The organism is Rhizobium moroccans, from assembly GCF_057559155.1.
In genome coordinates this window covers 10,691-66,347 of the sequence record NZ_JBHFJG010000027.1, presented here as the reverse complement: position 1 = coordinate 66,347, position 55,657 = coordinate 10,691, and the positions used below count along the sequence as shown (strand labels likewise).

53 protein-coding genes and 2 tRNA genes (1 of these 55 only partly in view) are annotated in these 55,657 nt (G+C 62.2%); 30 read left to right on the top strand and 25 right to left on the bottom strand.

Annotated elements, in window-relative coordinates; translation table 11 throughout:
* The 3 genes from ACE04I_RS15670 to ACE04I_RS15660 form a co-directional block, all read right to left on the bottom strand.
* A protein-coding gene (locus ACE04I_RS15670; protein WP_046794107.1) for a methyl-accepting chemotaxis protein crosses the window boundary here: on the bottom strand, positions 1-2,161 show its 5' portion. Its footprint begins 182 nt before the window's first position; only the first 2,161 of its 2,343 coding nucleotides appear in the window; it begins with the start codon at positions 2,159-2,161; its stop codon lies off the left edge, out of view.
* A 189-nt stretch (positions 2,162-2,350) separates the two neighbouring features.
* Positions 2,351-3,250 (bottom strand): ribokinase, encoded by a 900-nt coding sequence (locus tag ACE04I_RS15665; protein ID WP_046794108.1) that lies wholly within the window; start codon positions 3,248-3,250, stop codon positions 2,351-2,353.
* A 47-nt stretch (positions 3,251-3,297) separates the two neighbouring features.
* On the bottom strand, positions 3,298-4,458 hold the full coding sequence (locus ACE04I_RS15660) for a DNA recombination protein RmuC (protein ID WP_245282083.1): 1,161 nt from the start codon (positions 4,456-4,458) through the stop codon (positions 3,298-3,300).
* A gap of 166 nt (positions 4,459-4,624) precedes the next feature.
* Here ACE04I_RS15660 and def point away from each other — a divergent pair, with 166 nt between their 5' ends.
* Genes def through truA form a run of 3 tightly spaced genes read left to right on the top strand, consistent with a single transcriptional unit; the run spans position 4,625 to position 6,868 of the window.
* Positions 4,625-5,140 (top strand): peptide deformylase, encoded by a 516-nt coding sequence (gene def / locus ACE04I_RS15655; RefSeq protein ID WP_046794110.1) that lies wholly within the window; start codon positions 4,625-4,627, stop codon positions 5,138-5,140.
* Between the two features lie 37 nt (positions 5,141-5,177).
* Complete coding sequence (gene fmt / locus ACE04I_RS15650) at positions 5,178-6,113, top strand: methionyl-tRNA formyltransferase (protein WP_487207274.1); 936 nt, start codon at positions 5,178-5,180, stop codon at positions 6,111-6,113.
* Positions 6,113-6,868 carry a tRNA pseudouridine(38-40) synthase TruA gene (gene truA / locus ACE04I_RS15645; RefSeq protein WP_046794112.1) on the top strand — a complete coding sequence of 252 codons (756 nt, stop codon included), beginning with the start codon at positions 6,113-6,115 and terminating at the stop codon, positions 6,866-6,868. The genes fmt and truA overlap by 1 nt, the downstream gene beginning before the upstream one ends.
* Positions 6,869-6,871: 3 nt before the next feature.
* Here the strand turns inward: truA and ACE04I_RS15640 are convergent, their stop codons facing one another.
* Genes ACE04I_RS15640 through dapD form a run of 3 tightly spaced genes read right to left on the bottom strand, consistent with a single transcriptional unit; the run spans position 6,872 to position 9,512 of the window.
* Positions 6,872-7,468, bottom strand: coding sequence for a hypothetical protein (locus ACE04I_RS15640; RefSeq protein WP_046794113.1), 597 nt, complete (start codon positions 7,466-7,468; stop codon positions 6,872-6,874).
* The gene (dapE, locus tag ACE04I_RS15635) at positions 7,455-8,648 is read right to left on the bottom strand and encodes a succinyl-diaminopimelate desuccinylase (protein WP_487207273.1); all 1,194 of its coding nucleotides are present in this window, start codon (positions 8,646-8,648) and stop codon (positions 7,455-7,457) included. Before dapE ends, ACE04I_RS15640 begins: the two co-directional genes overlap by 14 nt.
* A gap of 9 nt (positions 8,649-8,657) precedes the next feature.
* Positions 8,658-9,512 carry a 2,3,4,5-tetrahydropyridine-2,6-dicarboxylate N-succinyltransferase gene (gene dapD / locus ACE04I_RS15630; RefSeq protein ID WP_046794115.1) on the bottom strand — a complete coding sequence of 285 codons (855 nt, stop codon included), beginning with the start codon at positions 9,510-9,512 and terminating at the stop codon, positions 8,658-8,660.
* A gap of 137 nt (positions 9,513-9,649) precedes the next feature.
* Here dapD and ACE04I_RS15625 point away from each other — a divergent pair, with 137 nt between their 5' ends.
* Positions 9,650-10,510, top strand: coding sequence for an LOG family protein (locus ACE04I_RS15625; RefSeq protein ID WP_046794116.1), 861 nt, complete (start codon positions 9,650-9,652; stop codon positions 10,508-10,510).
* A gap of 85 nt (positions 10,511-10,595) precedes the next feature.
* Here the strand turns inward: ACE04I_RS15625 and ACE04I_RS15620 are convergent, their stop codons facing one another.
* The gene (locus ACE04I_RS15620) at positions 10,596-11,186 is read right to left on the bottom strand and encodes an EF-hand domain-containing protein (RefSeq protein ID WP_046794117.1); all 591 of its coding nucleotides are present in this window, start codon (positions 11,184-11,186) and stop codon (positions 10,596-10,598) included.
* Positions 11,187-11,293: 107 nt separating this feature from the next.
* Positions 11,294-12,007, bottom strand: a complete 714-nt coding sequence (locus tag ACE04I_RS15615; RefSeq protein WP_046794118.1) for a pyrimidine 5'-nucleotidase — start codon at positions 12,005-12,007, stop codon at positions 11,294-11,296.
* A 100-nt stretch (positions 12,008-12,107) separates the two neighbouring features.
* Here ACE04I_RS15615 and ACE04I_RS15610 point away from each other — a divergent pair, with 100 nt between their 5' ends.
* Positions 12,108-13,010 carry an EamA family transporter gene (locus tag ACE04I_RS15610; protein ID WP_046794119.1) on the top strand — a complete coding sequence of 301 codons (903 nt, stop codon included), beginning with the start codon at positions 12,108-12,110 and terminating at the stop codon, positions 13,008-13,010.
* Between the two features lie 101 nt (positions 13,011-13,111).
* Complete coding sequence (locus ACE04I_RS15605; RefSeq protein WP_046794120.1) at positions 13,112-13,885, top strand: isocitrate lyase/PEP mutase family protein; 774 nt, start codon at positions 13,112-13,114, stop codon at positions 13,883-13,885.
* Positions 13,886-13,897: 12 nt separating this feature from the next.
* On the opposite strand, the gene argB is transcribed toward ACE04I_RS15605, so the two are convergent.
* On the bottom strand, positions 13,898-14,785 hold the full coding sequence (argB, locus tag ACE04I_RS15600) for an acetylglutamate kinase (protein ID WP_046794121.1): 888 nt from the start codon (positions 14,783-14,785) through the stop codon (positions 13,898-13,900).
* Positions 14,786-14,956: 171 nt separating this feature from the next.
* Here argB and ACE04I_RS15595 point away from each other — a divergent pair, with 171 nt between their 5' ends.
* The gene (locus ACE04I_RS15595) at positions 14,957-15,316 is read left to right on the top strand and encodes a hypothetical protein (protein ID WP_046794339.1); all 360 of its coding nucleotides are present in this window, start codon (positions 14,957-14,959) and stop codon (positions 15,314-15,316) included.
* Positions 15,317-15,410: 94 nt separating this feature from the next.
* Here the strand turns inward: ACE04I_RS15595 and yihA are convergent, their stop codons facing one another.
* The 4 genes from yihA to rpmH all read right to left on the bottom strand — a co-directional run bounded on the left by yihA (position 15,411) and on the right by rpmH (position 18,542).
* Complete coding sequence (gene yihA / locus ACE04I_RS15590; RefSeq protein WP_487207272.1) at positions 15,411-16,070, bottom strand: ribosome biogenesis GTP-binding protein YihA/YsxC; 660 nt, start codon at positions 16,068-16,070, stop codon at positions 15,411-15,413.
* A gap of 124 nt (positions 16,071-16,194) precedes the next feature.
* On the bottom strand, positions 16,195-17,985 hold the full coding sequence (gene yidC, locus ACE04I_RS15585) for a membrane protein insertase YidC (protein ID WP_046794122.1): 1,791 nt from the start codon (positions 17,983-17,985) through the stop codon (positions 16,195-16,197).
* Complete coding sequence (gene rnpA / locus ACE04I_RS15580; RefSeq protein ID WP_046794123.1) at positions 17,985-18,377, bottom strand: ribonuclease P protein component; 393 nt, start codon at positions 18,375-18,377, stop codon at positions 17,985-17,987. Before rnpA ends, yidC begins: the two co-directional genes overlap by 1 nt.
* A 30-nt stretch (positions 18,378-18,407) precedes the next feature.
* The gene (gene rpmH / locus ACE04I_RS15575; protein WP_046794124.1) at positions 18,408-18,542 is read right to left on the bottom strand and encodes a 50S ribosomal protein L34; all 135 of its coding nucleotides are present in this window, start codon (positions 18,540-18,542) and stop codon (positions 18,408-18,410) included.
* 512 nt (positions 18,543-19,054) lie between these two features.
* Here rpmH and ACE04I_RS15570 point away from each other — a divergent pair.
* The 3 genes from ACE04I_RS15570 to ACE04I_RS15560 all read left to right on the top strand — a co-directional run bounded on the left by ACE04I_RS15570 (position 19,055) and on the right by ACE04I_RS15560 (position 22,993).
* Positions 19,055-21,109 carry a methyl-accepting chemotaxis protein gene (locus ACE04I_RS15570; RefSeq protein ID WP_046794125.1) on the top strand — a complete coding sequence of 685 codons (2,055 nt, stop codon included), beginning with the start codon at positions 19,055-19,057 and terminating at the stop codon, positions 21,107-21,109.
* A gap of 237 nt (positions 21,110-21,346) precedes the next feature.
* The gene (locus ACE04I_RS15565) at positions 21,347-22,777 is read left to right on the top strand and encodes an ATP-binding protein (protein ID WP_245282084.1); all 1,431 of its coding nucleotides are present in this window, start codon (positions 21,347-21,349) and stop codon (positions 22,775-22,777) included.
* Positions 22,778-22,916: 139 nt separating this feature from the next.
* Positions 22,917-22,993: transfer RNA gene (locus ACE04I_RS15560), tRNA-Arg, on the top strand.
* Positions 22,994-23,413: 420 nt separating this feature from the next.
* Here the strand turns inward: ACE04I_RS15560 and ACE04I_RS15555 are convergent.
* Complete coding sequence (locus tag ACE04I_RS15555) at positions 23,414-24,733, bottom strand: O-antigen ligase family protein (protein WP_170986328.1); 1,320 nt, start codon at positions 24,731-24,733, stop codon at positions 23,414-23,416.
* 449 nt (positions 24,734-25,182) lie between these two features.
* Here ACE04I_RS15555 and ACE04I_RS15550 point away from each other — a divergent pair, with 449 nt between their 5' ends.
* The 6 genes from ACE04I_RS15550 to ACE04I_RS15525 all read left to right on the top strand — a co-directional run bounded on the left by ACE04I_RS15550 (position 25,183) and on the right by ACE04I_RS15525 (position 30,018).
* Positions 25,183-25,884: a hypothetical protein gene (locus tag ACE04I_RS15550; RefSeq protein WP_052760381.1), complete on the top strand. Its 702-nt coding sequence runs from the start codon at positions 25,183-25,185 to the stop codon at positions 25,882-25,884.
* 82 nt (positions 25,885-25,966) lie between these two features.
* Positions 25,967-26,440 carry a carboxymuconolactone decarboxylase family protein gene (locus tag ACE04I_RS15545; RefSeq protein WP_046794129.1) on the top strand — a complete coding sequence of 158 codons (474 nt, stop codon included), beginning with the start codon at positions 25,967-25,969 and terminating at the stop codon, positions 26,438-26,440.
* Positions 26,440-27,297: a sigma-70 family RNA polymerase sigma factor gene (locus ACE04I_RS15540; protein WP_487207271.1), complete on the top strand. Its 858-nt coding sequence runs from the start codon at positions 26,440-26,442 to the stop codon at positions 27,295-27,297. Before ACE04I_RS15545 ends, ACE04I_RS15540 begins: the two co-directional genes overlap by 1 nt.
* A gap of 68 nt (positions 27,298-27,365) precedes the next feature.
* The gene (locus ACE04I_RS15535; protein WP_052760382.1) at positions 27,366-28,157 is read left to right on the top strand and encodes a YbaY family lipoprotein; all 792 of its coding nucleotides are present in this window, start codon (positions 27,366-27,368) and stop codon (positions 28,155-28,157) included.
* Positions 28,158-28,252: 95 nt separating this feature from the next.
* Positions 28,253-28,966, top strand: a complete 714-nt coding sequence (locus ACE04I_RS15530; RefSeq protein WP_046794131.1) for an SDR family oxidoreductase — start codon at positions 28,253-28,255, stop codon at positions 28,964-28,966.
* A 14-nt stretch (positions 28,967-28,980) separates the two neighbouring features.
* Complete coding sequence (locus ACE04I_RS15525; protein ID WP_046794132.1) at positions 28,981-30,018, top strand: proline racemase family protein; 1,038 nt, start codon at positions 28,981-28,983, stop codon at positions 30,016-30,018.
* Between the two features lie 10 nt (positions 30,019-30,028).
* Here ACE04I_RS15525 and ACE04I_RS15520 read toward each other — a convergent pair whose 3' ends face one another.
* Complete coding sequence (locus ACE04I_RS15520) at positions 30,029-30,955, bottom strand: tetratricopeptide repeat protein (RefSeq protein WP_052760383.1); 927 nt, start codon at positions 30,953-30,955, stop codon at positions 30,029-30,031.
* A 232-nt stretch (positions 30,956-31,187) separates the two neighbouring features.
* On the opposite strand from ACE04I_RS15520, the gene pyrC reads away from it, so the two are divergent.
* The 8 genes from pyrC (at position 31,188) to ACE04I_RS15480 (ending at position 38,044) form a co-directional block, all read left to right on the top strand.
* Positions 31,188-32,228, top strand: a complete 1,041-nt coding sequence (pyrC, locus tag ACE04I_RS15515; protein ID WP_137326728.1) for a dihydroorotase — start codon at positions 31,188-31,190, stop codon at positions 32,226-32,228.
* A 112-nt stretch (positions 32,229-32,340) separates the two neighbouring features.
* Positions 32,341-33,516: a GGDEF domain-containing protein gene (locus ACE04I_RS15510; protein WP_046794135.1), complete on the top strand. Its 1,176-nt coding sequence runs from the start codon at positions 32,341-32,343 to the stop codon at positions 33,514-33,516.
* A 73-nt stretch (positions 33,517-33,589) separates the two neighbouring features.
* Positions 33,590-34,285, top strand: a complete 696-nt coding sequence (locus ACE04I_RS15505; RefSeq protein WP_046794136.1) for an orotate phosphoribosyltransferase — start codon at positions 33,590-33,592, stop codon at positions 34,283-34,285.
* A gap of 63 nt (positions 34,286-34,348) precedes the next feature.
* The gene (locus tag ACE04I_RS15500; RefSeq protein WP_046794137.1) at positions 34,349-35,275 is read left to right on the top strand and encodes a carbohydrate kinase family protein; all 927 of its coding nucleotides are present in this window, start codon (positions 34,349-34,351) and stop codon (positions 35,273-35,275) included.
* Positions 35,276-35,478: 203 nt separating this feature from the next.
* Positions 35,479-35,802: a BufA1 family periplasmic bufferin-type metallophore gene (locus tag ACE04I_RS15495; protein WP_046794343.1), complete on the top strand. Its 324-nt coding sequence runs from the start codon at positions 35,479-35,481 to the stop codon at positions 35,800-35,802.
* 29 nt (positions 35,803-35,831) lie between these two features.
* Entirely contained in the window at positions 35,832-36,758 is a 927-nt protein-coding gene (bufB, locus tag ACE04I_RS15490; protein WP_046794138.1) for an MNIO family bufferin maturase, read from the top strand.
* Between the two features lie 10 nt (positions 36,759-36,768).
* Entirely contained in the window at positions 36,769-37,554 is a 786-nt protein-coding gene (locus ACE04I_RS15485) for an HvfC/BufC N-terminal domain-containing protein (protein WP_046794139.1), read from the top strand.
* Positions 37,544-38,044, top strand: coding sequence for a DoxX family protein (locus ACE04I_RS15480; RefSeq protein WP_052760384.1), 501 nt, complete (start codon positions 37,544-37,546; stop codon positions 38,042-38,044). Before ACE04I_RS15485 ends, ACE04I_RS15480 begins: the two co-directional genes overlap by 11 nt.
* A gap of 47 nt (positions 38,045-38,091) precedes the next feature.
* Here ACE04I_RS15480 and pgi read toward each other — a convergent pair whose 3' ends face one another.
* Both pgi and ACE04I_RS15470 read right to left on the bottom strand, forming a co-directional pair.
* Positions 38,092-39,717, bottom strand: coding sequence for a glucose-6-phosphate isomerase (pgi, locus tag ACE04I_RS15475; RefSeq protein ID WP_046794140.1), 1,626 nt, complete (start codon positions 39,715-39,717; stop codon positions 38,092-38,094).
* Between the two features lie 416 nt (positions 39,718-40,133).
* Positions 40,134-41,834, bottom strand: coding sequence for a long-chain-fatty-acid--CoA ligase (locus ACE04I_RS15470; RefSeq protein ID WP_487207270.1), 1,701 nt, complete (start codon positions 41,832-41,834; stop codon positions 40,134-40,136).
* 255 nt (positions 41,835-42,089) lie between these two features.
* On the opposite strand from ACE04I_RS15470, the gene ACE04I_RS15465 reads away from it, so the two are divergent.
* Both ACE04I_RS15465 and ACE04I_RS15460 read left to right on the top strand, forming a co-directional pair.
* A complete protein-coding gene (locus ACE04I_RS15465) occupies positions 42,090-42,482 on the top strand; it encodes a PRC-barrel domain-containing protein (RefSeq protein WP_046794142.1) in 393 nt (130 codons plus the stop codon).
* Positions 42,483-42,599: 117 nt separating this feature from the next.
* Complete coding sequence (locus tag ACE04I_RS15460) at positions 42,600-43,712, top strand: hypothetical protein (protein ID WP_137326730.1); 1,113 nt, start codon at positions 42,600-42,602, stop codon at positions 43,710-43,712.
* A gap of 2 nt (positions 43,713-43,714) precedes the next feature.
* On the opposite strand, the gene nadE is transcribed toward ACE04I_RS15460, so the two are convergent.
* The 3 genes from nadE to ACE04I_RS15445 are packed head-to-tail and all read right to left on the bottom strand — an operon-like array spanning position 43,715 to position 46,540.
* Positions 43,715-44,713: an NAD(+) synthase gene (gene nadE / locus ACE04I_RS15455; protein ID WP_046794143.1), complete on the bottom strand. Its 999-nt coding sequence runs from the start codon at positions 44,711-44,713 to the stop codon at positions 43,715-43,717.
* Positions 44,710-46,260 (bottom strand): class I adenylate-forming enzyme family protein, encoded by a 1,551-nt coding sequence (locus tag ACE04I_RS15450; RefSeq protein WP_046794144.1) that lies wholly within the window; start codon positions 46,258-46,260, stop codon positions 44,710-44,712. The genes nadE and ACE04I_RS15450 overlap by 4 nt, the downstream gene beginning before the upstream one ends.
* A 22-nt stretch (positions 46,261-46,282) precedes the next feature.
* A complete protein-coding gene (locus ACE04I_RS15445) occupies positions 46,283-46,540 on the bottom strand; it encodes an acyl carrier protein (RefSeq protein ID WP_046794145.1) in 258 nt (85 codons plus the stop codon).
* Positions 46,541-46,745: 205 nt separating this feature from the next.
* Between ACE04I_RS15445 and xth the strand changes: the two genes are divergently transcribed.
* Positions 46,746-47,522: an exodeoxyribonuclease III gene (gene xth / locus ACE04I_RS15440; RefSeq protein WP_487207269.1), complete on the top strand. Its 777-nt coding sequence runs from the start codon at positions 46,746-46,748 to the stop codon at positions 47,520-47,522.
* On the opposite strand, the gene ACE04I_RS15435 is transcribed toward xth, so the two are convergent.
* The 4 genes from ACE04I_RS15435 to ACE04I_RS15420 form a co-directional block, all read right to left on the bottom strand.
* Entirely contained in the window at positions 47,519-48,361 is an 843-nt protein-coding gene (locus ACE04I_RS15435; protein ID WP_046794147.1) for a GNAT family N-acetyltransferase, read from the bottom strand. The two genes, xth and ACE04I_RS15435, sit on opposite strands and share 4 nt — an antisense overlap.
* Positions 48,362-48,374: 13 nt before the next feature.
* On the bottom strand, positions 48,375-49,328 hold the full coding sequence (locus tag ACE04I_RS15430) for a D-2-hydroxyacid dehydrogenase (protein ID WP_046794148.1): 954 nt from the start codon (positions 49,326-49,328) through the stop codon (positions 48,375-48,377).
* A 116-nt stretch (positions 49,329-49,444) separates the two neighbouring features.
* Positions 49,445-49,520: transfer RNA gene (locus tag ACE04I_RS15425), tRNA-Thr, on the bottom strand.
* A gap of 127 nt (positions 49,521-49,647) precedes the next feature.
* Positions 49,648-50,604, bottom strand: coding sequence for an NAD(P)H-dependent flavin oxidoreductase (locus ACE04I_RS15420; RefSeq protein ID WP_046794149.1), 957 nt, complete (start codon positions 50,602-50,604; stop codon positions 49,648-49,650).
* Positions 50,605-50,870: 266 nt separating this feature from the next.
* Between ACE04I_RS15420 and ACE04I_RS15415 the strand changes: the two genes are divergently transcribed.
* On the top strand, positions 50,871-52,043 hold the full coding sequence (locus ACE04I_RS15415; RefSeq protein WP_046794346.1) for a hypothetical protein: 1,173 nt from the start codon (positions 50,871-50,873) through the stop codon (positions 52,041-52,043).
* 40 nt (positions 52,044-52,083) lie between these two features.
* Here ACE04I_RS15415 and ppk2 read toward each other — a convergent pair whose 3' ends face one another.
* Positions 52,084-52,965 (bottom strand): polyphosphate kinase 2, encoded by an 882-nt coding sequence (gene ppk2 / locus ACE04I_RS15410; RefSeq protein WP_487207268.1) that lies wholly within the window; start codon positions 52,963-52,965, stop codon positions 52,084-52,086.
* 218 nt (positions 52,966-53,183) lie between these two features.
* On the opposite strand from ppk2, the gene phoR reads away from it, so the two are divergent.
* Both phoR and ACE04I_RS15400 read left to right on the top strand, forming a co-directional pair.
* A complete protein-coding gene (gene phoR / locus ACE04I_RS15405) occupies positions 53,184-54,410 on the top strand; it encodes a phosphate regulon sensor histidine kinase PhoR (RefSeq protein WP_046794151.1) in 1,227 nt (408 codons plus the stop codon).
* Between the two features lie 194 nt (positions 54,411-54,604).
* Positions 54,605-55,639 carry a substrate-binding domain-containing protein gene (locus ACE04I_RS15400; protein WP_046794152.1) on the top strand — a complete coding sequence of 345 codons (1,035 nt, stop codon included), beginning with the start codon at positions 54,605-54,607 and terminating at the stop codon, positions 55,637-55,639.
* Positions 55,640-55,657: the final 18 nt, after the last annotated feature.

Sequence of the window (55,657 nt, the reverse complement as noted above, 5' to 3'; positions counted from 1 at the left end):
CCACCAGTGACTTCAGGGTTTCCGCTTCGCTGCGCAGCACCGTGCTGGCGGCGGTGGTTTCCTCCACCATGGCGGCGTTCTGCTGCGTGACCTGGTCCATCTGGTTGACGGCGGAGTTGATCTCCTTGAGGCCCGTCGCCTGCTCGCTCGCGGAGGCCGAAATCTGGCGGATTAGACCGTTGATCTGCATGACCTGAACGGCGATCTTCTGCAGCGTGTCGCCCGATTTGCCGACCAGTTCCACACCCTCGTTGACCTGGCTTGCGGACGTGTTGATGAGCCCCTTGATCTCCTTGGCGGCATTGGCGGAGCGCTGTGCGAGTTCGCGTACCTCCTGGGCGACCACGGCGAAGCCCTTGCCCGCCTCGCCGGCGCGGGCGGCTTCCACGCCTGCGTTGAGCGCCAGGAGGTTGGTCTGGAAGGCGATGTCGTCGATGACGCCGATAATGCGGGAAATCTCCTGCGAGGATTGGGCGATCCCCTGCATCGAGGCGACGGCCTTCTGCACCACTTCGCCCGACTTTTCCGCATCTCCGCAGGCCAGATTGACTGTGGAGGCCGCGGAGCGGGCGTTTTCGGCGCTCGAATTGACCTGGGCCGTCAGCTCGTTGAGGGCAGCGGCGGTCTCTTCCAGGCTCGCCGCCTGCTGTTCGGTGCGGCGGGAGAGATCTTCGGCGCTGCCGGTGATCTCCGCGGTGCCGTTGCCGATGCTGTGCACCGTGGCGCTGACGGTCGCGATGGTCTCCTCGAGGCTCGTAAGCGCCTGGTTGAAATCCACCTTCAGCTTGGCGTATTCGCCGGGGAAGTCATCTTCGATGCGATAGCGGAGATTGCCGTTGGAAAGCTCTGCGAGGCCATTGGCCAAGACGGCGACGATATGCGCCTGCTGATGGGCAACCGCCTCGCGTTCCGCCTCGGAGCGGCTCCGTTCGCTCTCCGCGGTATGGCGCTGAGTCTCGGCCTCGGCTTCCAGCCGCCGGGTATCAGCCAGCGCAAAACGGAAGCCTTCCAATGCCTTTGCGACGGCGCCTAGTTCGTCGGCGCGATCCTGGCCCTGCACCGGCGTCTTGTAATCGCCGTCGCTCAGCTGTTTCACGCAGGTCACCAGGCTGGAAATCGGCTTGGCGACGAAGCTTCTCGTCGCGAAGTAAAGCGCCATGACGACCGCAGCCAGCACGGCAAGCCCGCCGAGGACCATGACATAGGTCTGCTCGTTGACCGGCACGTTGATCGCGGAATGGGGAATATCGACGAGGACGATCCAGTTGGTGTTCAGATCAGGAAGAGTGAACGGATAGACCAGCCTGTCGAAAGGGGGGTGTCCGTCGAAAGTGAGGTCTTTGATGATGCCGGGCTTGAGGCTGGAGAGCGTCGATTTGATGACGTCGGAGCCCTCGCCGTCATAGGGCTTCATCAGGATGTCTTCGATCGGCGAAACAAGCCAGCTGCCATCCTGCGAAAGAAGCGTTACCCGTCCTTCGCCGAAGGGACGCAGGGCTATCAGCTTCTGCGACAGCGTTGTGAGCGAGATGTCGATACCCGTGACGCCGACCAGTTCACCCTTCGACTTGACGGGATAGGCGATCGACGTCATCGCGTTGTTTTCGCCCGTCGAATTTTCGATATAGGGGCGCGTCAGCGCTCCCTTCATCGAAGTGGCGGCAAGCTTGCACCACTCCGCCTCCGGATCGTGCTCGAACGTGGTGAGGCTGATCTCGCCGGCCTTGTTCCTCGTCCAGTACGGGGCGAACTCGCCTTTCTTGTTCCCGCCGAAATCCGTCCTGCCTACCAGGTCGTCGTTGAGGCGATCGAAAGCCCTCGGCTTTTCGCCAAACCAGCTACCGAAGGCAAAGCTGTTCTGCTCCAGATTTGCCTTCAGAATGTCCATATAGCCCTTGCGATCGAGCCGCTTGCCCTCATGCGCCCTGCCGATCATTCCCGCCATCGAACGGGCCGACCCGGCGATCTGGCCGATTTCCGCGGCGATGTCGTTCGCAATCGCCTGCGCTTCGGCCTTGGCCTGATCGAGCGTCAGCGCCGCGATGCGCTCGCGGGTCTGGAGAATGAGGTAGAGGTTGGAAACGATCAGGAGAAAGGCGATGGCAACGCCGGTCACCAGGATGAGTTTCGTGGAAAGGGATCTGATCTGCAACGGAAACATCGTCGCCTCATGAAAGGGCTGCGGGAAAATGCCGGAAACGGCGGGGGAAATGCCGCCCCTTCATGGAGCCGGTGCCGCGGCGGGAACGATGGCGTGAGCAGCCGCGGCGGTCGACGGCGACGCTAGCGAGGATGTCTTAAATTTGGATAAAATCTAAAAAACCGGAGGGCCAGCCCCGGATTTCCGGGCCTAAATCCGGGCCGCGACGTCTCCCGCAAGCGGGATCGAGGGCTGTGCGCCGCGCGTGAGGCAGGCGAGAGAGCCGGCAACCGCCGCCCGGCGCAGCGCCGCGGCGAAATCGAGCCCCTGTTCGAGGCTGGCCGCGAGATAGCCGCAGAAGGTATCGCCGGCCCCGACGGTGTCGACCGGCTCGATCGCAAGCCCTTCGGCTGTGAAAATGCGGCCATCGCGGATGGCGACGACCCCTTCGGCGCCGAGCGTTACCACCAGGGTCTGTCCGGTTTCCGCGGCAAGTGCGCGGAGTGCTGCCTCCCGTGCCTCCCGCTCGACGACCGGCTTGCCGGTCAGGAGCTCGAATTCGGTCTCGTTGGCGATGACGATATCGGCAAGGCGCGCGAGCCGTGCCGCGTCGGCCGTGAGCGGCGCCGTGTTGATGACCGTGAGAATGCCCTTCGACCGGGCTGCTTTGAGCACCGCCTCCACGGCCGCAGCCGGGATTTCGAGCTGCAGCATCAGGATATCGCCCTTCCGCATGGCGTCGACCGCGGCAATGGCCTGCTCCTCGCCGACCGTGCCGTTGGCGCCCGGCACCACCGCGATCATGTTCTCGCCCGTTCTGCCGACGAGGATGAGTGCGGTACCGGTGGGTTCCTCCGTGCGGCGGACGGAGGAGAGATCGACGCCTGCTTCATCGAGAAGGGCAAGGGCGGGGTCGGCGAAGGTATCCTTGCCCACGGCGCCGGCCATCGCCACCTGGCTGCCGGCGCGGCGGGCTGCCAGCGCCTGATTGGCGCCCTTACCGCCGGCGGCGGTGGAGAAATTCGACCCGGCGACCGTTTCACCCGGCTTCGGCAGGCGTTCGGTGGAAGCGATGAGATCCATGTTGATGGAGCCGAGGACGGTAATCATGAGAGGCCTGCCTGCTGTTGAAGTGCGCGAGACACTGCCCGAGAGCATCACTCCTCGTCAACCACCCGCAGCTTCAAGAGCCCGGTCCTGCTCTCGACGGCGCGCATCGACGGCTTTTCGGTCGCCTTCTCCGGTTCGGGCGGAGGCTCGAGTTCCAGCATGCCGATCTTGGCCCCGCGCCGGTTGAGCTTTTCGGTGGAGGTCAGGATCTGCTCGACATCCTTCTGCGCGGCGAAAAAATGCCCCTGGAGCTTCCGGGTGCGCTCGTCGAGCCGGCCAAGGTCTTCCATCAAGAGCGCGACTTCGCCCTGGATGAGATGGGCCTGCTCGCGCATGCGCTGGTCCTTCAGCACCGCCTGGATCACCTGGATCGACAGCATCAGCAGCGAAGGCGAGACGATGACCACGCGGGAGCGTTGCGCCTTCTGCACGACGGCCTCGAAATGCTCGTGGATCTCCGCGAAGATCGATTCCGAGGGCACGAAGAGAAAGGCCATTTCCTGCGTTTCGCCGGGGAGCAGGTATTTTTCGGCGATATCGCGGATATGCACTTCGAGATCGCGCCGGAACTGCTGTGAGGCCGCGCGTCGCGCCTCTGGGGCGGCGGCCTCACGGAAGGCGTTCCACGCTTCGAGAGGAAATTTGGCGTCGATGACGAGTGGCGGCGCGCCATTCGGCATCTTGATGGTGCAGTCCGGCCGCGTTCCGTTGGAAAGCGAGGTCTGGAAGCTGTAGGCGCCCAAGGGAAGGCCATCGGCGACGATCGCCTCCATGCGCCCCTGCCCGAAAGCACCGCGCGTCTGCTTGTTGGAAAGGATTGCCTGCAGGCCGACGACATCCTTGGCGAGCGACTGGATATTGTTCTGCGCGGCGTCGATCACCGCAAGCCGCTCCTGCAGCCTGCGCAGGTTCTCATGGGTCGATTTCGTCTGTTCCGTGATGGTCGCGCCGAGCCGGTGGCTCATGCCGTCGAGCCTCTGGCTCACCGCCTGGTTCAGTTCGGACTGGCGGGCCGACAGGGCTTCGGCCATGGCCGAAAGCCGCCCCTGCGTTTCCGATTGCAGCCGCATGAGTTCGCCGAGCCGGGCCTCTGATTCCGCCGCGCGAAACGCGGCTTCCTCGCGTTCCCGCCGCGACGCGCCTCTCAGATGAAGCGCGAGGATAATGGCGACCATCGCGACGAGTCCGGCCGCAGCAAGCGGAATCATGTTCGCGGGGAGGCTGGCCGATGCTGCCAGAATGCGGTCGAGGAATGTTTCCATGCCAGGAGACTAGCAGAATTTTGCCGGAGGAAAAGATCAAAACGTGAACATTTCTGCTCAAACCATGGCGATCCCTGTTCCATCGGGAAAAAAGATGCGCTAAGGGGAGGCCATGACGATCAAGCCTCTTATTATTCTGCCGGACCCGTTGCTTCGCCAAGTCTCCAAGCCTGTTGAACAGGTGGATGACGACGTGCTGCGGCTTGCCGACGACATGCTGGAAACCATGTATGACGCGCCGGGCATCGGCCTGGCGGCGATCCAGATCGGCGTTCCGCGCCGTCTTCTGGTGATCGACGTGTCGCGTGAGGACGAGGAGAAGCAGCCGCTGGTCTTCATCAATCCTGAGATCGTGAAGTCCTCCGACGAACGCTCGGTCTACGAGGAAGGCTGCCTGTCGATCCCGGATTATTACGCCGAGGTGGAACGTCCCGCCATCGTGACCGTCAAGCATATCGGGCGTGACGGCAAGGAGCATCTGGTGGAGGCCGACGGCTTGCTCGCGACCTGCCTGCAGCACGAGATCGACCATCTGAACGGCGTGCTCTTCATCGACCATATCTCGCGGCTCAAGCGCGAGATGGTCATCAAGAAGTTCACCAAGGCCGCCAAGGCCAAGGCTGTCTAACATTCGTTAAAGCCATACGTTTCGCGGGAGCGCTGGAATGTCTCTTCGCATCATCTTCATGGGTACGCCGGAATTTTCCGTGCCCACGCTTCGGGCGCTGAAGGAAGCCGGGCACGAGATCGTGGCGGTCTATACGCAGCCGCCGCGGCCGGCCGGCCGGCGGGGGCTCGATCTCACGAAATCGCCTGTCCACCAGGCGGCAGAATTGCTCGGCATTCCGGTTTTCACGCCGGTGAACTTCAAGGAGCCGGAGGAGCGGGAGAAATTCCGTGCGCTGAATGCCGACGTGGCGGTCGTGGTGGCCTATGGCCTCCTGCTGCCCGAGGCGATCCTCACCGGCACGCGGCTCGGCTGCTATAACGGTCACGCCTCGCTTTTGCCGCGCTGGCGGGGTGCGGCCCCGATCCAGCGCGCGATCATGGCCGGTGACGAGAAGACCGGCATGATGGTGATGAAGATGGAAAAGGGCCTGGATACCGGCCCGGTCGCTCTCACCCGCGAGGTCGAAATCGATGAGAACATGACCGCCGGAGAACTGCACGACAAGCTGATGCTGGCCGGTGCAAAGGCGATGGCGGAGGCGATGGAGAAGCTTGAAGCGGACGATCTGCCACTGACGCCGCAAGCCGAAGAAGGCGTGCTCTATGCCGCCAAGATCGACAAGGGCGAGACGCGGATCGATTTTTCGAAGCCTGCCGGCGAGGTTCACAATCATATCCGTGGCCTGTCGCCTTTTCCGGGTGCGTGGTTCGAGGCCGAGATCGGCGGAAAGCCGGAGCGCATCAAGGTGCTGGCATCCGAGCGGGCAGAGGGGCAGGGGCCTTCGGGCGAGGTTCTGGACGATGCCCTGACCGTTGCATGCGGCGAGGGCGCCGTGCGGCTCAGGAAGCTGCAGAAGGCCGGCGGCAAGCCGCTGTCCGCGGAGGATTTCCTGCGCGGCACGCCGCTCGCTCGCGGCACGAGGCTTTCCTGATGCCGCGCTATCGCATGTCCGTCGAATATGACGGCACTTCCTATGTCGGCTGGCAGCGGCAGGAAAACGGCCATTCCGTGCAGGCTGCACTCGAGGGCGGCGTTCTCTCGCTTACCGGCGAGAGGGTCTCTATCAGGGGCGCCGGACGAACCGATTCCGGCGTCCATGCGCTGGGGCAGGTGATCCATGTCGATCTCTCGCGGCAATGGGCGCCCTACAAGTTGCGCAATGCGCTCAATGCGCATCTGATGATGGCCCGCGAGAAGGTTTCGGTGCTCGAGGTGCAGGCGGTGGGCGACGATTTCGACGCCCGTTTTTCCGCGATCCGCCGGCATTATCTCTACCGTATCCTCAACCGTCCGTCGCCGCTTGCGCTGGAAGCGAACCGTGCCTGGTGGGTGCCGAAGGATCTGGACCACGAGGCGATGCATGCCGCCGCCCAGATGCTGGTCGGCCATCACGATTTCACCACCTTCCGCTCCGTCCATTGCCAGGCGACGAGCCCGGTACGCACGCTCGACCGGCTGGATGTGACGCGAACCGGCGATCTCGTGGAGATTCGTGCGACCGCCCAGAGCTTCCTGCACAACCAGATCCGCTCTTTCGCTGGCACGCTGAAGCTCGCGGGCGACGGCAAGATGACGCCGGAAGATGTGCGCGCCGCGCTCGAAGCCCGCGATCGCAAGGAATGCGGTCCGGTCGCTCCGCCGGAAGGCCTCTATTTCGTGAAGGTCGATTATCCCGAGGGTGTCTAGGCACTAAAAAGGATAGACGCCCAGGAAGCGCTCCAGGATATCCGAGATCAGCATGGCGGGCACGATGAGCGCCGTTGCGAGCGCGGCCACCATCAGTGGCTGGGGGCCGCAGATCATCCGGAGAATGCGCGAGATCGAGACGATCAGGGCCAGCATCAGCACGAGCCAGATGACCGCAAGGCCGCCCTTGAGGCCCGGCAGCAGCATCACGCAGAGGCTGAGCAGGCCATAGGCATAGGCGAAGGGAACCGACAGCCAGTTCACCGTGACGACGATTGCCGGGAAACGGCGCTGGATGCCGAGCATCAGGCAGAGGACCGCGGCCAGGATGAGCGGCACGAACCAGTTGAAGACTTCCAGCATAGCCAGCCGGAAAAAGAACATGCCGCCGAGGCGCGTGCCTGCCGGCATGCCATCGAGATAGAGCGATCGCCACCAGAACCAGGAAAGCGCGCTGGCGGGCAGGCACCAGAGGATCGCCCAGAAGGACCGCATGACGCCGCGATCCGAGATATCGAGGAAGCGGAAGCCCTGCGGGTCCCCGCGTACGAGCAGCCACAATCCGTCGAGATAGAGCCTGACTTCGCTATAGGTGGGCATTCTCGAACCAGCGGGTGATGAAGGTGCCGTAAATCTGTGTCAGCGTATCGAGATCGGCAACCGCCACGCGTTCGTCGACCATGTGCATCGTCTGCCCGACGAGCCCGAATTCGACGACCGGGCAGAAGTCCTTGATGAACCGGGCATCCGAGGTGCCGCCGGTTGTCGAAAGCTTGGGCGTGCGCCCGGTGACTGTCTCGACCGCTTCCGAAAGCGAGGCGATCAGCGCATTGTTGCGCGTCAGGAAGACATGGCTCGGGCGCTCGCCCCAGGCGATATGGTATCCGGTGGGTTCCCGGTCCGGCCTGAGCGTTGCGTCGGCGGCCGCGGCATCGAGGCGGCGCATGATTTCCGCCTGCAGCGTCTCGGCGCTCCAAGTATCGTTGAAGCGGATGTTGAAGGCGAAGCTTGCCTTTGCCGGAATGACGTTGGTGGCCGGATTGCCCGTGTCGATCGACGTCACCTCGAGATTGGACGGCGGAAAATCGGCCGTGCCCCCGTCGAAGGGCGGGTCCATCAGCGCATGGGCGAGCGGCAGCAAGCCGCGCAGCGGATTGTCGGCGAGATGCGGATAGGCCGCATGGCCCTGCACGCCGGAAACGATGACCTTGCCGGAAAGCGAGCCGCGCCGGCCGATCTTGATCCTGTCGCCGATGAGGTCCGGATTGGTGGGCTCGCCGACCAGGCAGGCGTCCCAGCTTTCGCCCTTTGCCGCGGCCCATTTCAGGAGCTTTTCCGTGCCGTTGACCGAGGGGCCTTCCTCGTCGCCGGTGATGAGGAAGGAGATCGAGCCCTTCGGCGGGCCGTGCTTTTCGATATGCCTTGCGACAGCGGCGACGAAGCAGGCGATGCCGCCCTTCATGTCCACGGCTCCGCGGCCGAACATTTCGCCGCCGGCGATCTCGGCGGCGAAGGGCGGATGACTCCAGGAGGCCTCGTCGCCCGGCGGCACCACGTCCGTATGGCCGGCGAACATCAGGTGCGGTCCCCCCGTGCCGATCCGGGCATAGAGGTTTTCAACGTCCGCCATGCCGGGTTCGCTCGCCACCATTCGCTCAACCCTGAAGCCGAGCGGCTCCAGCATTGCTTGCAGGGCCGTCAGCGCGCCGCCTTCGGCGGGCGTCACCGAAGGGCAGCGGATGAGGGTTTGCAGGTTGGCGACGGGATCGGAGACGGACATTTCAAACGGTCAATCGCGAAGAAGTTCGTTGATGCCGGTCTTGGAGCGGGTCTTCTCGTCGACACGCTTGACGATCACGGCGCAGTAGAGGCCGGGGCCGGGTTCGCCGTTCGGGAACGGCTTGCCCGGCAGCGAGCCGGCGACGACGACGGAGTAGGGGGGCACTTCGCCATAGGTGATCTCGCCGGTGGCGCGATCGACGATCTTGGTCGACTTGCCGATGAAGACGCCCATGCCGAGCACCGAGCCCTCGCGGACGATGCAGCCTTCCACCACTTCGGAGCGGGCGCCGATGAAGCAATTGTCCTCGATGATGGTCGGGCCGGCCTGCATGGGCTCCAGCACGCCGCCGATGCCGACGCCGCCGGAAAGATGCACATGCTTGCCGATCTGCGCGCAGGAGCCGACGGTTGCCCAGGTGTCGACCATCGTGCCTTCGCCCACATAAGCGCCGAGGTTGACGAAGGAGGGCATCAGGATGGCGTTCGGCGCGATATAGGCCGAGTGGCGGACGACGGCGTTCGGCACGGCGCGGAAGCCGGCGGCGCGGAACTGGTTCTCGCCCCAGTTCTCGAACTTCGAGGGCACCTTGTCCCACCAGGTGGCGTTGCCCGGCCCGCCCTTGACGACTTCCATATCGTTGAGGCGGAAGGAGAGGAGCACGGCCTTCTTCAGCCACTGATGCACGGTCCAGTTGCCGTCATCCCCGCGGCTGGCGACGCGGACTTCGCCGCCGTCGAGAAGCTTGAGCGCGGTTTCAACCGCGTCGCGGACCTCGCCTTTCGTGGAGACGGTCACGCTGTCTCGGTTTTCGAAGGCTGCCTCGATCGTCTTTTCGAGGGAGGAGAGATCCGTGCTGCTCATGGGAAATCCTTAAACGTCACTCGCTATCGTGATGGTGGGAGGGTCTCTTCAACTGGCCAAATGGCATCATTTGCTCTAAGCGACCCTCACTCGGGCGTCAATGTGATTTGACGACCAGCGAATGCGAGGAGCAGGAAATGGTGAAGGTGAAGAACAACGGGCCGAGGCGCAAGGACGGCATCTGGGACCCGCTGAAGGACAGTTCAGCCGATAAGCGCGCCGCCGCGGTCCAGCCGAGGACGCCCCAGACCGAATCGCCCTCCTACCGCCTTGCCTATACCGATGACGATTTCCTTTGCAGCGAGGAATTGCGGCCCGTGCGGCTGCAGCTCGAGCTCTTGAAGGCGGAAACGATACTGACCGAGCGCGGCATCAAGTCGACGGTCGTGCTGTTCGGCGGTGCGCGCATTCCGGCACCTGGCCAGGCTCCCTGGGCGGCGCATAACGAGGTCCAGCGCAACAACCTGCAGGCGGCGTCGGTCTATTACGAGGAGGCGCGGAAATTCGCCGCTCTCTGCGGCGAGCAGTCGGCGCGCTACAATCACCAGGAGTATGTCGTCGTCACCGGCGGCGGGCCGGGGGTCATGGAAGCGGGCAACCGTGGCGCCACCGAGGTCGGCGCACCCACCATCGGCCTCAACATCATGCTGCCGCACGAGCAGGCGCCGAACCCGTTCGTGACGCCGGAGCTGAGCTTCAATTTCCACTATTTCGCGATCCGCAAGATGCACTTCATGATGCGCGCGAAGGCGGTCGCGGTGTTCCCTGGCGGGTTCGGCACGCTCGACGAGATGTTCGAGGCGCTGACGCTGATCCAGACCAAACGGATGGAGCGCATCCCGCTGATCCTCTTCAGCGAGAAGTTCTGGCGCGGGATCATCAATTTCGAGGCGCTTGCCGAATTCGGCACGATCGCGCCGGGTGATCTCGATCTCATAAGCTTCGTGGAGACGGCCGACGAGGCCTGGAAGATCATTTCCGAGTTCTACGAGCACTGAACAAGGCCGAAAATCAAGAAACCCGCCTCCTTGGGAGGCGGGTTTCTTTCGACGATGCCGAAGCTAGTCCTGCGGGGGGCGGAGACTAGAGGGGGCGGTCCGGCATGTCGTCGATCGTGATTGCGCCATCCTTGTTGCGGTCCATGCGCGCAAAGAGCTTGTCCACGGCGGCGGATACCTCCGCCTTGCTGAACTGGCCGTTCTCGTCGCTGTCCGCCATGCGCACGAGACGCAGGCCCATCATCGGGCCGCCATGGCGCATTTCGCCACGATGCCAGCCGGGGCCACGATCCCGCCGATCGTCGCCGTCGCGTTCGGCCATCCGCTGTTCGCGGCGTTCCTCGCGGTTTTCGGCGCGTTCCGGGCGCGGATTGTTCTTGCGGAATTCCTCGATGCTGGCCTTGCGGAAGGTGCGCAGCTCGCCGGGAGTGAGAATGTCGTCCTTGTTGGCGTCGATTTGGGTAAAGAGCGCATCCTGGCGCGCCGTTACCTCTTCCTTGGATATTTTGCCGTCCTTGTTCGTATCGGCGGTCTTGAGAAGCCGTACGAACGTCAGCTCGCGCATGACGCCGCGCTCTCCCGGGCGGTGGAAACCGGGTGCGGCAAGGGCGGGCACGGCGGCCGTCGCGACCAGGGCTGTCGCGAGAGTGGCCAGGACGATCTTCTTGGAGGTCATGGAGAGGGTCCTTTTCCGATTGCCTTCGATAGCTTGAAGCTACGGCCGGCCGGCGGTCAGAACCACTTAAACATCCGTAATGTGGATGAATTTTCCGTAAGGTTGGCTCAATCGAACCTGAGCCCGGAAAGAAAGCCGGCAAGGTCATCGGTCACGTAGTCGATGTGATCGTCCTCGTCGGAAAGCACTTCCCAGCGCTCCATCAGCACTTCATCGAGATTGCGGGGCACCAGCAGGATGGTGCGCATGCCGAGCGCTTTCGGAACTTCGAGATTGCGCGGAAGATCCTCGAACATGGCGGCGTTCTTCGTATCGACCCGGTGAAGGCTTGCGAACTTGTCATAGGTCGCGCCCGCGGGTTTCGGCACGTAATCGGCCGCCACGATATCGAAGATGTCGTCGAAATTGTCGAGAATGCCGAGCGCACCCGCCGCGGCTTCGGCATGTTTCACGCTGCCGTTCGTGAAGATGAACTTGCGGCCGGGGAGCGCCTTGATCGCCTCGCCGAGCTCCGGATGCGGCAGAAGCGCCGAATAGTCGATCGCATGCGCCCGTTCCAGGAAGGTGTTCGGATCTATGCCGTAATGAAGCATCAGGCCTTGAAGCGTCGTGCCGTGCTCATGATAATAGCGCTTCTGCAGCGCTCTCGCCTCGACCGGATCGAGCTGCAGCAGCTCCGAGACGTAGGCCGTCATGTTCTTGTCGATCTGCGCGAAGAGGTTGACCCGGTGCGGGTAGAGCGTGTTGTCGAGATCGAAGACCCAGTCCTTGATATGGGCGAAGTCTCGGGTGTCGGGGGCGGTCCTGGGGCTCTTTTCCATGGGGCGGTTATGCACCGCGCCGTGGCCAAAGAAAAGGGGAAGTCGATTTTACCGGAAACCGGCCTTGGCGATATCCCGGACCTGGTGATATCGCCGCAATATGGAACTCTGGATCCCTATCACCATCGCGGCCGCCTTCCTGCAGAACCTGCGCTCCGCGCTGCAGAAGCACCTGCAGGGTTCGCTCGGTACGCGGGGCGCGAGCTTCGTGCGCTTCGGCTACGGCTTTCCGGTGGCGATCCTCTATGTTCTCCTGCTGCGCTATGGCTTCGGCTACCCGTTTCCCGCGTTCAACTGGACCTTCGCCTTCTGGTGTGTGATCGGCGGGCTTTCGCAGATCTATGCCACCATCATGCTGGTGCATCTCTTCTCGCTTCGGAATTTCGCGGTCGGGACGGCCTATTCCAAGACGGAACCGGTGCAGGCCGCGCTCTTCGGCTTCATCCTTCTCGGGGAACGGCTGACGCCCGGCTCGATCGCCGCGATCATGGTCGGCGTCATCGGCGTGATGATGATTTCGATGGCGCGAATGCCGCTCTCGGTGCGAAACACCGTATCGGCGCTGACCAGCCGCACGGCGCTGATCGGGATCGCTTCCGGCGCCGTCTTCGGAATTTCGGCAGTCTCATACCGGACTGCTGCCCTTTCGCTCGGCGGGCCGGGGCCGGTCATGGAGGCCGCCGTGACGCTTGCCTGCGTCACCACGTTCCAGACCGTCTTCATGCTGATCTGGATGATATCGAAGGACAGAAACGAGATCGTGCAGGTGGTGCGTTCCTGGCGTTCTTCGGCGCTGGTGGGCCTTGCCGGAGTGCTGGGTTCGGCCTGCTGGTTCACGGCCATGACCCTGCAGCAGGTCGCCTATGTCAGGGCGCTTGGCCAGATCGAGCTCGTCTTCACCTTCATGGCGTCCTTCTTCCTTTTCCACGAGCGGGTGAACCGCATGGAAGTGCTCGGCTGCCTGCTGATCGTCTGCGGCATTTTGGGCCTGTTGTTCTGGTGACTGTGCGGGTGTAGCCATTTGAAGATCGGTGCCCGATTTACGGCGGCAACGGTTTTCGCGATGAGCTACAGGAGCGGCATTTGGCCAGGGAGGAAGAGGCAATGGACCAGAACGGCAGGGCGGAAGCTTTCGGCGCACTTCACCGGAAGGGAAATCCCGTCATTCTCTATAACATCTGGGATGCGGGAACGGCGAAGGCCGTGGCGGAGGCAGGCGCAAGCGCGCTTGCGACCGGAAGCTGGTCGGTCGCAGCCGCCCACGGCTATGCCGACGGAGAGAATCTGCCGTTCGACGCCCTGCTCGCCACGGTTCGCGAGATCACGGTGGCGGTTGATCTGCCTCTCTCCGTTGATTTCGAGGGTGGCTATACGGAAGATCCGGCCGCACTCGCCGATAACGTCGCGAAGGTCATCGAGGCCGGCGCGATCGGCATCAACTTCGAGGACCAGGTGGTCGGCGGCAGCGGCATCTACCCCGTCGAAAAACAGGCCGAGCGCATCCGCGCCATCCGGGCGCGTGCCGAACGGCAAGGCATCCCATTCTTCATCAACGCCCGCACGGACCTTTTCCTGAAGGAAAGCGATCGCGGCAGGCATACGGCCTTGCTGGAGGAGGCGGTCGAACGGGCGAAAGCCTTTGCCGAGGCCGGTGCAAGCGGCTTCTTCGCGCCCGCGCTGGCGGATGAGGAGCTGATCCGCAGACTTTGCGAGGCCGTGGCCCTGCCGGTGAACATCATGATGATGCCGGGCGTTCCGGCCCCGAAGCGGCTCGGCGAGCTTGGCGTCGCCCGCGTGAGCTATGGTCCCGGCCCTTACAGGGCGATGATGGCCAGGCTGAAAGAGGATGCCGCGGCGGTCTATGCCGCCGCCGGCTGATCCTGCTCGGCATTAGGGAACGATCAGCGTTCCGGCCCCGCGCTCGGTGAAGATTTCGAGCAGCACGGAGTGGGGGGTCTTGCCGTTCAGGATGACGACGCCCTGAACGCCGGCCTTGATCGCGTCGATACAGGTCTCGACCTTGGGGATCATGCCGCCGGAGATCGTGCCGTCCTTGATCAGCGCCTGCGCCTGCGCCACCGTCAGTTCCTTGATGAGTTCCTTGTTCTTGTCGAGAACGCCGGGAACATCGGTGAGGAAGAGGAGACGGGTGGCGTTGAGCGCGCCGGCGATCGCGCCGGCAAAGGTATCGGCATTGATGTTGTAGGTCGCGCCGTCGCGGCCGGGCGCCACCGGCGCAATGACCGGGATCATCTCGGATTTCGCGAGAAGGTCGAGCAGGGTGCGGTCGACTTCGACCACCTCGCCGACATAGCCGAGGTCCAGCACGCGCTCGATATTGCTGTCGGGATCGACCACGGTCTTCTTCGCCTTCTCGGCGAAGACCATGTTTCCGTCCTTGCCGCAAAGGCCGATCGCCCATTCGCCGGTCTGGTTGATGAGCGCGACGATCTCCTTGTTGATCGAGCCGGCGAGCACCATTTCGACGATCTCGACCGTCTTGCGGTCCGTGACGCGCAGGCCGCCCTCGAATTTGGATTCGATACCCATCTTGGTCAGCATCGCGCCGATCTGCGGTCCGCCGCCATGGACGACGATGGGGTTGACGCCCGATTGCTTGAGGAGTGCGATATCGGCAGCGAAAGCCTTGCCGAGTTCCGCGTCGCCCATGGCATGGCCGCCATACTTCACGACGATCGTCTTGTTTTCATATCGCTGCATATAGGGCAGCGCCTGCGCCAGAAGTTTTGCCTGAAGCTCGCCGTCGGTACCGCTCATCGAAGACCCCTCAAGAGTAAGTGGGGCCTTGTAACGCATGTTTTTGACGGAGGAAACAATGCTCGCTTCAACTTTCGGCCTCTTGGGCTGTAAAGTTCATTTTGAAGTGACATCGGAGAAAAAGCGTGGTCCGATAGAAACTGCGAAGGGTTGAGAGGAGAAGACCCGGAGATGACGTTACCGAAGCAAAGCAGGGGAGACCGCTCGCGCGATCAGCTATTGGCGGGGGAATATGTGCTGGGCGTCCTTTCGCCGGAAGCGCGAAGGGTCGTCGAGGAGCGCATCGGCCGCGATCGCGGCTTTGCGCAGATGGTGATCCAGTGGCAGCGTAACCTCGCCACTCTGGAGGAGGATTACCCGCTGGAGCGCCTGCCGCCCGCGATTTCGCAGTCGTTCCTTCATCCGCCTTCGCGACGGCTTTATAGAGGTTCCTTCCGCCAGTTGGCGGCTCAGATCTGGGGGTCGCTTTTCCTGTGGCGCTCGGTGGCGCTCATCTCGCTTGCCGCGCTGTTGACCACGCTCTCGGCGTAAAGCATGTCGCGCAAAAGTGTGAAGCGGTTTTGCGATAACGACATGGGCCAAGCGGAGGAAGCAAATCTGAAAGTTTGCGAAGCGCTTTAGGTCGTCAGACCGGCTGGCCCACGGTTTCGGAGATCGCCTGGCGCAGGTCGTCGAGCCCCTTGCCCTTTTCGGAAGAGGTGGCGAGCACGAAAGGATAGGCCGCGGGCCGCTTGCGGATCTTTTCCGTCGTTTCGGAAATCAGCCTGTCGACGCCCGCTTCCTTGATCTTGTCGGTCTTGGTGAGCACGATCTGGTAGGAGACGGCGGCCTTGTCGAGCAGGTCGAGCACTTCCTCATCGTTCTTCTTGACGCCGCGGCGGCTGTCGATCAGCACATAGACGCGCTTCAGCGTCGCGCGGCCGCGCAGATAGTCGAAGACGAGCTTCGTCCAGGTGTCGACCTGTTCCTTCGGCGCCTGCGCATAGCCGTAGCCGGGCATGTCGACAATCGCCATCGGCGGCAGGTCGCCGCCTTCGCCGGAATAGCCCTCCGGCACGAAATAGTTGAGCTCCTGGGTGCGGCCGGGCGTGTTGGAGGTGCGGGCAAGCCCCTTCCGGCCGACCAGCGCGTTGATCAGCGATGACTTGCCGACATTCGAACGGCCGGCGAAAGCCACTTCCAGCGGCCCTTCCGGCGGCAGGAATTTCATCGACGGCACGCCGCGGATGAAGATCCAGGGGCGTCCGAAAAGCGGCCTGTCGTTATTCATGTCTTCTGCCGGCATCGGTGCCACCTGTCTGTCGCTTGTCTGTCCGTGTAGGACACGGCTTCCGTATTTTGGCCGACAAAGTCAAGCACGCGAGGGATCGCGCAAAAGAAAAACCCCGCCGAAGCGGGGCTTTCCGTGCTTATTTGGTCGGTTCCGGTTTTCGTCGGAAGACGCCCTTCAGATTGTCGAAGAGCTCGATCTTGGCGCCGTGGCGCTTCATGATGGCCGCCTGCTGCATGATCGACAGCGTGTTGTTCCACGCCCAGTAGATGACGAGACCGGCCGGGAAGGTCGCCAGCATGAAGGTGAAGATCAGCGGCATCCAGGTGAAGATCATTGCCTGGGTCGGGTCCGGCGGCGTCGGGTTCATGCGCATCTGCAGGAACATCGTGATGCCCATGATGATCGGCCACACGCCGATCATGAGGAAGTGCGGCACGTCGTAGGGAAGCAGGCCGAACAGGTTGAAGAGCGAGGTCGGATCGGGCGCGGAAAGATCCTGAATCCAGCCGAAGAAGGGCGCGTGCCGCATCTCGATGGTGACGTAGATGACCTTGTAGAGCGCGAAGAAGACCGGGATCTGCAACAGTACCGGCCAGCAGCCAGCGATCGGGTTGATCTTCTCTTCCTTGTAGAGCTGCATCATGGCCTGCTGCATGGCCATGCGGTCGTCGCCATGCTTGGCCTTCAGCTCCTCCATCTTCGGCTGCACGCGCTTCATGTTGGCCATGGAGGCATACTGCTTGCTGGCGAGCGGGAAGAAGATCGCCTTCACCACGATGGTGGTGAGCAGGATCGCGAGGCCGAAATTGCCCACATGACGGAAGAAGAAGTCCATCAGTTTGAACATCGGCTTGGTGATGAAGTAGAACCAGCCCCAGTCGATCAGGAGGTCGAAGCGCGGAATGGAATATTCCGCCTCGTAGCGATCGACGAGCGGCACTTCCTTGGCGCCCGCGAAGATCAGGTTCTTGAGCTCGGCGGACTGGCCGGGCTGGATGGTCAACGCATCAGTCTTGTAGTCCGCCTGATAGCGCGGCTGGCCGTCGGTGAAATGCGAGAAGCGTGATTCATATGCCAGAGCCTGCGGCGGAACGATCGCGGCGGCCCAGTATTTGTCGGTAATGCCGAGCCATCCGGTGGTCGCCTTCGGGTTGGTGACTGCAGCTTCCTCGATGTTGTGATAGCTCTCTTCCACGAGGCCGGTATCCTGGCCGATCACGCCGAGGAAGCCTTCGTGGATGACATAGACGGAGGGCGTCGCCGGCTTGTTATAGCGGATGACGCGGCCGTAGGTCGCGAGCGATACCGGCTCGCCGGTGACGTTGTCGACCTTGTCGGCGACAGTGATCATGTAATGGTCGTCGACCGAGATGGTGCGGGTGAACGTGATGCCCTTCTCGTTGGTGAAGGTCAGCGTTACCGGCGTCCCGTGCGTCAGCTTCTCGCCGCTGGTGAGCGTCCACTGCGTGGCCGGACCGGGCACGGCGCCGGAGGCCTCGCTCTGAATATAGCCGATTTCGGTGAAATAGCCGTCGCGGGTGTCGGCCGGGGAGAAGAGGGTGATGATCGGGCTCGAGTCGTCGACCGTCTCATGATATTCGCGCAGCTTCAGATCGTCGAAACGGGCGCCGGCGAGATTGATGGAGCCGGAAAGGGCCGGCGTATCGATTTCGATGCGGGGCGTCTTCGCAAGAGCCTGATCGCGGGTTGCGTTGGCCTGGGCCTGCGCCTGTCCCGGAAGCGCGCCGCTGACCGTGGCGCCGGGGCTTTCCGGCGTGATCGTCTGCGTCTGCTGCTGTTGGGCGCGTGCGGCCTCTTCGGCGCGCCGCTGGGCTTCCAACCGGGGGCCCATGTAGAAGAACTGCCAGGCAAGGACGATCGCCACCGAAAGCGCGATCGCGATGAAGTAGTTGCGGTTTTTTTCCATCATGCTTTCCTGGAACGGGTCTCCTCGGACCGCTTCGGTTTCGGCCGTGCTTCGATGCGCTCGGCAAGCTGGGCCGTCAGTTCGGCGAAGGGTGTCTTCAGCACCTCGCGGCGCGCGACAATGACATAGTCGTGTCCGGCCTTCATTGCAAACCCGGCAGATTGCCTCACCGCCTCTTTGAGGCGTCGCCGCATGCGGTTGCGTTCCACCGCGTTGCCGTGTTTCTTCGTAACGGTGAACCCGACACGCGGCGCCTCTTCGGGCGCCTTGCGGTCAAGAACCTCCAGAAGGAAAGTACGGCCCCTGCGGCTTTCTCCCTCCCGGACAGCAAGAAACTGCGGCCGGCTTTTCAGCCGCCCGACAGCCTTTTTCGCATTTTTCTCGTTCGTCATCGCCCGGATACTTGTCGGGCTTGCCCGGCCTTAAGCCGAGAGACGCTTGCGGCCACGTGCGCGGCGGGCGGAAAGAACCTTGCGGCCGCCGGCGGTAGCCATGCGGGCACGGAAGCCGTGACGACGCTTGCGAACAAGCTTGGACGGTTGATAGGTACGCTTCATTTTTTTGATACCGCGGTGTGCGGCCCTTCTTGAGTTTGCTTTAAAAAAGCAAGAGCGTTTCGGAAACGTCCGGCGCAATAGGCTGCGTACGCGCGAGCCTGCTGGAGCTGAACGTGCGCGGCTTATAAGAGGACTCCGCTCCGAAAGTCAATCGTCCAGCCGGTACCAAGCCGGCGCGCGTGCGGATTGCATCCGGAATGTCGACGTTTAAAAGAACATCCTGAAATGGTAAAATTTGAAGAAGCCTATTAACGATTGCAATTCGTTCGATAATCTGCCCGATGCCTGAAATGTAGAAAATAATTTCCCAATCTATACGTTAGTGCCGGGAGTTATGGCGTAGATGCTTACTAAGTGAAGTTGTGTTTAAGTAAATTTTCTCTTTGCTGCGTTCTTTTAGCCACTCAAACTTTATTAATTTCTAATTGCTAGTTTTAGCATCAGGGGATGGGGGAGCACCGGTATCGATGCCGTTCTCCACGTTCAACATTTCGTGGGCATAGGAGCCGGCATTGAAAATCAGGGCAAAGATCAATCTTCTCGTCGGGCTGATGAGCCTCGTCGCCTTCTTGATCGGCGGCATTTCGCTCTTCGCGATCGGCGAGTATCGCAAGCAGATGCAGGAATATTCGGACGTGGCGGACCGCGTCTATAAGGGCGAGCACCTGAACCGGCTGGTGACCGCCGTGGTGATGGATGCCCGCGGCATCTATGCGGCCAAGGATAAGGAAGCCGCCAAGCAGTTCGGCGAGGGCATGCTGAAATCGCTGGGCAAGATGGACGCGCTTGTCGCCGAATGGCGGCCGAAGGTGCCGGCAGAGCAGAAGGATGCCTTCGAGAAGCTCGTTGCCCGTTCCGCGGAGTTCAAGAGCTTCAGAAGCGAGACGGCTCGGCTCAGCCAGGCGGAAGGGCCGCAGGCGGCCAACCTTCAGGGCAATAACGAAGCCAATCGCGCCAACCGCAAGGCCTATCAGGCTGAAATCGACGCCATCGTCAAGGCGGATCAGGATCAGCTTGCCAGGCTGAGCGACGGGATGGATGCCTTCAACAACACCGTCTTCTATGCCGTTCTGGCAACGACCCTTATCGGTGTCGGCGCGGGCGCGGGTTTCGGCCTCTATCTCGGGCGCCGTCAGCTCAGCCAGCCGATCACGGAGCTTACTGTGATCATGAAGCGGATCGCTTCGGGCGATTTCGATGCGCCGGTGGGTTCCGCCGGTCGTGCGGATGAAATCGGCGACATGGCGACCGCGATCGAGGTCTTCCGCAGGAACGGCATAGAGGTCGCCCGCATGAATGCCCAGGAAGCGGGCACGCGCGCCAGGAGCGACGAGCTCAGGACCCGTATGGGGGCGGTCGTCGCCGCAGCGGCCATGGGTGATTTCACCCGGCGCATCGACAAGCAGTTCGATGACGAAAGCCTCGATCTCTTCGCCCGCGATGTGGATCAGCTCATGGCGAGCGTCGATGCCGGCATTTCGGAGACGCGCCGCGTGGTGAAGAGCCTCGCCGAAGGCGACCTCACCGATACCATGGAAGGCGATTTCAAGGGCGCGTTCGCGGAACTCCAGCAGAATGTCAACGGCACGATGGAGACGCTGCGCGGCACCATGCAGAACGTACGCGCTGCCACCGGCTCCATCAACGGCAGCGCCGCCGAGCTCAGCAACGCCACCAACGACCTTTCAAGGCGCACCGAGCAGCAGGCGGCCGCACTCGAGGAAACTTCCGCGGCGCTCGAAGAGATCACCTCCGTCGTGCGCAATTCCACTGAGCGGGCGCAGGAGGCGACCGTCATGGTGGGCGAGGCCAAGGAGGCGGCGGTGCAATCGGGCGATGTCGTGCGCAGCGCGGTGGAGGCCATGGGGCGCATCGAGCAGGCATCGCGGGAGATCGCCCAGATCACCAATGTCATCGACGAGATCGCCTTCCAGACCAATCTCCTGGCGCTGAACGCCGGCGTCGAGGCGGCCCGCGCGGGCGAAGCCGGCAAGGGCTTCGCCGTGGTTGCCCAGGAAGTGCGTGAGCTGGCGCAGCGTTCCGCAAGTGCTGCAAAGGATATCAAGGCGCTGATCAGCAAATCCGGCGGGGAAGTCGCCGGCGGCGTCAAGCTGGTACAGAAGACCGGCGAGGCGCTTTCGGAAATCGAAGCCCGGGTGCTCCGTATCAACGATCATATCCATTCGATCGCAGTCGCTTCGAAGGAGCAGGCGACGGGGCTGGCCGAGGTCAACACCGCCGTCAATGAAATGGACCAGGTGACCCAGAAGAATGCCGCTATGGTGGAGGAAACGTCGGCTGCGACCCAGAAGCTCTCTTCCGATGCCGACGAATTGTTCGCGCTCGTTTCCGGTTTCAGGATCGGCGAGGGGGCTCAATCGGTCGTCTCGCCGAAGCCGCGGCAGGCGGCGCCTGTAAATGCCACTCCTCGTATGGTGGCCGCGACGCCGAGCCACCGTCCCAAGCTGTCGCCTGTCCGGGCGATGACGGGCGCTCTTTCGAGAGCTTTCGGCGGCGGCGGCGCCGCGCCGGCGGCTCAGGCGGCGGGCGACTGGGAAGAGTTTTGATCTGACGTTGCTATCGCATGGAAGGCGGGGAGAGGCAGGCCTCTCCCCGCTGCTTTTTTGCCGCTGCGGCACGCACTGGTAAAACTGCCATAATGTTCTAAAATATCGACCACGATCCACGGCCGCCACGATTCCTCGTGGCGCTTGAGCCTTGAAACGGAGATCCGCATGAAGGACGAGGCGGAGACCTCGGGCCAAGCCGCAGTTGAGAAGACGGAAGGCACCGGCCCCGAGCCGATGCCGCGGCTTTTCAGCGGCCTTTCCGGCCGGTTGCTCTGGCTCACCGTCGTCTTCGTCATGCTCGCCGAAATCCTGATCTTCATGCCGTCGGTGGCGGGCATGCGCATGAACTGGCTGCGGGATCGGCTGGATACGGCCGCCGCCGCCGGCATCGTCATCGACGGGCTTCAGCCGGCCGAGCTGCCGCGCGCGGTCCAGGACGATACGCTTCTTGCGACCGGCACCAAGCTTATCGCGCTGAAGAAGGATGGCACCTCCCGGCTGCTTGCCGCCGTCGACGTGCCGCCCCAGGTGGACGACCAGTACGATCTTGCCGATATCTCGATGCCCACTTCGATGAAGGATGCGTTGAACACGCTCTTCTTCGGCGGCGGGCGCGTGATGCGCGTCTATGGCCCGATCGGCGAAAGCGAGATGATCATCGAACTGGTGATGACCGACGATGCGCTGCGCAAGGACATGCTGCGCTATTCCAAGATGATGTTCGTGCTGTCGCTGGTTATCTCGCTGATCACCGCCATACTGATCTTCCTGGCCATCAATCGCATGATGATCCTGCCGATCCGCCGCCTCACCCTTTCCATGCGAAAGTTTTCCGAGCAGCCGGACGATCCCTCGCGGGTATTCACCGCAGACAAGTCGAGAGGCGAGCTTGCGGTTGCGGGACGGTTTCTGACCAATATGCAGGTGGAGCTGCAGCGGACGCTGAGGCAGCAGAAGAATCTGGCCGATCTCGGGCTCGCGGTTTCCAAGATCAATCACGACATGCGCAATATCCTGGCCTCGGCGCAGCTCATGTCGGACCGCCTTGTCGATGTGGAAGACCCGATGGTTCGCAGCTTCGCCCCGAAGCTGTTGCGCACCATCGACCGCGCGGTCGGATACACCAGCGAGGTTCTGGCCTACGGGCAGGCCTCCGAAGCGGCGCCCAGGCGGCGGCGCATCCGCCTTGCGGATCTCTGTCAGGAAGTACGCGATATCCTGGCGATCGATCCTGAAGCGGGAATAGAATTCGTGGAACAGATCGCCGCCGATCTCGAGGTCGAAGCCGACAGCGAGCAGCTGTTCCGGGTGATCCACAATCTCTGCCGCAACGCCGTCCAGGCGCTCGCCAATCTCGATCCGGAGGATGCGACCGTCGTCCGCCGCATGACGATCTCGGCGCAGCGCATCGGCAGCGTCGTCAGCATCACGATCGACGATACCGGCCCCGGCATGCCCCGCAAGGCGCGGGAGAACCTGTTCTCGGCCTTTCGCGGTTCCGCCCGCTCGGGCGGTACGGGGCTCGGCCTCGTCATCGCCCGCGAGCTTGTGCTTGCCCATAGCGGCACCATTGCGCTTGTGGAAAAGCCCGGTCCGGGAACGCAGTTCCGCATCGAAATTCCCGACCGGCCGGTCTCCCTTGAGGATTACCGCGCCCGCGCGTGATCCAAGAAAAACGTGTTGTTCCAACATGTTGATGACAAGTTGACAGTAAAATGACGCTTCTTGCGGTAAAATCGCTTGCAATCGCGAGAAGGACGTTTTAGAGGATCGCCACGCAAGCGGCACCGCGCCGCTTCGGTACGCACCCGTAGCTCAGCTGGATAGAGCACCAGACTACGAATCTGGGGGTCAGGAGTTCGAATCTCTTCGGGTGCGCCATTTTCTCCCTTCCCTCTTTGTCGATTGCCCTCGCTAGTTGACCTTTGTGGGCCACTATGTTGCTCTTGGGACAACGATGCTGCCTTTTCCCAACGATTCAGCTTCATTCGACCGAAAAGAATTGCCGCAGGTGTCGGATTTTTTGCGACGAACGCCGCAAAAGGCACAGTATGATTCTGAGTAGAAATCGGGGCATTCACGATATCGGTTAAGAGGTGGACATGAAACAGATTTTGCCTGCCCTCCTTGGTGGGCTCCTTGCTGGACTTTCTGCTTGGGCCGCTCAGTCTCTAGGATCACCTAATTGGGGTGCCGCCATATCAGCAGCCGTAGGAGGCTTTCTCGGCGCTGCCGTTGGGCAGAAATTGTCGCAATGAAGGTCCTCGGCTGCCGATCTGTGGCCGACCTTTGACCGCATGCTCACCGAAGCGCCGTCTTCATCGGGAGTGCGGCGTTCATTCGGTCATTCGCCCTGTACTCGCCGGAATATGGCTCAATGACCTGTGGCATTCTCGCATGCAGGCGCAAACCGAATACCGCAGCCAACAGTGTGAACCAAACCTGTCCTCGGCCCACGAAGAAGGGGGACTCGAGGTTGGCGTAAAGAAGCATGAAGAGCCAAATTCGCAAAAAGAGCAGCGCGAGGCGCGGATCATTGTCGGAATTCTGACATTTGTTGAAATCCCATAGTGGGTTGAGAAAGACCCACCATAGGGTGAGGACCACGCCGACAAGACCGCTGGACATCGCCACATTGAGCAAGCCGTTATGGGCGTGGCCGGCTGCATTGGCCCATGTCTCGTGAAAAGCATTCCGTAGCTCGGATGTTGCCCAGAACGTCTCGAAGCCATAGCCCGCAAATAGGTGCCCCTGAAGCTGGTCGATCGCGAAGCGCCAAACATCCGTCCTGTTCGTGAAGGTCGGATCAGAAACCAGCATTGCGACCAGCTCGCCCATGGGCTCGAACATGACCGATCCGACGGTCAGCAGCGCCATGAAACCGACCGGCACGAATGCCAATGCCATCTGCAATGGCAAGAACTTTGTGCGCTGGATGAGAGCCGCCAGCAGAAACACCACCGCCAGAAGGCCGATCGAGGTCTTGTTGTTGCTCTGATAGAGGAAAATCAGCGAAAGCAGGGCAAGCAGACAATAGGCGATCTTTGCGGTGTTCCTTTCGCTCGTACTTGCGAGATAGAGCCAGAACAGCATCAGGACCACCATGGCCGGGCCGGCGATGTTCTTATGGGCGAAATGTCCCCGCCAAGACCCGGCATTGGCAAGTTCCAGCACCTCGCTGGTATTGTGGATGGAAACCTCCGGCCAAACCATGACCCCGAAATAGGCAAGCGCGAGGACAAAGGCTGATCCCCATCGCAGCAGGCGACGGAACTGCGCGGTATCCTGAGGCGCCAAAATCCAGGCAAGCGTTATGATCGTGACCGCGACATTGAGGATGTAACGGCGGAGAGAGATATCGGGATGATTGGAGGTGACGACCGTAACGAACTGCCACAGGAGCACGCAGATCATCGCGGGTGAAATGGCTGAAAGCGCGGCGCTCCGGTTTTGCCACAGTATCCCGATCGACATCGCCAGCAGCAGGAGGACAGCGATTTGATTGCTGGCGTCTCCAGCTTCCTGGCCAAGCAGCACATCCGGATTTCTAAGATCGATGAAGGGGGTGGTGGTAACCCAGAACAGGGCGAAGATCGCCAGGAAGAAGATATTTCGGCCCATTCTGTCGCCCAGCTTCATTCGGGCGGAGGTTGATCTCAACCGCCGGAAGTTGAAGCCGGTTTTAAATCACTCGCGTCGATCAATGGTTAACGCCAGTGAAGTCCGGAGCGGACAGGTTGGCGCGGTTGCCCGTCCCAGATGCATGTCCGCCAAGTGCTCATTTTGGATGCGCCCGAATTCCTCACCGGCGTGGAATTCAATGTCGATGGTGCAGAAGTTGGCATAAGGCATAACAATTTGATTGTACTGCATCTTCAGATGCAACCCGAGCATTGACTTCGTTCAGCTTCGCGTTCAGTTTCGGATGGGGGAATTCAATTCGGGGGCAGGATGAATATCCAGCTATTCGCGATAGCGTCGAGCACGTGTGCCGGGCGTCAGGCAATCGTGCCTTCAGCTTTCTTATCTCCCCGCGTATCCGTGAAGCCGTGGAGACCAGAGGGCATCTGATGTTCGCTCAATCGCTTTCGTTGATTACCAGAAATTTTTGGATGTTCGCCGTGGTAGTCTCAATCATGGCTGGGTTTTTCGTGTTCGAAGATGTTAGCGGAAGTGAGCCCAATAAGGGGGCTTACGCCATGTGGCTATTTTTATCATTTTGGATGCAGCAAGCAGTCATATCGGGAAAAGAGAAAATCGCCGGTCAAGTTGGATGGCCTAACGGGCTGTGGTCCTTTCTTTGGAAGAACCTCGTATTGTTTTTCTCCAGCGTGATTTTGCCGTCATTATTGCTGGCGTTGTCAGGTTTCGATAACTTGGGTTTCATCATCTTGGTGGCGCTTTTACTCGCGGCTGGTGCTTTCGCGACCCTCGGTACATGGCCTGTGTCAAACGCGGCTCGGGGGGACACGTCTCTCGCGGCCGCGTGGCGTCGCGGTGCCACCGGCTTTTGGTCTCGTTTTTTTCGCTTGGTCGCCGGCTACGTGGTTCCCGCCTTTGTTTCCGTTCTATTAGTGGGCCTACTGCACCCGGGCGCGGTCGGCAGTAATGTCGGGATGACTGATCCGGTCGTTGTTCGCCTCCTCCTCTTCTACCTGCTTGCAGTTTCCATCAATCTCATTGGCACGGTGTATGTTTCGGTGGTCATCGCAAGAAGCTATTTGGCCGATGATCAAAAATCGGGGCAGCAGGCGGTAAGCCCGGCGGAATAATCTGCCAAAAAAATCCCCCCGCATGTCACATCCGCAAAACCTGGCTCGTCATGGTGTCGTAACCAACAGAAGGAAGCGAACCATGACTGCCAAACTTGATCCATTCACCGCCGCCCCCGCTCTGATGAAGAAGTGGATGAGCGTATCGATCGATGTCGCGGCGAGCCTCGAGCCGAGCCTCATCGAACTCGTCAAGATCCGCGCCTCGCAGATCAACGGCTGCGCCAACTGCATCAACATGCACACCGCCGAAGCGCGGGCGAAGGGCGAGACCGAGCAGCGCATCTACCTCCTGTCCGCCTGGCGCGAAGCCCCTTGCTATTCCGATCGCGAACGGGCAGCACTTGGCTGGACCGAAGCCCTGACCCGGCTTTCGGAAGGCCATGCGCGGGAAAGCGCCTATGAAGCCCTTTGGGCGAACTTCACGGCGGAGGAACAGGTGAAGCTCACATTGATGATCAACGTCATCAACGGATGGAACCGCCTCGCGGTCGGCTTCGGCCTCTGGGTCGAGCCGGCGGCCGCGAAGGCCGTCCAGGCGGAAGTGGCCGCCTGATGGCGGGCGCCATCCATGAGGACGCAGCGGCGACCTTCGATCCGCTGCGTCCGAAGCTCATGCGCGTCGCCTACCGGATGCTCGGTTCGGTAGCCGATGCGGAGGCTCTGGTGCCGGCGGCCTTCCTCCGCTGGCTGCCGGCCGCCCGCGACCAGGTGCGCGAGCCGGAAGCCTTCCTGCGCCGCACGGTGACGCGGCTTTGTCTCGATCAAATGAAGTCGGCGCGGCGCCAGCGCGAGACCTATGTCGGCCCCTGGCTTCCCGATCCTGTCGTCGAGGAGGAAGAGGAGGAAGACGTCACCTTGCCTTTGATGCTCGCATTGGAGCGCCTTTCGCCGCTCGAACGGGCCGCCTTCCTGCTGCATGATGTGTTCGGCCTCGGCTTCGAAGAGGTCGCGTCCACCATCGAGCGCGATCCGGCCGCCTGCCGTCAGCTTGCCGCCCGTGCTCGCACCCACGTCCGCGAGGCGAGAGCCCGGTTTCAGGTGGACAGGCAGCGCGGTGTCGAGCTTGCGGAGGCTTTCTTCGCCGCCTCGCGCAGCGGCGACATGAAGGCGCTCGGCTCGATGCTTGCGGCCGATGTCAGCGTCCATGCCGATGGCGGCGGCAAGCGTTCGGCGGCCATGGAGCCGATCTTCGGCTTCGATGCGGTGATGAAGGTGCATGAAAACCTGGCGGCATTGTTCCGGAAACATGGCTCGAAGCTCGTGCGCGCGGGCTTCGTCAACGGCCTGCCCGGCTTCATCACGCTGGAGGCGGACGGCGAACTCCAGACGACCGCGCTCGATATCGAGGACGGAAAGATCGCCGCCATTTATGTGGTTCGCAATCCCGACAAGCTGCGGCATCTGCACTGATCGTCTTGCGGGATCGGGAAGTCCGGCCTCGTTTGAAGAGCCGCTTCCACCTGTGATAGAAGGCTGCCATGACGGAAACGGCAACGGATTGGAGCGGACCGATGGCACCTGCGATTTTGAAATCTCTCTCGGCCGGCCTTGCCCTGCTGGCGGCGGTGATCGCCGCCGCACCCGCACTGGCCGAGATCAGGACGCTGGAGGGCACGGTGGCCTACCGGGAGCGCATGGCGCTGCCGCCCGGCGCATCCGTCGAGGTTAAGCTTGTCGACGTCTCGCTGGCGGATGCTCCTTCCAAAACGCTCGCCGAGGTCAGCTTCACGCCCGAGGGCCAGGTTCCGGTGCCGTACCGCCTGCAATATGACGATGCCGAAATCCAGCCCGGCCGGAGCTATGCGCTGCAGGCGCGGATCACGCTCGGCGACCGCCTGATGTTCATCACCACGACGCGCCACGCGGTCTTTACGGGCGAAACGGGAAAAGCCGGGGAGACGGATATCATGGTCGAACGGGTAGTGGCCGCCCCGGCGTCCCCGGCGGGACGCTGGCTTGCGGAGGACATTCGCGGCAGGGGCGTTATCGATAACCTGCAGACGGTTCTGGAAATCGCCGAAGACGGAAAGGTCTCGGGCTCGGGTGGCTGCAACCGGATGAGCACCAAGGCGACGCTCACCGGCGAGGAGATCGCCTTCGGGCCGATCGCTTCCACCAAGATGGCCTGCGCCCCCGCCGTGATGGACCAGGAAATGAAGTTCTTCGCGGCTCTCTCGGAAGTCCGCACCTGGCGGGCCGATCCCTCTCGCGGAAAGCTCTCGCTTCTCGGCAAGGGCGGAGAAGTCCTCATCGTGCTTTCGCGGATGTAGGCCGTTCTAAGTGATAGGCAAAAGCCTTGCTCCGTTATATCTCTCTCCATGAGAGCCCGCATCTGTGCGGCGGGCGATGAGAAATGGAGAGGTTCATGACGGAGGCAGAGGAAAGACCGGTGGCGCTGATCACCGGCGGCGGGCGCGGCATGGGCGAGGCGATCGCCCGCGAGCTCCACGAGGAGGGCTACCGGCTGGCGCTCATGTCGCCCTCCGATAGCTGCGAAAAGCTCGCGGCCGAACTCGGCGGCGTCGCCTCGCGCGGCGTGGCGGAGAAAGCCGCCGACATCCAGGCCATCTTCGACCTTGCCATGAAGTCTTATGGCCGCATCGATGCCGTCGTGAACCATACCGGCCATCCGCCGAAGGGCGATCTTCTCGACATCAAGGACGAGGATTGGACGCTCGGTTCCGACATGATGATCCTGTCGTTGGTGCGCATGGCGCGGCTCGTCACGCCCGTCATGCTGAGGCAGGGCAGGGGCGCCTTCGTCAATATCACCACCTTCGCGGCCTATGAGCCCTCGCTCGTCTTCCCGGTCTCCTGCACCTATCGCGCCGCGGCCGGCGCCTTCACCAAGCTCTATGCGGACCGTTATGCCGCGAGCAACATCCGTATGAACTGCATCCTGCCCGGTTATATCGATAGCCTGAACCATAAGCCGGAAACGGCGGAAAAGGTGCCGATGAAGCGTATCGGCCATGTGGAGGAGATCGCCAAGACTGCGGCTTTCCTGCTGTCCGATGGCGCGGGCTACATCACCGGCCAGAACATCCGTGTCGATGGCGGCATAACCCGGCACGTCTGAGCGGAGTTGTCGAGATGAGATGGAAACGCACGATCCAGCTTCTGGATGTCCATGCCGAGGGCGAAATCGGCCGGGTGGCGATCGGCGGCGTGCCGAAAATCCCGGGTGATAGCGTCGCCGGGCAGCTCCATTGGCTGAACACCGACCCCAAGGGCCAGGAGCTTCGCCGTTTCCTCTGCCTGGAACCGCGCGGCGCGCCGATAGGTTCGGTCAACCTCCTGCTGCCGCCGAAGCATCCGGAGGCCGACGCAGCCTTCGTCATCCTCCAGCCGGATCAGGCGCATGCAAGCTCGGGCTCCAACTCGATCTGCGTGACCACGGCTCTGCTGGAGGCTGGAATCGTCGAAATGCGGGAGCCGGAGACGGTGGTGACGCTCGAAACCGCGGCCGGTCTCGTGAAGGCGGTCGCCACCTGCCGTGACGGCCGCTGCGAGAAGGTGAGGCTCACCATGGTGCCCTCCTTCGTGCACGAGCTGGACATAAAGCTCGAGACGCCGCATTGGGGCACGGTGACGCTCGATCTCTGCTTCGGCGGGGTCTTCTATGCGCTGGTGGATGTCGGCCAGATCAATCTGACGATCGAGAAGGGCAATGCCGCCTCGCTGGTGCAGGCGGGAATGATCCTGAAGGAACTGGTGAACGCCAAAATCCCGGTGGCGCACCCTGAAATTCCGGCGATTTCCGGCGTCGCCTATGTGATGTTCCGCGATACCGAGGCCGATGGCACGGTAAGGACCTGCACCACCATGTGGCCGGGCAGGGCCGACCGGTCGCCCTGCGGCACGGGCAATTCCGCCAACCTCGCAGCACTCCATGCGCGCGGCAAGGCGAAGGTGGGGGACGTCTTCAAGTCGCGCTCCATCATCGGCACGGAATTCGAGGTCGGACTGCTTCGGGAAACGCAAGTTGCCGGAAGGCAGGCGATCGTGCCGACCATTGCCGGACGCGGCTTCACCTTCGGCCTGACGCAGGTCGCCCTTGATCCCTTCGATCCGCTGGCCGAGGGTTTCGCAATGACGGATGTGTGGGGGCCATCGGCCGGAGATATCTGACGCGTCAGCCTCAGATGCCCTTTGCCATCGAGGAGGGCATTTCCATATCGCCTTCCTTCAGCACCAGCCCTTCCAGATCGTCGCTCAGCTCCTGGCCGGAAGGGGGAGGAAAAGTGCCCGCCTGCTGCATCTGCATGAGCTTATAGGCTCCGAAGACGTCGCCACGCTCAGCGGCCGAGGCATACATTTCGGCAGCTTTCGTGGGATTGGCGGCAATACCTTCGCCGGTCTCGTACATGATGCCGAGATTGATCATGGCATCGGCATTGCCGCGCTGCGCGGCAATATCGTACCAGGCGATCGCAGTCTGGTCGTCCTGCGGCAGGAGATTGCCCTCGTCATAGATGACGCCGATGTTGAAGGCGGCGGTGTCGTCGCCGGCGCTGGCGGCCGTTTCAAACCAGCGTAGCGCCTGGGCCACGTCCTGCTTCGTCCCGAGACCGTCACGATAGGCGACGCCGAGATTGTAGGCGGCCAGCACGTTGCCGCTTTCGGCGGCTTCCTTGTAGAGCCGGAATTCGGAAGCCTCGTCTCCAAGGCGTCCCATCAGCATGCCGAGATGCACCTTGGCGGCGGGGTAGCCGGCCTGGACAGCGGTATCGAAAGCGGCAACGGACTCGCCCATGCGTTGGGCGGTGTTGAGCGCCCGGCCAAGCTGGAAGGCGAAGCGGGGATTATCGGTCGCATCATGGGCCGTACGGCAGGCATCGATCGCGGCCGCATCGATCTTCTCGGCGTCCACCGGGGTGTGGGCGCTGTTCCGTTGGTTGTCGGTGGGGCTGCCAGCGAGCCGATCGCAATCGTTCACGGCTGTCATGACAATGGCGGGGCCGATGCTCTCTCCCGCGGCGGGCAGGATGGTGAGCGTGCAGAGCGCGGTCGCAGCACCGGCGGCCACGGCGAAAACTTTATTGACATTCGGGAAGCGGGATTTCATCCTTCGCTCCTCTGATTCGCCGGATTGCCATATTGAACGCGGGAACCATTCGGGAGTTCCGCGCCACAACCCATCCGCGATCATCTTTCGCTCAACATTTTTCACGCCCCGGTGAATGCCGGGTTGTGCGCCCTTGCGCCCGGTCTTTCTTTCGTGATGCCCTCCGTCATCATTGTTTTGCGCGGTGGAACGATGTTATGCGGAGCGGAACGATAGAATACGGAAGCCGCCCATGAAGACGCTCACCATCCGCCGCCCCGACGACTGGCATCTGCACCTGCGTGACGACGAGGTGCTGAAAGGGGTCATCGGTGATACGAGCCGGCATTTCGCACGCGCCATCATTATGCCCAACCTGGTGCCGCCGGTGGTGACCACCGCCGATGCGGAAGCCTATCGCCAGCGTATCCTGACCGCGCTGCCCGGCGGCCACCGCTTCGAACCGCTGATGACGCTCTACCTGACGGAGCGCACCGATCCGGACGATGTCGAGGCGGGAAAGCGCAGCGGTCTCATTTCAGCGGTCAAGCTCTACCCGGCCGGCGCCACCACTAATTCCCATGGCGGCGTACGCGATATCGAGAAGGCGATGCCGGTACTGGAGCGCATGGCGAAGATCGGCCTGCCGCTCTGCGTGCATGGGGAAGTGACGACGCCGGAGGTGGATATCTTCGACCGTGAGGCCGTCTTCATCGAGACGGTGCTCGACCCGCTTCGCAAGCGGCTGCCGGAGCTTAAGATCACCATGGAGCACGTAACGACCGCGGACGGCATCGACTACATCAAGTCCTCCTCGGGCAATCTCGGCGGCACGATCACCACCCATCACCTGATCATCAACCGCAATGCCATCCTGGTGGGCGGCATCCGCCCGCATTATTACTGCCTTCCGGTCGCCAAGCGTGAGAACCACCGGCAGGCGCTTCGCGCGGCGGCGACCTCCGGTGACGCCCGTTTCTTCCTGGGCACCGATTCCGCTCCGCATATCGATCCGTTGAAGGAATGCTCCTGCGGCTGCGCCGGTATCTATACCTCGCTCAACACCATGAGCTGCCTGGCGCATGTGTTCGAGGAGGAAGGCGCGCTCGACAGGCTCGAAGCCTTCGCCTCGCTGAACGGTCCCGCCTGGTATGGTCTTATGCCGAACGAGGAGACGATCACGCTCACGCGGGATGAGGCGCCGGTGGAATACCCCGCGAAGCGGGAAACGGCAGCCGGCCCCATCACGGTTTTCGATCCGATGTTCCCTCTCCACTGGCGGGTTGCTGATTGAGGGGGAAACCCCTCAAGTTCGCGCAAAGATAGTAACGGTTTGGAGAGGAACCACGGTTAGCTTGATGCCATAATTCGCGGCGAGTTATTGCCCGAAGAGAAAGATTGGCGGGATGCTTGACTACAATTCTCTTCTGCTCGCCCTGGGCTTTTCGGCGACCTGCATGATGGTCACCCTTCTGGGGACCTGGGTGTCGCGCCGGACGGATTCCTTCCTTCTGACGCTGGTCGTTGCACTCTGCCTCGTCGTTTCCGGCATCTTCATCTACAGTTCCTATACCGTCCGGGCCAACCCTCTCACGGTCTCGATCGCCTACGTCTTCCTCATGGTCGGCTTCAGCACGATCTATGCGGCCTCGGTCCAGTTCCGCACCGGTGTGAAGCCGTGGAGGCTGGCGGCTATCTTCTCGATCGCCACGGTCGTGCCGGGCCTTCCCCTGATGGCCGGCGGTCTCGACGGGTTGGGTTTCATCTTCATGAACATCGCGACCGCCCTGCTGCTTATCGGCACGGCGCGCCAATACTGGCTTGCGCGGGAGGAAGCGCCGGGACCGCTGAGCTGGATGGCGGTACTCTATGTCGTGAGCGGGTTTTCCTTCGCCCTCTGCGCCGCCGTATTGATCGCCGAGGGGCAATTGGTTCTCGGCCATGCACCGGATAATTGGGCGGAAAACCTCAATATCGGCATCTGCATCGCTGGCATGTCCGGCATCGGTGCTCTCTCGCTCGCATTGCATCAGTGGCGGCTGGCCGCCCATCATCGCCGTGAGGCAAATACCGATTCCCTGACCGGGCTCTTGAACCGCCGGGCGCTCTTCGACCAGCATGCCAGCCGCACGATCGGCCCGTCCACCGCCGTGATCGTCTTCGACATCGACCGCTTCAAGTCCATCAACGACCAACATGGTCATGCCGCCGGAGACGCCGTTCTCAAGGTCTTTGCCGAAGAGCTGATCGCAGGCACGGAGGGCAGGGAGACCGTGGCGCGGCTGGGGGGCGAGGAGTTCGCCATGATCCTCGCCAACACGATGCCCGGCCGGGCCGAGCGGATCACCGGCGATATCGCCCGGCGGTTCGCGGAGCGGCAGATCGCGGCGGGCGAAGCGTGCTTCCGCTGCACCGTCAGCGCCGGCATCGCCTTCGGTACGCCGGAAAGGCGGAATTTCGAAGCCGTTCTCAACCTCGCCGATAGCGCGCTCTACGAGGCCAAGCGCGCCGGCCGCAACCGGGTCGAGATCGCCGGCTTCCTGCGGTCGGTCGAAACGGCGGAAACCCGCACCTCCGCCTGACACTTGTAGGGTCTGGCGTCCGCCGCCGCTTGCTGCTATTCGCGCTTAGTAGGTGAGCAGAAGGAGCGGGCGCATGATCCAGACGACATTTCCCGAACGCGGCGTTATGGCCGAACTGATGGCAAGGATGCTCTGGGAAATCGGAGCCGTCCATTTCAGCGCGGAAAAACCCTACAAGTTTGCCTCAGGCATGATGAGCCCGGTCTATATCGATTGCCGCAAGCTGCTTTCCTATCCGCGCATCCGCTCGGCGATCATGGATTTCGCGTCCGCCACCATCATGCGCAATGCGGGTTTTGAAAAATTCGACTGCATTGCCGGCGGCGAAACGGCCGGCATACCCTTTGCAGCACTTCTGGCGGAGCGGCTCAGCCTGCCGATGATCTATGTCCGCAAGGCTCCGAAGGGGCATGGCCGCAATGCCCAGATCGAGGGCCACATGCCGGAAGGCGCGCGCGTGCTGGTGATCGAGGATCTGACGACGGCCGGCGGCAGCATGTTCAAGTTCATCGATGCGGTCCGCGCCGCGGGCGGCGTCGTCGATCACGGCATCGCTCTCTTCTACTACGATATCTTCGATGAAGGCGCGCTCCGCTTTGCCGACGGCAAGGTGAAGCTGCACTACATCGCCACCTGGCGGAACGTGCTTGAAGTGGCCAAGGAGCAGAAGCTTTTCGACCAGAAAACCCTCTCCGAAGTCGAATCCTTCCTGGATGCGCCGCTTGCCTGGTCGGGTCGCAACGGCGGCATAAGCGAGCTTTCGCTCTAGATATTTTACAAAAGCTCGTTTAAGCGATGAAGCCAGCCAGGGAGCATGGCGGGAGGACTTCGGATGATCTTGTGCTGTGGTGAAGCTCTTATCGACATGCTTCCGCGCGAAACGACCGCGGGCGAGAAGGGCTTTGCCCCCTATGCCGGCGGCGCGGTGTTCAACACCGCGATCGCACTTGGTCGGCTGGGCGTTCCCACGGGCTTCTTCACCGGCCTTTCCGACGACATGATGGGCGATATCCTGCGCGACACGCTGCGTAACAGCAATGTCGACTTCAGCTATTGCGCAACCCTGTCGCGACCGACGACGATCGCCTTCGTGAAGCTCACGAATGGCCACGCCTCCTATGCCTTTTATGATGAGAACACCGCCGGCCGCATGATTACCGAGGCCGATCTGCCGGCGCTCGGCGACGATTGCGAAGCTCTGCATTTCGGCGCGATCAGCCTGATCCCCGAACCTTGCGGTTCGACCTACGAGGCATTGATGAAACGCGAGAACGCCGCCCGCGTGATCTCGCTCGATCCGAATATCCGGCCGGGTTTCATCAAGGACAAGGCCTCGCATCTTGCCCGCATCCGCCGCATGGCGGCGATGTCCGACATCATCAAGTTCTCGGACGAGGATCTCGCCTGGTTCGGCCTCGAGGGCGACGAGGATACGCTCGCCCGCCATTGGCTTCACCATGGGGCCAAACTGGTGGTCGTCACCCGCGGGGCGGACGGCGCCATCGGCTACACCTCAGGCCACAAGGTAACGGTGCCGAGCGAACGCGTGACGGTGGTCGATACGGTCGGCGCCGGCGATACTTTCGACGCCGGCGTGCTGGCCTCGCTCAAGATGCAGAACCTGCTCACCAAGGCGCAGATCGCAAGCCTCACCGAGGATCAGATCGCCAGCGCCCTGGCGCTCGGTGCCAAGGCGGCGGCGGTTACTGTTTCCCGCGCTGGCGCCAATCCGCCCTTCGCACGCGAGATCGGCCTCTGATCCCGCATAGCAGCTGACACATCGATGATGCGCTCAGGTGGTGCCGGCTTTCCGCGCACTGCTGCGGCATTGCCGCCGTTTCCCTAGCCTCGCAGGCCTCTCACAAAAACGTGTGTCCCGGCATCGTAACCAATGCCGATCGACAGCGAACTACCGATCGTGTGCCATCCGGTACACGAGAGGAGTCCATGAGAGGCAAAATCATGTCAACACGTTCCATAGTCACAGCATCAGTTCTGGCGACTGCTGTCGCGTCCGCATTGTCGTCGCTGGCGTTTGCTGCGCCGCTATCCGAGGCGGCGGTCAAGGCAGCAATGGATGCCGGAAAGGAAAAATGCTTCGGCGTCGCCCTTAAAGGCCAAAACGATTGTGCGGCGGGTCCCGGCACGACCTGCCAGGGCACCTCGACGGTCGACTATCAGGGCAATGCCTGGAAATTCGTGGATGGCGGCACCTGCGCCAGCATGGAATTGCCGGGCGACCGCAAGGGCTCGATGACCGAACTGAATCGCGATCTGCCGGCCTGATCATTGCAACCGGGAAAGTGGAGGTACTGATGATGCAAGCGAGCAAGCGAACGGTTGGGTCCGATGTTCTTCGCTTTCCCGACTATCCTGTCCAGGGGCTGGCGGGAACCAGCTTCAAGCCGGAACATCTGCCGGCGATCCTCGCTGAGGGATCGAGGCATGGGTTCTTTGAGGTCCATGCGGAAAACTACATGGGGGCTGGCGGGGCGCCGCATCTCGCCCTGTCGAGGATACGGCAGGATTATCCGGTTTCCCTGCATGGAGTATGCATGTCGATCGGCGGCCCAAGGCCTCTGGATCGGGATCATTTGGCCCGGTTCAAGGGCGTGGTCGACCGTTACGAGCCGGCGCTCGTCTCCGAACATCTGGCATGGTCCACCCACGATACAACGTATTTCAACGACCTCCTGCCGCTGCCTTACAACCGTTCCACGCTGGAACTGGTCGCTAGCCACATCGATCAGGTCCAGGAGACGATTGGCCGAAAAATCCTTCTTGAGAACCCGTCGAGCTATCTGGTTTTCGAGGAATCGACGATGCCAGAAACCGAGTTCATACGACAGATTTCGGAGCGGACCGGCTGCGGTCTCCTGCTGGACGTCAACAACGTCTTCGTATCCGCCGCGAACATAGGCTCGTCCGCCATGGAATATCTTGCGGATTACCCTCTGAATTTGGTCGAGGAGATACATCTTGCCGGCCATTCGGAGCAGGAGACGGAGGAGGGCGAGCTCCTTTTGATCGACAGCCATGACGGACCCGTGTCCGATGCCGTCTGGAAGCTCTTTGAGATCGTCATCGCGCGAAGCGGACCCATTGCGACACTGATCGAGTGGGACAGCGCGGTGCCCGATTGGCCCATTCTGCACCGGGAGGCGATAGCTGCGCAGGCGATACTTGATCGCGGCCAGCACATTGAAATGCCTCATGGAGACGCCTATGCGATTTCCCGCTGAGAACCCGGCCATGGAAGAAAAACTCGATTTCGCCGCGTATTTCGCAGGGGGCCTGCTGGATCCTCATCGCGAGATTCCGGAATGCGTTTCGGATCCAAGAGGTAAGTCGGCCGAGCGACGCTACAATATCTATCGCAACAACGTAATCGTCAGCCTGATCGACGCTCTTGCGGCAATCTTTCCGGCAACGCAACGCATCACCGGCCCGGAGTTCTTTCGGGCGATGGCCAGGTTTCATATCCGCGCTACCCCGCCCTCGTCGCCGCTGCTCTTCGAGTACGGGCATGACTTTCCGGCGTTCATCGAACGCTACGAGTATGCCCGCGATATGCCTTGGCTTGCGGACGTGGCCCGTTTGGAGCGCGCCTGGCTCGACGCCTATCATGCGGCCGATGAGCCGCCACTCGCAAAAGAGGCGCTGTCGCAGGTTCCGCCGGAACTGCTGGGCTGCTTGCGTTTCAGACGGCATCCAGCAGCGCGTCTGGTTTGCTCCAACTATCCGGTGGTGGACATTTTCAATGCAAACCGGAGCGATGCCGCAGTCGGCAAGATAGCCGCGGCCACCGCACAAAGTGCCCTGATCACGAGACCTGCCTTCGACGTCGAATTACGCGGCCTTCCGAAAGATGCGGAGGTCTTTCTCTCGCGCCTGTTGGAGGGTGGTTCGCTGGAGGTGGCAGCCGCTTCAGCCTTCGAGGTCTCTTCCGAGTTCGACCTGGCATCGACCATTTCCATGATGATCGAGGCCGGAGTTTTCACCGCAACATTTCCGGGAGAAGTTCAGCATGGCTATTGAAGCAAAAATCAACACTCGACCGGACCAAACGGGAGTCGCTGCGGCAATCGGATGGGTGAACGGGCAGATTGCAGGAGTGGCCTTCCCATCACTCACTCAGTTTGCGCTACGCCTTGCTTTAGGAGTGCCGTTCTGGCGCTCGGGTATCAACAAGTGGGAGGGTTTCCTGCAACTGAACGACGTTGCGGTTCTGCTCTTTGCCTCCGAGTTCAGATTGCATCTGCCGGGCGGTCCCTATTCTTACCCGTTTCCGGCAGCGACGGCCTTTCTTTCAGGTTCCGCTGAAATTCTGCTTCCGATCCTGCTTGTGGCTGGACTTTTCACGCGTGTCGCCGCGGTAGCCTTGCTCCTGATGACCATCATCATCCAGTTGACCGTACCTGATGGCTGGCCGATCCACCTGACCTGGGTGGCAATGGCACTTGCGATCATGGCATGGGGGCCTGGCAGATGGTCGCTGGACCACGCCCTTTTCCGCCGAAATGCCTAATGGAACCAAATAGAGGCGAAGCCCGCGGAAGGGCTTCGCCTCCCGCGTTACTTCGCCAGCGTCGCAAGCACCGCCACAAGCCCCTGGGTGGAGCTGTCATGGCCTTTGGCGCTCTCCGTGCCCTGAACGACCGGCAGCAGTCCCGTCGCCAGTTCCTTGCCGAGCTCGACGCCCCATTGGTCGAAGGAATTGATGCGGAAGAGCACGCCTTCGACGAAGACGCGGTGTTCGTAGAGCGCGATCAGGCGGCCGAGTGCGAATGGCGTCAGCTTGTCGTAGACGAAGGTGATGGACGGCCGGTTGCCGGTGAAGACGCGGTGTGGCGCGATGAAATCGGCCTGCTTGTCGTCCATTCCCTTCGAGGTGAGCTGCGCCTTGGCCTCCGCCAGCGTACGGCCCTTCATCAACGCTTCGGACTGCGCCAGGCAGTTGGCGATCAGAAGTTCGTGCTGGTGGCGCAGATGCGGCTCGAAACCGTTTGCGGCGATCATGAACTCGGCGGGAATGATGCTCGTGCCCTGGTGGATGAGCTGGTAGAAGGCGTGCTGGCCGTTGGTGCCCGGCTCGCCCCAGACGACTGGTCCGGAATTGCCTTCCACCGGCGTGCCGTCGATCGTCACGCCCTTGCCGTTCGATTCCATGTCCAGCTGCTGCAGGTAAGCGGGGAAGCGCAGCAGGCGCTGGTCGTAGGGGAGGATTGCGCGGGTCGGGTAGCCCAGAACATTGCGATGATAGAAGCCGATGAGGCCGAGCAGCATCGGCAGGTTTTCACGCACGGGCGCGGTGCGGAAGTGGTTGTCCATCGCATGCGCGCCATCCAGGAACTTGCCGAAGTTCTCCGGACCGACTGCGATCATCAGCGGCAGGCCGATCGCCGACCAGATGGAATAGCGCCCGCCGACCCAGTCCCAGAAGCCGAAGACGCGTTCGGTTTCGATGCCGAAGGCGGCAACCTTGTCCAGCGCCGTGGATACGGCTGCGAAATGATGCTTGACGGCGGCCTCGCCGAGCTTGTCGGCCACGAACGCGCGCGCAGACGCGGCATTGGTCATTGTTTCGATTGTCGTGAAGGTCTTCGATGCGATGATGAAAAGCGTCGTTTCGGCTTCGAGCAACTTCAGCGTATCGGCAATATGCGCGCCGTCGACATTCGAGACGAAATGCGCCCGCGGGCCGTCATGGAAGGGGGCGAGCGCCAGCGTCGCCATCACCGGACCGAGATCGGAGCCGCCGATGCCGATATTGACGACGTCGGTAATCGCCTTGCCGGTCGCGCCCTTCAATGTGCCGGACCGGATGCCGTCGGCGAATTTGCCCATGGCCGCCAGAACCGCGTTGACCTCCGGCATCACATCCTTGCCGTCCACCAGCACCGGCGTGTTGGAGCGGTTGCGCAGCGCCGTGTGGAGAACCGAGCGCCCCTCGGTGAAATTGATCGGTGCGCCGGAGAACATCTCGTCGCGTTTGCCGGCAACGCCGCCGGCTTCCGCAAGCTTTTCGAGAAGAGCCAGGATCTCGGCGTTCACCGCGGTCTTGGAATAGTCCATCAGCAGGTCGTCGAAGGATGCGCTGAATTTATCGAAGCGGCTGGAATCGCCCGCGAAGGCGGCACGGATATCCGTAGCTTTGGTAGCGGCGGCGGTGGATTTCAGCTCTTGAACGATGGCCTGCATGGCTGCTCCTTGCATTCCGGGGAAGGATGCTGGGGAACCTATTCGCTTTCTGGGTCAAATCAAGGCACAAGAGGCTGCGAGGAGCGTTTCCTGACGAGGCTTGAAGAGAGAGGTCCCGGCAGGTATATTATAGGAGTGGCAAGCGGAGTTCGCGCTCCGCTCGCCGTTTGCTTATCTGTTGAGCGTTACCCGGACGGCGACTGACCAGCCCGTCCGGGTTCTCCTCAAGGTAAGCGCGATGCTAAGCGGCCGAAACCACATCACATCACCTCCATTTTCGAAGGCAAGGCCTCTGCCAAGGTCGGTGCGGCCCATCCTCACCGACACGCCGGCTGGTCGCGGCGCATGCTGCTTTCGCCCCCGAAAACGGAAGCGATAGCAGCACACTTCATGGTTGTTTGCAATTGGCGGGTGAGCTACCCGCGCAGCTCGCGCCGGAGAATCTTCCCGACATTCGATTTCGGCAGTTCGCTGCGGAATTCGATGAAGCGCGGCCGCTTGTAATTGGTGAGATTGGCGGCGCAATGGGCCTTGAGATCGGCCTCCGTCAGGTTCGGGTCCTTCCTGACCACGAAGAGCTTCACGGCCTCGCCGGAATGCTCGTCGGCAATGCCGATCGCGGCGCATTCCAGCACGCCGGGATGCATCGCCGCGACTTCCTCCACCTCGTTCGGATAGACGTTGAAGCCGGAGACGATGATCATGTCCTTCTTGCGATCGACGATCTTGGTATAGCCCTGGCGGTCCATGTAGCCCATATCGCCGGTGCGGAAAAAGCCGTCCGCGGTTATCGCCCGGGCGGTCTCGTCCGGCCGGTTCCAGTAGCCGGCCATTACCTGCGGACCGCGAATGCAGATTTCGCCGATATCCCCCAGCGACACCTCGTTGCCATCGTCATCGCGGATGGAAATCTCGGTGGAGGAGATCGGCAGGCCGATCATGCCGGTGAATTCGGTCGTGTCCAGCCGGTTCGCGGTGGCGACCGGCGACGTCTCGGAAAGCCCATAGCCCTCGGTGATCGGGCAGCCGGTCATCTTGTACCAGCGCTCGGCCACCGGCCGCTGCACAGACATGCCGCCGCCGAAGACGAGGATCATCGAAGAGAAATCCAGCTTCTGGAAATCGGCATTGTTCATCAGCGCATTGAACAGCGTGTTCAGGCCGGGGAACACGTGGATCTTGTACTTCTGGATCTCCTTGACGAGCGCCGGGATGTCGCGCGGATTGGCGATCAGGATGTTGTGGCTGCCGGTCGCGACCCCCATCAGCGAGTTCACTGTCAGTGCGAAGATGTGGTAGAGCGGCAGCGCGCAGAGGAAGGTCAAAGCCTCCGGCCGCGGCTTGTTCAGGAAGGCGGTGGCCAGCCAGATGGCCATCTGCTCCTTGTTGGCGAGCAGGTTGCTATGGGTCAGCACGGCGCCCTTGGAGACGCCGGTCGTCCCGCCGGTATATTGCAGGAAGGCCACGTCCGAACTCGAAACCTCGACCGGTTTCAGCGTCTGCCGCGCGCCTTCGGCCATGACCTGCCTGAAATTCTTGGCCGAGGGAATGGACCACACCGGAACGAGCTTCTTGACCTTGCGGACGACGAGATTGACGATGTGGCCCTTGAGGCCGAGCATGTCGCCCATGGTCGCGACGACCACATGCCGGATATCGGTTCGGGGCAGCGCTTGCTGCACGGTATGGGCGAAGTTCTCGAGCACGAAGATGACCTTGGCGCCCGAATCCTTCAGCTGATGCTCGAGTTCGCGCGGGGTGTAGAGCGGATTGACGTTCACCACCGCGACGCCGGCGCGCAGGATGCCATAGACGATCACCGGGTTCTGCAGGATGTTGGGCATCATCACCGCCACGCGGTCGCCCTTTGCAAGCCCCTGCGCCTGCAGCCAGGCGCCGATCTTGCGGCTCTCGGCTTCAAGCTCGCGGAAGGTGAGAACTTTCCCCATGCTTGAAAAAGCTGGGCGATCGGCAAATTTTGCGCAGCTTTCCTCGAAAAGGGCGCCGAGGGACTGGTGGGCAAGTGGCGGAATCTCGGCCGGCACGTTTGGCGGGTAGGAGGCGAGCCAGGGCTTGTCGGATGCGCTGCCATCCATGCGCGCGGGCAGTTCTGTCATAGTGTTCCTCCTCCTTGTTTTTAGCCTTTCGGCGAGCTTTTCGCGGTGAAGTCCTCCACTTTGCCGCGAAAACCAGATTACGCCATGCCCCTTCTGCTTCCAATAGCAGGTTACATGATTTCAAGAGCTATATAACCTTGACGTAAACGTCAATATAGCGGTGCACGCCAGTGACTGCCAACCATCGGAACCATCACCTGAGGAGGACGTTTCCCGACGGTAGCGATCACAAGCAAATCACAAAGGAGGAACACCATGGTACATCATGAACCGCGAGCCGGGCAGGACCCCTATGTCAAGGATACGCCGATGCTTATCGCCAGCGACAAGGTCGAGGGCACGGCTGTCTACGGAGCCGATGGCCGAAGGATCGGCTCGATCGAGCGCATCCTTCTCGAAAAGCGCGGCGGTCGCGTCGGCTATGCGGTGCTGAGCTTCGGGGGCTTCCTTGGGATCGGCGATGACTATTATCCGCTGCCCTGGGAAAAACTCCACTACGACGAAGAACTCGACGGCTATCGGATCGATCTGACCAAGGAGCAGATCACCGGTGCGCCGCGCTATCGTGATCGGGATGACGAGAGCTGGTATCGCGAAAACGACCGGACGATCTACGATTACTACGGCGTGCCTCCCTACTGGATGTAGGCTGAATGAACCGGGTTTCGGAGGCTCCGCGAGCGCGGGGCCTCTTTTCGTTTGCTTAAGCCTATTCTGGCAAGCTCGGTTCCCGCACAACCTGGGGCCGGAGAGCGGGAAATGGGCATGATGAGCGACCGCGGCGGCGGTGTCCGAGATCTGGAACGGGAGGATCTGCCCTCCGTCGCCCGGCTTTTCCAGAAGACATTTCGAAATTCCGAACCTCCGCGGCCTTCGATGATCCAGTATTTTCGGGAAGTCTTCTTCGAACATCCCTGGTACGACGAGGAGATAAGATCGAAGGTCTTCGTCAATGCCGCCGGCGAAGTCGAAGGCTTCATCGGTGTCTTTCCCTCGCGGCTCGAATGGAATGGCAGGCCGATCCGTGCCGCTTTCGCGGGCTCGATGATGGTCGAAAGGCCGGAGCAGAACCCGCTGGCCGGAGCGCGCCTCCTGCGCGCCTTTCTCACCGGTCCGCAGGACCTCTCCTTGACGGAAACCGCCAATTCGCTTGCGCTCGGCATGTGGCAGAAGCTCGCCCTGCCGCTGGATATTGCCTACAGCCTGAACTGGTTGCGCGTCCTGCGTCCCGCGGCAACCGCCGTCCAGGTCATGGAGCTTTCGCTCGGAGCCGCCCGCCTTCTGAGACCGGTCGGCCGGCTTGCGGATGGCATCATGGAAAAGACCGGCCTGTCCACTTTTCGCGCTCCGGAAATCCAGGGCGGGCGCCGGGCGAATTTCTGGGATGCCTCGCGCCAGGAATTCGCCGAGACGGTGCTGAAGCTTGCGGATACCTTCCCGCTCAGGCCGCGTTGGGACAGTCAGTCGCTGCAATGGTTCATGGACCAGGCCGAGCAGAAGCGCCAATATGGCAAGCCGGTCTGGCGCATCGCTGAGTCCCGCAGCGGAGAACTTGTCGGCTGCTATGCCTATTTCGGCAGGCCCGGCGGCATCGCATGGCTGCTACAGGCGCTGTGTTCGCCGGTCGTCGCCGGCGATCTCGTCGAGGACATGTTCGCCCATGCGGATGCCGAGGGCTGCGTGGCGATCCGCGGCGCCGGCCATCCCTGGCTGACGCCGGAACTCATCAGCCGCAAGACCATGTTCTATGGCAGGGCCTTCTTCGTCGCCCATGCCAAGGATCATGCGCTGCTGGAGCCGGTCCGCAGCGGACAGGGCCTCATCAGCGGCCTTGCGGGGGAAAACTGGATGCGGCTGATCGGCGATACCTTCGACTGACCTTAGCCGAGCATGGTCACCGCCGGGCTGTGCAGGTACTCGGCCACCTTACGTTTCGAGGCGATGTTGCGCCACACGGCGTCCACCTGTTCGGGCGTAAGTCCGGCCGCGATACCCACAGCTTCGCGGGAAATCCCGTTGTCGAGGCCGTATAGGCAGAGATCCATACGGTCGTAGGAGATCGAGAAGTAATATTCGTCCTGCCCCTGCGGCAGAGACCAGGTATCGGTGGTGGGTGGCCGGCGGCGGATTTCGGCAGGCACGCCCAATGCCTCCGCAAGCTGGTAGACCTGGCTCTTGTAGAGATGGGCGATCGGCTTGAAATCGGCCGCGCCATCGCCGTTCTTGACGAAGAAGCCCTGGTCGTATTCCAGCCGGTTGGGGGTGCCGGCGACGGCGAAGTTCAGACGGTCGGCGTGATAATATTCGATCTGCTTGCGGGTCCGCTGCTTCATGTTGGCGGCGGCGATCATGCCGAGATAGACCTCGAGCGGCATGCGGTGGCGGCTCTGCTCGCCGGCGGGATTGGCGACCACCAGCCAGGAGATATTGTAGCCGCGACCCGCGAGCGCGTCCTCCAGCACCACCTTGCAGCCCCAGCCTTCGCCAAATTCCGGCACCACCTGGCGGATGAAGCCGTCGCGCCGGGCATAGCAGCCGGCGGCGGCGAGCGCGGGGCCGATATCCTCCAGCACGGTATCGACACCGACAGCTTCGGCAAGTGCACGACCCAGCCGCAGGCTTTCCGGATCGGAATCATGCTCCGGCATGAAGATGCCGGTCACCCTGTTCTGCCCGAGAGCACGGGCGCAAAGCGCCGCGGTAACGCTGGAATCGATGCCGCCGGAAAGGCCGAGCACGACGCCGCGTTTGCGAAGCCCTTTCAGCACGGTTTCCCGGATCCAGCCGCAGATGCGCTCGATCTCCGCCTCCGCATCGAGCTTCAGCGTATCGGCCGAAAAGTCTTCCGACTTCACGGCAAGCTTCACATTTCCCGTCATGCGGCATTCCCCCGTAATGTCGTTGCGTTGCCGTCTTCGGCGCTGAGGCGGATTTTCCCGGTCGTCGTCCTGGGCAGGGCATCGCGGAATTCGACGCTCTTCGGCACCATGTAATCTTCGAGCTGGCGGGCACAGTGGCGGATGATCTCACGTTCGCTGAGCAAGGCATTGTCCTCGAGCACCACATAGGCGCGGATCGCCTGGCCGAAATGCGGGTCCTCGATGCCGCCCACAGCCGCCTCGCGAATGCCCGGCAGAGCGTAAAGTGCGCGCTCCACCTCCTGCGGGCTCACCTTTTCGCCGCGTGTCTTGATAATGTCGTCGCGGCGGCTGACGAAATAGAGAAAGCCGTCGCTGTCCTCGCGGAAGAGATCGCCGGTATGGAGCCGCCGCCCATTGGCCGCCGGCGAGAGATTGAGGACGCTCGAAAGCTCGTCGCCCCAATAGCCTGCCATGACATGCGGCCCCTCGATGACCAGTTCGCCGATCGTGCCCGGCGGTACGGGAAGCCCTTCCTCGTCCACCACGAAGGCCCGCGTGCCGGGAATGGCCTTGCCGACCGAAAGCGGCCGGCGGGCAATTTCCTCCGGCGGCAGATAGGTGCCGCGCAGGCACTCCGTCTGGCCGTACATCAGGAAAATCTGCGTCGTCGGAAGCAGGTGCCGCAGCCGTTCTGTAAAGGCTGGCGGCATGGCGGCGGCCGCGCTGGTGATATATCGCAGATGCGGCAGGAAACCGGGCTCCAGGTCCTTGATGCCGGTAATGAGCGCCGCCATCGACGGCACGAGCGGGAAGCCGGTCGCTTTTTCCTCCGCCAGCCGCTCCAGGATTTTCCGGGGGAAGGCGAAGCTTTTTTCCAGCACCAGCGTTCCGCCCACCATGGCCATGGTCACGATCTGCGTAATGCCGTAGCCGAAGGAAAGCGGCAGAACGCTGAGCACGATATCGTCGGCGGTGTTGCCAAGATAGCCGCGGATCGAAAGGCAGGCGGCCTCCACATTGGCGTGCGAAAGCATCACTCCCTTGGGCCGCCCGGTCGAGCCGGACGTGTGGATCAGCAGCGCCAGCGTTTCCCCGTCCTCCAAGGCCGGCAGCTCTGCCGATGGCGTCACGGCCAGCAGGTCTTCGTAACGCAGTGTGCCATCCGGCAGCGCCTCCGCGCCGGCCACAATGACGAAAGGCCTCGTCCTGGCGAGATCAAGCGCCGCTTCCGCCGTGGCAACGAGCCGCGCCTGCGTGATGACCGCCGATGCTTCGGTACTGTCGAGGATGGCGGCGAGCTTTTCGGCCTTGATCGTCGGGTGGAGCGGGCAGGGCACGGCGCCGGCCTTCCAGGCGGCGAAGAAGGTCACCACCGCCTCATGGCCGTTTTCCAGCAGCATGAGGATACGCTCACCCGGCCGGATGCCGAGATCGATCAGGCTGCGGGCGAAGCGGTCGGAGATCTGGTCCAGTTCGGCATAGGTCAGCTGTCTGCCGCCGGCCACCAGCGCGGTCTTGCCGCCGAAGCGCCGGGCACTGTCCCTGAGCCTTGCCTCTATGCGCATCGCCCGGCCACCGTTTCGAAGGTCAGGCTGCGGCGGGCAGCTTGGAGGCCAGATAGCCGGTCATGCTGTCGATACTGTCGAGGTTTTCCGGAATGATCTCCTCATCGGCGACCGTGATGCCATAGGTCGTTTCCAGGAAGGCGATGAGTTCGAGGACGCCGGTAGAGTCGATCACCCCGCTTTCCAGCAGCGACTGGCTGTTGGAAACCTCCGCATCGGCGCGAAACAGGAAATTCTCGGCGATGAATTCGCGCACGGCGGCCTCAAAGCGTTCGGTCATCGAACAGTCCTCTCCAAAAGAAATCGTCCGCGCATGCTCATGCCGGTGAAGCGGCAAATACATGCGCGGCTTTTTACTGTGTTCATCTTGCGCGACAGTCCTGAATCTTTCGCTAATCCATCCCGTTTGTTTTGAGGGATTCCCGATTTTGCATCCAAAGACGCCCTCGCGCGTTGTTTCGCGAACTCAGTCAGCCGGGACAGGCATGAAGATCGCGACCTTCAACGTGAACGGCGTCAACGGCCGCCTCGATCTCCTGCTCGAATGGCTGGAAGAGGCCAGGCCCGATGTCGTCTGCCTGCAGGAACTGAAGGCGCCGCAGGAGAGGTTTCCCGCCGCGGCGATCGATAGGGCAGGCTACGGTGCGGTCTGGCACGGGCAGAAGAGCTGGAACGGCGTTGCGATCCTTGCCCGCGATGCCGATCCGATCGAATCCCGCCGGGAGCTTGCCGGCGATCCCGAGGACAGCCATAGCCGTTATATCGAGGCGGCAGTGCGCGGCGTTCTCGTCGCCTGCCTCTATGCGCCGAACGGCAATCCCGCACCCGGACCGAAGTTCGATTACAAGCTGCGCTGGTTCGAGCGTTTCCTCCTCCATGCGGCCGCACTTCTGGAAACCGGCGCGCCTGTGGTGCTTGCCGGCGATTTCAACATCATGCCGACCGATCTCGACGTCTATGCGCCGGAGCGCTGGCGGGACGACGCGCTGTTCCGGCTGGAGGTCCGCGCGGCCTTCGCAATGCTTCTCGCGCAAGGCTGGACCGATGCCATCCGCACGCTCCACCCGGATGAACGCATCTACACGTTCTGGGATTATTTCCGGAACGCCTGGGGCCGCAATGCGGGTCTGAGGCTTGATCACCTGCTTCTCAGCCCGTCACTCGTGCCGAACCTGCGGAGCGCTGGCGTCGATCGGCATATGCGCGGGCGGGACCGTGCCAGCGATCATGCGCCCGCCTGGATCGAACTCGATGCTGTCTAAACGAGGCTGAGCGCCATTTCCGATTGGGTCATCCTGCTCTTGCGCCAGCCGATGCGGCGCATGAACCGATCGAAGAGGCCTTCCGGCAGGTTCTCGATGATATAGAGCTTGCGCCCGGGATAGAGCCCGGCAATCCCATCGGCCAGTGTCCGCCCCATGCCCTGCCTGCGGTATGCGGGATCGACGGCGAGGCCGTAAAGCCGCACGTCCTTGCCGCTGTCGTCCAAGAGCGCCGCCGCCTTGCCGTCGAAGGTGAAGCCCTTCAGCGGCGCCGCCCCCTTGCGGAAGCAGCGGGGATCGGTCTGCCAGGTGGGATTTGCATCCGCGAAGCGCTGGAGCATGTCCACCGCCATCTCGATGCCGCATTCGGCGGCTCGTCCCGCCTCCTGTGCGGCAAGCTTGCCGCTACGGCCGAAGCCCACCAGCTTGCGCGTCACCTCAAAGCCGAGGCCTCTGTAAAGTGCAGCGGCGCGCTCGTTGGAATTGATGACTTCCAGCACGAGCTTCCGCTCGCCGCGCTTTCGTGCCGCTTCGATCGTTTCCAGCATCACCTGCCGCCCGAAGCCCTTGCCGCGGATCGACGGGCCGACGCCAAGCGCGCTGATGCGGGAGATGTCGCCACGTCTCGCCACGAGCAGGATGCCGGCGGGTTTTTCGCCGTCGAAGAAGACTTCGCTGGCATCTAGGTCGATATCCTCGCGCTGGATGCGGAGGCGCAGCGCTTCCGGCTTTACGTTCACTGGCACCACATAGCCGGCGAAACCCTCGGTGAAACCGGCGGCGGCTTCCTCCAGGCTGCAGCCGGAAAGAAGGCGGCTTGCGCCTGACACTCTATCCATGTCCGAGCTCCTCTCACAGGGCGTTGGAAGGACTGCCTTTCTCGAAATTCTCGATATTGCCGACCACCTGCGCCCAGAGCGCCTGCATGGCCTCATCGCTCGCCCAGGCGACATGCGGGGTGACGATTACGTTCGGCCGCTCCAGCACTTTCAGCAGAGGATTGTCAGGGGCCGGCGGTTCTTTGGTCAAAACGTCGAAACCCGCTCCGGCGATGAGGCCTTCGTCGAGCGCCTGCACCAGCGCTGCCTCGTTCACCAGCCCGCCGCGCGCCGTGTTGATGATGAGCGGCTTCCGCTTCATCCTCTGGAATTCCGGCATGCCGATCAGGTCGCGCGTCGCAGGCGTCAGCGGCATGTGCAGGGTGATGATGTCGGCCGTCTCGATAACCTCGTGGAAGGGCGTGTAACCGGTCTCGATCGAGCTGGCGTCCTTGCGGGCCGCGAAGACCGGCTTTATGCCGAAGGCCTCGCCGATCCGAGCCACCGATTTGCCGAGCGCGCCGCGTCCGAAAATGCCGAGCACCGAGCCGGATAGATCGCGGATGGGATGATTGAAGAAGCAGAACTGGTTGGCGCGCTGCCACTCGCCGGCGATCACGTCCTGCCGGTAGCCGGTGATCGAGCGCCTGAGCGCGAAGATCAGCGCGAAAGTATGTTCCGGCACGGTGTTGACTGCATAGCCCCGGACGTTCGAAACGGTGATGCCGCGCTCCTTGGCGGCGGCAAGGTCGATCACGTCGTAGCCCGTCGCCGTCACGGCGATCATCTTCAGGCGGCTCGCCCCGGCAATCGCATCGGCCCGGATCGGCGCCTTGTTGGTGACCGCGATATCGGCATCCGCTATGCGCGCGGCCACGTCCTCGGGAGCCGTCTTGCCGTATTCCACCCATTCGTGGGGAAAATCCGGCCGGTCGATCGAAACCGACGGGCCGATCGTGTCCCGATCCAGGAATACGATTTTCAGCATTCTCCACCCCGCATCACCGTCTTATGCGGTCGATCTGTAGATCATCCAGAAGAGACAGGAAATAGGGGAACGGCTTCGCGGCCTGTCTGGCTGGTGGGGAAGATGGAATTGGAGAATGGTGCCGCTTACGTGACTCGAACACGTGACCCCATCATTACGAATGATGTGCTCTACCGACTGAGCTAAAGCGGCCCTGGCAGCGCCGAGGGCCGGGCTGCAATGTGATGCGGCTGATACAGGCAATGTCTTGCGATTTCAAGATGGGATTCGCCTGTAAGAATGATTTTCCCGATGAAGGCGGTCATCCTCCGAATGCCCGTCAGGTGACAAGCCGCTTGCGCGCCGCGAGATATTCCCGTTCCAGCCGGTCCACGAGCGCCGAAACCGGAACGATCTCGTTGACCGCGCCCACGCCCTGGCCCGCGCCCCAGATTTCCTTCCAGGCCTTGGCGCCGGTCGTGGCCTTCTCGAAATCCATCTTGGAGGGATCGGCAAGCGGCAGGGCGTCCGGGTCCATGCCCATCGCCCGGATCGAGCCTTTCAGATAGTTGCCGTGGATACCGGTGAAATAGTTCGAGTAGACGACGTCGGCCGCATTGCTGTCGACGATCATCTGCTTGTAGCCGTCGATGGCGCGCGCCTCGTCGGTGGCGATGAAGGGCGAGCCGATATAGGCCATGTCGGCCCCCATGGCTTCCGCCGCCAGGATCGCCCCGCCCGTGGCGATCGCCCCGGCAAGCAGCACCGGCCCGTCAAACCACTGGCGGATTTCCTGCACCAGCGCGAAGGGCGAAAGCGTACCGGCGTGGCCGCCCGCGCCGGCCGCCACCGCGATCAGCCCGTCGGCGCCCTTGCGGATCGCCGAATTGGCGTGCCGGTTGTTGATGACGTCGTGCAGCACGATGCCGCCATAGGAATGCACCGCCGCGTTCACCTCCGGCACCGCGCCGAGCGAGGAGATGACGATCGGCACCTTGTATTTCACACACAACATCAGGTCGTGTTCCAGCCTCTTGTTGGAGGTATGGACGATCTGGTTGACGGCAAACGGCGCCGCCGGACGCTCGGGATGGTTTGCATCATGGGCGGCAAGCTCTTCCGTGATCATCGCCAGCCATTCGTCGAGCTGGCTTTCCGGCCGGGCGTTGAGCGCGGGAAAGGAGCCGACGACGCCCGCCTTGCACTGCGCGAGCGTCAGTGCGGGGTGCGAGATGATGAACAGCGGCGAGGCGACGACCGGCAGGCGCAGCCTCTCTTTCAGTACCGGCGGAAGCATGGCGGAATGAACCCTCCCGAATTACGTTTACGCAAACGTAAGAATGACTAGCAGATGCATCGCTCCACGAAAAGCCGGTGGAAAAAATTCTAGTGCGCCGCATTGCCAACAACATCGCCGGCTTTGTGCTTTCAAGGCGGGGCCATGGAGGGTACGGAAAAGCTTGCGGAAAATGCCTCGCGCTTGCAGTTCCGCGGAGGAAAGATTAACCAATCGTGAATGTCCGTGATCCTGCGGAACACGAAGAGAAGAATGAAGGACCGGCAGTGAGCGGTTTGGAAACGGCCATCAGGAATGCGCTGGAGCGTTCGGACCGGACGGACGCGGAGACCCGCGCCCGTATCTATCAGTCCGCGCGCGAGGCGCTGGATGCGGGGTTGCGTAAGCAGGGCGTGACGGATACCCAGGTGGTGGCCGCCCAGCGGCAGCGGCTGGAAGGAAAGATCCGCGAGATCGAGATGGAGGAGCGAGGCCGCGTGGCGCAGCCTGTGGCGCCGCAACCGCCCGTTCCGCAGCAGCCTGCCGCTCAGTTCTCCGTCGATCCGCCCGTGGCGCCTGTCACCAGGGTGCCCGAGCCGCATGGAGGCGTGCTCCTTGGCGGGCAGACCCGCGACGCGAGCCCGAAACCGGCAGGTCCCGCCGCCGCACCAGTACTCGCACCCGCCGGCGATCTCGGCAGCCTCGGTGCCGCACGCCCGGAACGGGCAGAGCCGGCGCCGGAACCGAAGGCTGCCGACCGCAAGAGAAGCGGGCGTACCGCCGATCGCGACCTCGATGTTCCCCCCGAACGGGCCGCCAAGCCGCGCCGCCGGCGTGGCTGGGTGTCGCGGCTTGCGGTCTGGGGCCTTTGCCTTGCCGTTCTCGGCGGTGCTGCCTGGTGGGTCTACAGTTCCGAGATCGTGCAGGGAGTGATCCGGCAGGCCACCAATGCCGGCGGGCAACCGGCAACCGGCAACGGCGCGCCGGAACTCGATCCGCAGCAGGGCTTTTCCGCCGATTGGGCCGAGGTTTTCGTGCCGGAGAACATGGCGGCACTTCAGCCGGCCGCTCAGGCGAGGCTGGAAGCCGTCGCCGCTTCGGAAGGCCCGGCTGTTCGCATCCTTTCCGCTACGCCGAACGAGGCCGGCGATGTTGCGGTCCAGGTGCCGGTGGAGCTCCTGAGGGAGATGGCCGGCAAGAGCTCGACCGTTGCGTTGACGCTGCAGTCCGGCGCGAACCGTTCGGTGCACCTGGCGGTGCGCTGCGATTTCGGAAGTCTCGGAGACTGCTCGCGCCACCGCTTCACCGCAACGCAGGAAAAGACGGACGCTCTCTTCCAGGTGAGCTTCGATCGCTCGCTCGTGCCCAACAGCCCCGGCCGCATCCTCATCAATACGGGGCTGGACGGCCCGGACCAGCCGCTCCTGCTCTATTCGGTCCGCATCCTGCCCGGCCAGTAAGCCCGGTTGCCAGGTAAGCCGGTTACTTGAGGAAGCCCAGTTACTTGAGGAAACCAGGGCCCGTTCCGAGAATCTTGCCGTCGATCTCGCCGATCGCCTGCTTGTCCTTCCCCTCGTAGTCCAGCGAGCGGACAATGTGGCGGATGACATTGATGCGGGCCCGGCGCTTGTCGTTGGCCCGCACCACCACCCAGGGAGCCTGGTCCTTGTGGGTCCTTTCCAGCATCACGTCGCGCTTCTCGGTGTAGTCGTCCCACTTGTTCAGCGCGGCGATGTCCATCGGCGAAAGCTTCCACACCTTCAGGGGATCGTGCCGGCGGTCGTGGAAGCGCTTCAGCTGCATCTCGCGGCCGATGCTCAGATAGAACTTGTGGAAGAGAATGCCCTCATCCACGATCGTATCCTCGAAGCGGGGCGTTGCCTTCAGGAAATCCTTGTACTGCTGGGGCGTGCAGAACCCCATGACCGGCTCTACGCCCGCGCGATTGTACCAGGAGCGGTCGAAGAGCACGATTTCGCCGGCTGTCGGGAAATGCGCGATATAACGCTGGAAATACCACTCGCCGGCTTCCGTCTCGGTCGGCTTGTTGAGTGCGACCACCCGCGCCGAACGAGGGTTGAGATAGGCGTGGATCGAGAAGATCGTGCCGCCCTTGCCGGCCGCATCGCGGCCCTCGAAGAGCGCCATGAGCCGCTTGCCGGTAGCCTTCAGCCAGAACTGGACCTTGACGAGCTCGATCTGGAGTTTTTCCAGTTCCTTGTTGTATTTGTCCTTGTCCATCTTGTCGTCGTAAGGGTAGTCGCCCGAGGCGAGCGCCTTGTCCTCAATCCAGCCGGGAAGCTTGGGGTCGTCGATGTCGAAGAGGCGCGTCTTGCCGCCGATCTCCAGTTCTACCGTTCGGCTCTGGCCGCTTGCATCCATGATTGTCCTCTCCCTTTCTTCCTCGATGGCGGGCGCCGCTGCCCCGGCCTTACCGGGCGTTTCGCGAATGCAATTTATACTCTATCCCCACTCGGACAATGTATATCTGTCATGATAGGGCTATATGAGCGCCCGTTCATCGGTCGAGATGTGGGATTGCGGCTTTGGAAAGAGTGCTGACGAGATGGCGGCAGGCCGGGAGGGAGTTTCTCCTCCATTTGGCCGAAAGGGTGGAGAGGGAACGGATTCTTCTCCTCCTCGTCTCGCTCCTGGCATTGCTGGCTTTCGTCCTGGGGCTGACGGGCATCGAGGCCGCGCTCGGCTGGCTTTTGCTGGGGACGGCCATTCTCGCCCGCGCGCCCGCCGCCGAGCCTGATGAGGCGCCGGCCGTGGAGCCTTTCGAACCGCGGCGGATTTCCGATCCGCTGCCGGATGTCGCCGCAACGCTCGGCGCACTCGATGCGCCCGCTTTCGTGCTCGGCCGCGATGCGACCGTTCTCTTCCAGAACCGCGCCGCCGAAAAGGCGTTCGGCACCCTGCCGCCCGGCTCGCATATCTCCGCCCGGCTCCGTTCGCCGGGTATTCTCGACATGGTGCGCGAAACCATGGCGACCGGCGAACCCAATCAGATCGAGCATTCCGAGCGCCTGCCTTCCGAGCGGGTCTTCGTCCTGCGGATCGCCCCCATCGAGCTTGCCGAACCGCCACCGACGGCGGGAAAGCTCTATCTCCTGTCCTTCCGCGACGTATCGGAATTGCGCCGCATCGACCGTATGCGTTCGGATTTCGTCGCCAATGCCAGCCATGAACTGCGCACGCCGCTCGCATCCTTGCGCGGCTTCATCGAAACCCTGCAGGGGCCGGCGCGTGCCGATCCTGCCGCGCAGGATCGCTTTCTCGGCATCATGCTCGATCAGGCCACCCGCATGAGCAGGCTCGTGGACGATCTGCTTTCGCTCTCGCGGCTGGAGCTGAAATCGCACATCGCTCCGGATGAGAGCGTCGATCTGGTGCCACTGCTCGGCCATGTGAGGGACTCGCTCGTGCCCTTGGCCGACGATCTCGGGGTCGAGATCCGCATGCATCTGCCCGAAGGCAAGGTCGAGGTGCTCGGAGATCGCGACGAACTCGTTCAGGTCTTTGAAAACCTTATCGAGAACGCCTGCAAATACGGGCAGGAGGGAAAGGCCGTCGACGTGTACCTGCGCAACGACGCGTCTCAGCCCGTCGAGGTGAGCGTCGTCGATCAGGGACCCGGCATTCCGGCCGAACATGTGCCGCGCCTCACCGAGCGGTTTTACAGGGTCAGCGTGGCCGACAGCCGGTCCAAAAAAGGCACGGGATTGGGGCTTGCGATCGTCAAGCATATCCTCACCCGCCACCGCGCCAGGCTGCTCGTCAGGTCCGAAATCGGCAGGGGAACGGACTTCACGGTGCGCTTTTGACATGAAACCGTGAAGGTTCCACGGGTAACTGAAATTTTTACTTATAAATCAAATGCTTATGTTGTCACAAATGTTTCATCGAACTGACATAAAAGGGAGATGCAACAGCGGCTAAGAGAGGCGAGCCGAAGTGTCGGCGAGAGCGAGAGCCGGTAACGGCCGCATTCACACAAGCCCATAATGGGAGATTTCTGATGAACATCGTGAAACTTTCTGCAGCAGCCCTCGTGGCCTCCGTCGCGTTTGCCGGCGCTGCCGCCGCGCGCGATCAGGTCCAGATCGCTGGCTCCTCCACCGTTCTTCCCTATGCAAAGATCGTCGCAGAAACCTTTTCCGAGACTTTCCCGGACTTCAAGGCTCCGGTCGTCGAGTCCGGCGGCACCGGCGGTGGCCTGAAGTCCTTCTGCTCGGGCGTGGGCGAAGGCACGATCGACATCGCCAATGCCTCGCGCGCCATCAAGGCAGACGAGCTGGCCGCCTGCAAGGCAGCCGGCGTGGCCGACGTCCAGGAAGTCAAGATCGGCTATGACGGCATCGTCTTCGCGACCGACGCCAGCAATGGCGACATGAAGATCGAGCCGAAGGACCTCTACACGGCTCTCGCCGCTGAAGTGGTCGTCGATGGCAAGCTCGTCGCCAACCCCTACAAGAACTGGTCCGAGATCAACCCGACCCTGCCGAACGGCCCGATTGCCGCTTACATTCCGGGTTCCAAGCACGGCACCCGCGAAGTCTTCGAAGAGAAGATCATGGCTGAAGGCTGCAAGGAAGCCGGCGCGCCGGAAGTCATCAAGGCCGCCATCACCGATGCCAAGCAGGCTGCCGCCAAGTGCGTTGCAGTCCGTAAGGATGGCGCGGCTGTCGACATCGACGGCGACTACACCGAAACGCTGGCTCGTATCGCCGCCAACAAGACCGGCCTCGGCGTATTCGGCCTGGCTTTCTATGAGAACAACAAGGACAAGCTGAAGGTCGCAACCGTTTCGGAAGTCGTTCCGACGACCGAAACCATCGCCAATGGCGAATATCCGGTTTCCCGCCCGCTGTTCTTCTACGTGAAGAAGGCTCACCTGGGCGTCATTCCGGGCCTCAAGGAATATGTCGAGTTCTTCCTGTCTGACGACATGGTCGGCCCCGACTCTCCGCTGGCGGAATACGGCCTGGTTGCTGCTCCCGAAGATCAGCGCGAAGCTGCTCGCGCTGCCTTCGAAGCAGGCACCACGATGTAATCAACAACCCGGCGGGGG

Bases quoted from the DNA above. Each gene is read 5' to 3' on its own strand.
- ACE04I_RS15480 (WP_052760384.1), top strand. From the start codon at position 37,544: ATGGCTATTGAAGCAAAAATCAACACTCGACCGGACCAAACGGGAGTC.
- yidC (WP_046794122.1), bottom strand. From the start codon at position 17,985: ATGGAAAAAAACCGCAACTACTTCATCGCGATCGCGCTTTCGGTGGCG.
- ACE04I_RS15535 (WP_052760382.1), top strand. From the start codon at position 27,366: ATGACGGAAACGGCAACGGATTGGAGCGGACCGATGGCACCTGCGATT.
- rpmH (WP_046794124.1), bottom strand. From the start codon at position 18,542: ATGAAGCGTACCTATCAACCGTCCAAGCTTGTTCGCAAGCGTCGTCAC.
- ACE04I_RS15510 (WP_046794135.1), top strand. From the start codon at position 32,341: ATGCTTGACTACAATTCTCTTCTGCTCGCCCTGGGCTTTTCGGCGACC.
- dapD (WP_046794115.1), bottom strand. From the start codon at position 9,512: ATGAGCAGCACGGATCTCTCCTCCCTCGAAAAGACGATCGAGGCAGCC.
- ACE04I_RS15530 (WP_046794131.1), top strand. From the start codon at position 28,253: ATGACGGAGGCAGAGGAAAGACCGGTGGCGCTGATCACCGGCGGCGGG.
- ACE04I_RS15445 (WP_046794145.1), bottom strand. From the start codon at position 46,540: ATGACCGAACGCTTTGAGGCCGCCGTGCGCGAATTCATCGCCGAGAAT.
- ACE04I_RS15485 (WP_046794139.1), top strand. From the start codon at position 36,769: ATGGAAGAAAAACTCGATTTCGCCGCGTATTTCGCAGGGGGCCTGCTG.
- nadE (WP_046794143.1), bottom strand. From the start codon at position 44,713: ATGACGGGAAATGTGAAGCTTGCCGTGAAGTCGGAAGACTTTTCGGCC.
- ACE04I_RS15525 (WP_046794132.1), top strand. From the start codon at position 28,981: ATGAGATGGAAACGCACGATCCAGCTTCTGGATGTCCATGCCGAGGGC.
- def (WP_046794110.1), top strand. From the start codon at position 4,625: ATGACGATCAAGCCTCTTATTATTCTGCCGGACCCGTTGCTTCGCCAA.
- xth (WP_487207269.1), top strand. From the start codon at position 46,746: ATGAAGATCGCGACCTTCAACGTGAACGGCGTCAACGGCCGCCTCGAT.
- rnpA (WP_046794123.1), bottom strand. From the start codon at position 18,377: ATGACGAACGAGAAAAATGCGAAAAAGGCTGTCGGGCGGCTGAAAAGC.
- ACE04I_RS15545 (WP_046794129.1), top strand. From the start codon at position 25,967: ATGACTGCCAAACTTGATCCATTCACCGCCGCCCCCGCTCTGATGAAG.
- truA (WP_046794112.1), top strand. From the start codon at position 6,113: ATGCCGCGCTATCGCATGTCCGTCGAATATGACGGCACTTCCTATGTC.
- ACE04I_RS15610 (WP_046794119.1), top strand. From the start codon at position 12,108: ATGGAACTCTGGATCCCTATCACCATCGCGGCCGCCTTCCTGCAGAAC.
- ACE04I_RS15470 (WP_487207270.1), bottom strand. From the start codon at position 41,834: ATGACAGAACTGCCCGCGCGCATGGATGGCAGCGCATCCGACAAGCCC.
- ACE04I_RS15500 (WP_046794137.1), top strand. From the start codon at position 34,349: ATGATCTTGTGCTGTGGTGAAGCTCTTATCGACATGCTTCCGCGCGAA.
- ACE04I_RS15505 (WP_046794136.1), top strand. From the start codon at position 33,590: ATGATCCAGACGACATTTCCCGAACGCGGCGTTATGGCCGAACTGATG.
- ACE04I_RS15465 (WP_046794142.1), top strand. From the start codon at position 42,090: ATGGTACATCATGAACCGCGAGCCGGGCAGGACCCCTATGTCAAGGAT.
- ACE04I_RS15400 (WP_046794152.1), top strand. From the start codon at position 54,605: ATGAACATCGTGAAACTTTCTGCAGCAGCCCTCGTGGCCTCCGTCGCG.
- ACE04I_RS15665 (WP_046794108.1), bottom strand. From the start codon at position 3,250: ATGATTACCGTCCTCGGCTCCATCAACATGGATCTCATCGCTTCCACC.
- ppk2 (WP_487207268.1), bottom strand. From the start codon at position 52,965: ATGGATGCAAGCGGCCAGAGCCGAACGGTAGAACTGGAGATCGGCGGC.
- pgi (WP_046794140.1), bottom strand. From the start codon at position 39,717: ATGCAGGCCATCGTTCAAGAGCTGAAATCCACCGCCGCCGCTACCAAA.
- ACE04I_RS15605 (WP_046794120.1), top strand. From the start codon at position 13,112: ATGGACCAGAACGGCAGGGCGGAAGCTTTCGGCGCACTTCACCGGAAG.
- ACE04I_RS15660 (WP_245282083.1), bottom strand. From the start codon at position 4,458: ATGATTCCGCTTGCTGCGGCCGGACTCGTCGCGATGGTCGCCATTATC.
- ACE04I_RS15540 (WP_487207271.1), top strand. From the start codon at position 26,440: ATGGCGGGCGCCATCCATGAGGACGCAGCGGCGACCTTCGATCCGCTG.
- bufB (WP_046794138.1), top strand. From the start codon at position 35,832: ATGATGCAAGCGAGCAAGCGAACGGTTGGGTCCGATGTTCTTCGCTTT.
- yihA (WP_487207272.1), bottom strand. From the start codon at position 16,070: ATGCCGGCAGAAGACATGAATAACGACAGGCCGCTTTTCGGACGCCCC.
- fmt (WP_487207274.1), top strand. From the start codon at position 5,178: ATGTCTCTTCGCATCATCTTCATGGGTACGCCGGAATTTTCCGTGCCC.
- ACE04I_RS15420 (WP_046794149.1), bottom strand. From the start codon at position 50,604: ATGCTTCCGCCGGTACTGAAAGAGAGGCTGCGCCTGCCGGTCGTCGCC.
- ACE04I_RS15615 (WP_046794118.1), bottom strand. From the start codon at position 12,007: ATGGAAAAGAGCCCCAGGACCGCCCCCGACACCCGAGACTTCGCCCAT.
- ACE04I_RS15620 (WP_046794117.1), bottom strand. From the start codon at position 11,186: ATGACCTCCAAGAAGATCGTCCTGGCCACTCTCGCGACAGCCCTGGTC.
- ACE04I_RS15550 (WP_052760381.1), top strand. From the start codon at position 25,183: ATGTTCGCTCAATCGCTTTCGTTGATTACCAGAAATTTTTGGATGTTC.
- ACE04I_RS15430 (WP_046794148.1), bottom strand. From the start codon at position 49,328: ATGCTGAAAATCGTATTCCTGGATCGGGACACGATCGGCCCGTCGGTT.
- ACE04I_RS15595 (WP_046794339.1), top strand. From the start codon at position 14,957: ATGACGTTACCGAAGCAAAGCAGGGGAGACCGCTCGCGCGATCAGCTA.
- ACE04I_RS15435 (WP_046794147.1), bottom strand. From the start codon at position 48,361: ATGGATAGAGTGTCAGGCGCAAGCCGCCTTCTTTCCGGCTGCAGCCTG.
- ACE04I_RS15495 (WP_046794343.1), top strand. From the start codon at position 35,479: ATGTCAACACGTTCCATAGTCACAGCATCAGTTCTGGCGACTGCTGTC.
- ACE04I_RS15565 (WP_245282084.1), top strand. From the start codon at position 21,347: ATGCCGCGGCTTTTCAGCGGCCTTTCCGGCCGGTTGCTCTGGCTCACC.
- ACE04I_RS15555 (WP_170986328.1), bottom strand. From the start codon at position 24,733: ATGGGCCGAAATATCTTCTTCCTGGCGATCTTCGCCCTGTTCTGGGTT.
- ACE04I_RS15640 (WP_046794113.1), bottom strand. From the start codon at position 7,468: ATGCCCACCTATAGCGAAGTCAGGCTCTATCTCGACGGATTGTGGCTG.
- argB (WP_046794121.1), bottom strand. From the start codon at position 14,785: ATGAGCGGTACCGACGGCGAGCTTCAGGCAAAACTTCTGGCGCAGGCG.
- ACE04I_RS15450 (WP_046794144.1), bottom strand. From the start codon at position 46,260: ATGCGCATAGAGGCAAGGCTCAGGGACAGTGCCCGGCGCTTCGGCGGC.
- pyrC (WP_137326728.1), top strand. From the start codon at position 31,188: ATGAAGACGCTCACCATCCGCCGCCCCGACGACTGGCATCTGCACCTG.
- dapE (WP_487207273.1), bottom strand. From the start codon at position 8,648: ATGTCCGTCTCCGATCCCGTCGCCAACCTGCAAACCCTCATCCGCTGC.
- ACE04I_RS15520 (WP_052760383.1), bottom strand. From the start codon at position 30,955: ATGAAATCCCGCTTCCCGAATGTCAATAAAGTTTTCGCCGTGGCCGCC.
- ACE04I_RS15460 (WP_137326730.1), top strand. From the start codon at position 42,600: ATGATGAGCGACCGCGGCGGCGGTGTCCGAGATCTGGAACGGGAGGAT.
- ACE04I_RS15625 (WP_046794116.1), top strand. From the start codon at position 9,650: ATGGTGAAGGTGAAGAACAACGGGCCGAGGCGCAAGGACGGCATCTGG.